This window comes from Frankia canadensis (assembly GCF_900197875.1).
Classification (GTDB): Bacteria; Actinomycetota; Actinomycetes; order Frankiales; family Frankiaceae; genus Frankia; species Frankia canadensis.
Genome location: NZ_FZMO01000124.1, coordinates 1 through 53,239, shown reverse-complemented (window position 1 = coordinate 53,239; position 53,239 = coordinate 1). Strand labels below are relative to the sequence as shown.

The 53,239-nt window shown below is 74.2% G+C and carries 35 protein-coding genes and 3 pseudogenes; 25 read left to right on the top strand and 13 right to left on the bottom strand.

Going from position 1 to position 53,239, the window contains the following annotated elements:
• Positions 1-454 precede the first annotated feature (454 nt).
• Positions 455-760, top strand: a complete 306-nt coding sequence (groES, locus tag C1A33_RS12690) for a co-chaperone GroES (RefSeq protein WP_009740479.1) — start codon at positions 455-457, stop codon at positions 758-760.
• Between the two features lie 127 nt (positions 761-887).
• Positions 888-2,534: a chaperonin GroEL gene (gene groL / locus C1A33_RS12685; protein ID WP_101831722.1), complete on the top strand. Its 1,647-nt coding sequence runs from the start codon at positions 888-890 to the stop codon at positions 2,532-2,534.
• 216 nt (positions 2,535-2,750) lie between these two features.
• Here the strand turns inward: groL and C1A33_RS12680 are convergent, their stop codons facing one another.
• Both C1A33_RS12680 and C1A33_RS12675 read right to left on the bottom strand, forming a co-directional pair.
• Entirely contained in the window at positions 2,751-3,083 is a 333-nt protein-coding gene (locus C1A33_RS12680) for a WhiB family transcriptional regulator (RefSeq protein ID WP_011602341.1), read from the bottom strand.
• Positions 3,084-3,974: 891 nt separating this feature from the next.
• Positions 3,975-4,286 (bottom strand): annotated as a pseudogene (locus C1A33_RS12675) (DUF5319 family protein); the annotation flags it as partial.
• A 394-nt stretch (positions 4,287-4,680) separates the two neighbouring features.
• Between C1A33_RS12675 and guaB the strand changes: the two are divergent.
• From guaB to C1A33_RS12645, 5 genes are all read left to right on the top strand, one after another.
• Positions 4,681-6,276 carry an IMP dehydrogenase gene (gene guaB, locus C1A33_RS12665; RefSeq protein WP_101831720.1) on the top strand — a complete coding sequence of 532 codons (1,596 nt, stop codon included), beginning with the start codon at positions 4,681-4,683 and terminating at the stop codon, positions 6,274-6,276.
• Between the two features lie 192 nt (positions 6,277-6,468).
• A complete protein-coding gene (locus tag C1A33_RS12660; RefSeq protein ID WP_101831719.1) occupies positions 6,469-7,599 on the top strand; it encodes a GuaB3 family IMP dehydrogenase-related protein in 1,131 nt (376 codons plus the stop codon).
• Between the two features lie 169 nt (positions 7,600-7,768).
• Positions 7,769-9,064 (top strand): hypothetical protein, encoded by a 1,296-nt coding sequence (locus C1A33_RS12655; protein WP_101831718.1) that lies wholly within the window; start codon positions 7,769-7,771, stop codon positions 9,062-9,064.
• A 319-nt stretch (positions 9,065-9,383) separates the two neighbouring features.
• Positions 9,384-12,449 (top strand): hypothetical protein, encoded by a 3,066-nt coding sequence (locus C1A33_RS12650; RefSeq protein WP_101831717.1) that lies wholly within the window; start codon positions 9,384-9,386, stop codon positions 12,447-12,449.
• 135 nt (positions 12,450-12,584) lie between these two features.
• Positions 12,585-13,997, top strand: coding sequence for an ABC transporter substrate-binding protein (locus C1A33_RS12645; protein ID WP_101831716.1), 1,413 nt, complete (start codon positions 12,585-12,587; stop codon positions 13,995-13,997).
• A 195-nt stretch (positions 13,998-14,192) separates the two neighbouring features.
• On the opposite strand, the gene C1A33_RS12640 is transcribed toward C1A33_RS12645, so the two are convergent.
• Genes C1A33_RS12640 through C1A33_RS12625 form a run of 4 tightly spaced genes read right to left on the bottom strand, consistent with a single transcriptional unit; the run spans position 14,193 to position 19,482 of the window.
• Positions 14,193-14,789: a GTP-binding protein gene (locus tag C1A33_RS12640; RefSeq protein WP_101831715.1), complete on the bottom strand. Its 597-nt coding sequence runs from the start codon at positions 14,787-14,789 to the stop codon at positions 14,193-14,195.
• The gene (locus C1A33_RS12635; RefSeq protein WP_101831714.1) at positions 14,770-15,129 is read right to left on the bottom strand and encodes a DUF742 domain-containing protein; all 360 of its coding nucleotides are present in this window, start codon (positions 15,127-15,129) and stop codon (positions 14,770-14,772) included. The genes C1A33_RS12640 and C1A33_RS12635 overlap by 20 nt, the downstream gene beginning before the upstream one ends.
• Positions 15,130-15,154: 25 nt before the next feature.
• Positions 15,155-15,577 (bottom strand): roadblock/LC7 domain-containing protein, encoded by a 423-nt coding sequence (locus tag C1A33_RS12630; RefSeq protein WP_101831713.1) that lies wholly within the window; start codon positions 15,575-15,577, stop codon positions 15,155-15,157.
• Positions 15,574-19,482, bottom strand: a complete 3,909-nt coding sequence (locus C1A33_RS12625) for a sensor histidine kinase (protein ID WP_101831712.1) — start codon at positions 19,480-19,482, stop codon at positions 15,574-15,576. The genes C1A33_RS12630 and C1A33_RS12625 overlap by 4 nt, the downstream gene beginning before the upstream one ends.
• A 631-nt stretch (positions 19,483-20,113) precedes the next feature.
• Here C1A33_RS12625 and guaA point away from each other — a divergent pair.
• The 5 genes from guaA (at position 20,114) to pcrA (ending at position 27,170) form a co-directional block, all read left to right on the top strand.
• Positions 20,114-21,718, top strand: a complete 1,605-nt coding sequence (guaA, locus tag C1A33_RS12620; RefSeq protein WP_101831726.1) for a glutamine-hydrolyzing GMP synthase — start codon at positions 20,114-20,116, stop codon at positions 21,716-21,718.
• Positions 21,719-21,957: 239 nt separating this feature from the next.
• Entirely contained in the window at positions 21,958-23,169 is a 1,212-nt protein-coding gene (locus tag C1A33_RS12615; RefSeq protein WP_101831711.1) for a threonine ammonia-lyase, read from the top strand.
• Between the two features lie 126 nt (positions 23,170-23,295).
• Positions 23,296-23,394: a helix-turn-helix domain-containing protein gene (locus C1A33_RS38330; protein ID WP_480014330.1), complete on the top strand. Its 99-nt coding sequence runs from the start codon at positions 23,296-23,298 to the stop codon at positions 23,392-23,394.
• A gap of 433 nt (positions 23,395-23,827) precedes the next feature.
• Positions 23,828-24,613, top strand: coding sequence for an RNA-guided endonuclease TnpB family protein (locus tag C1A33_RS38325; RefSeq protein WP_480014334.1), 786 nt, complete (start codon positions 23,828-23,830; stop codon positions 24,611-24,613).
• The gene (gene pcrA, locus C1A33_RS12605; protein WP_101831710.1) at positions 24,594-27,170 is read left to right on the top strand and encodes a DNA helicase PcrA; all 2,577 of its coding nucleotides are present in this window, start codon (positions 24,594-24,596) and stop codon (positions 27,168-27,170) included. Before C1A33_RS38325 ends, pcrA begins: the two co-directional genes overlap by 20 nt.
• A 339-nt stretch (positions 27,171-27,509) precedes the next feature.
• Here the strand turns inward: pcrA and C1A33_RS36555 are convergent.
• Positions 27,510-27,956, bottom strand: a pseudogene (locus tag C1A33_RS36555) (esterase/lipase family protein); the annotation flags it as partial.
• Between the two features lie 225 nt (positions 27,957-28,181).
• Complete coding sequence (locus C1A33_RS12595; RefSeq protein ID WP_101831709.1) at positions 28,182-29,792, bottom strand: carboxyl transferase domain-containing protein; 1,611 nt, start codon at positions 29,790-29,792, stop codon at positions 28,182-28,184.
• 268 nt (positions 29,793-30,060) lie between these two features.
• Between C1A33_RS12595 and C1A33_RS12590 the strand changes: the two genes are divergently transcribed.
• The 8 genes from C1A33_RS12590 to purH all read left to right on the top strand — a co-directional run bounded on the left by C1A33_RS12590 (position 30,061) and on the right by purH (position 40,709).
• Entirely contained in the window at positions 30,061-32,289 is a 2,229-nt protein-coding gene (locus C1A33_RS12590) for a protein kinase domain-containing protein (protein ID WP_101831708.1), read from the top strand.
• A gap of 561 nt (positions 32,290-32,850) precedes the next feature.
• The gene (sucC, locus tag C1A33_RS12585; protein ID WP_101831707.1) at positions 32,851-34,017 is read left to right on the top strand and encodes an ADP-forming succinate--CoA ligase subunit beta; all 1,167 of its coding nucleotides are present in this window, start codon (positions 32,851-32,853) and stop codon (positions 34,015-34,017) included.
• A 24-nt stretch (positions 34,018-34,041) separates the two neighbouring features.
• Positions 34,042-34,914, top strand: a complete 873-nt coding sequence (gene sucD / locus C1A33_RS12580) for a succinate--CoA ligase subunit alpha (protein ID WP_101831706.1) — start codon at positions 34,042-34,044, stop codon at positions 34,912-34,914.
• A 188-nt stretch (positions 34,915-35,102) separates the two neighbouring features.
• A complete protein-coding gene (locus C1A33_RS12575; RefSeq protein WP_101831705.1) occupies positions 35,103-35,972 on the top strand; it encodes a hypothetical protein in 870 nt (289 codons plus the stop codon).
• Between the two features lie 150 nt (positions 35,973-36,122).
• Positions 36,123-37,562, top strand: a complete 1,440-nt coding sequence (locus C1A33_RS12570; protein WP_101831704.1) for a cell division protein PerM — start codon at positions 36,123-36,125, stop codon at positions 37,560-37,562.
• Positions 37,563-37,655: 93 nt separating this feature from the next.
• Positions 37,656-38,186, top strand: a complete 531-nt coding sequence (locus C1A33_RS12565) for a helix-turn-helix domain-containing protein (RefSeq protein ID WP_101831703.1) — start codon at positions 37,656-37,658, stop codon at positions 38,184-38,186.
• A 268-nt stretch (positions 38,187-38,454) separates the two neighbouring features.
• On the top strand, positions 38,455-39,078 hold the full coding sequence (gene purN, locus C1A33_RS12560) for a phosphoribosylglycinamide formyltransferase (RefSeq protein WP_101831702.1): 624 nt from the start codon (positions 38,455-38,457) through the stop codon (positions 39,076-39,078).
• Positions 39,075-40,709, top strand: coding sequence for a bifunctional phosphoribosylaminoimidazolecarboxamide formyltransferase/IMP cyclohydrolase (gene purH, locus C1A33_RS12555; protein WP_101831701.1), 1,635 nt, complete (start codon positions 39,075-39,077; stop codon positions 40,707-40,709). Before purN ends, purH begins: the two co-directional genes overlap by 4 nt.
• Before the next feature lie 242 nt (positions 40,710-40,951).
• Here purH and C1A33_RS12550 read toward each other — a convergent pair whose 3' ends face one another.
• A complete protein-coding gene (locus tag C1A33_RS12550; protein ID WP_101831725.1) occupies positions 40,952-41,281 on the bottom strand; it encodes a hypothetical protein in 330 nt (109 codons plus the stop codon).
• A 169-nt stretch (positions 41,282-41,450) separates the two neighbouring features.
• The gene (locus C1A33_RS12545) at positions 41,451-42,104 is read right to left on the bottom strand and encodes an FHA domain-containing protein (protein ID WP_101831700.1); all 654 of its coding nucleotides are present in this window, start codon (positions 42,102-42,104) and stop codon (positions 41,451-41,453) included.
• A gap of 894 nt (positions 42,105-42,998) precedes the next feature.
• Here C1A33_RS12545 and C1A33_RS35700 point away from each other — a divergent pair.
• Positions 42,999-43,451: a DUF3017 domain-containing protein gene (locus C1A33_RS35700; RefSeq protein ID WP_101831698.1), complete on the top strand. Its 453-nt coding sequence runs from the start codon at positions 42,999-43,001 to the stop codon at positions 43,449-43,451.
• 86 nt (positions 43,452-43,537) lie between these two features.
• Here C1A33_RS35700 and C1A33_RS12530 read toward each other — a convergent pair whose 3' ends face one another.
• Entirely contained in the window at positions 43,538-44,776 is a 1,239-nt protein-coding gene (locus C1A33_RS12530) for an NAD(P)/FAD-dependent oxidoreductase (protein ID WP_243407469.1), read from the bottom strand.
• 174 nt (positions 44,777-44,950) lie between these two features.
• Here C1A33_RS12530 and C1A33_RS12525 point away from each other — a divergent pair, with 174 nt between their 5' ends.
• The 3 genes from C1A33_RS12525 (at position 44,951) to C1A33_RS12515 (ending at position 47,986) form a co-directional block, all read left to right on the top strand.
• Entirely contained in the window at positions 44,951-45,820 is an 870-nt protein-coding gene (locus C1A33_RS12525; RefSeq protein ID WP_101831723.1) for a serine hydrolase domain-containing protein, read from the top strand.
• 477 nt (positions 45,821-46,297) lie between these two features.
• Entirely contained in the window at positions 46,298-46,906 is a 609-nt protein-coding gene (locus tag C1A33_RS12520; protein ID WP_101831697.1) for a 2'-5' RNA ligase family protein, read from the top strand.
• Positions 46,907-46,978: 72 nt separating this feature from the next.
• Positions 46,979-47,986, top strand: coding sequence for a YihY/virulence factor BrkB family protein (locus C1A33_RS12515; RefSeq protein WP_101831696.1), 1,008 nt, complete (start codon positions 46,979-46,981; stop codon positions 47,984-47,986).
• Positions 47,987-49,211: 1,225 nt separating this feature from the next.
• On the opposite strand, the pseudogene C1A33_RS36550 reads toward C1A33_RS12515, so the two are convergent.
• Positions 49,212-49,928: pseudogene (locus tag C1A33_RS36550) on the bottom strand (D-alanyl-D-alanine carboxypeptidase family protein); the annotation flags it as partial.
• Between the two features lie 142 nt (positions 49,929-50,070).
• Positions 50,071-51,096 carry a DUF1003 domain-containing protein gene (locus C1A33_RS36545; RefSeq protein ID WP_243407468.1) on the bottom strand — a complete coding sequence of 342 codons (1,026 nt, stop codon included), beginning with the start codon at positions 51,094-51,096 and terminating at the stop codon, positions 50,071-50,073.
• Positions 51,097-51,969: 873 nt separating this feature from the next.
• Between C1A33_RS36545 and C1A33_RS12495 the strand changes: the two genes are divergently transcribed.
• The coding region (locus C1A33_RS12495; protein ID WP_101831695.1) for a zinc-binding metallopeptidase family protein at positions 51,970-53,239 on the top strand (1,270 nt) is incomplete at its 3' end.

The window sequence follows — 53,239 nt, the reverse complement described above, 5'->3', positions numbered from 1 at the left end:
GTTCGGGGGTGCCGGGGTGGGGGTTCGGAGGATGATCACGACGAGGTCGCCGGCCGGCTGGTGGCTGAGATACACCTCACCTTCCCGGTCGGCGAGCGCCTCGATCGCCCAGCGCCGGAGGTCGTCCAGGCGGCCGGGCGCGGCCCTGGCCTCCCACATCCAGATCACGTGGAACTCCCGTCACGCCGAGGGCGGCTGGTCGACGCGGGCGCGCGGCGACCGCGTCGAAGCCGGCCGGTCGGCGGGGCCGGCCCGTCGGGTGTGGCCGGCACGTCCGCGCCGCCGTTCGCTGCCGTGTTGACAGATCCGCACCATCTTGGTTGACGTGAGTGGTGCGGGTGCTAGGTTGGCACTCGGCACATGAGAGTGCCAGCGACGACAGGCGCCTGTTCACCCGCGACGGCAGGCCGCCAGGGTCGCTCTCTCATCCAGCGTAGGAAGGGGGAGGTCGATCGTGACGACCGCCACCAAGGTTGCTATCAAGCCTCTTGAGGACCGCATCGTCGTGCAGCCGTCCGACGCGGAGCAGACCACCGCGTCCGGCATCGTGATCCCGGACACGGCCAAGGAGAAGCCCCAGGAGGGCACCGTCCTGGCCGTCGGCCCGGGCCGGTTCGAGGACGGCAAGCGCGTCCCGCTCGACGTCAAGGTCGGCGACGTGGTGCTCTACAGCAAGTACGGCGGCACCGAGGTCAAGTACTCGGGCGAGGAGTACCTCGTGCTCTCCGCCCGCGACGTCCTCGCGATCATCGAGAAGTAGGCCGCTCGCCGGTAGCAACGCCAGGGGCGCGCCCCGCTGGTGCCACCCGGCTGTTGCCGGGTGCGCCGGCGGGGCGCGCCCTTGCGTTTCGCCGCCGGCCTCGGTGTCGGGAGAGGACACCTCAGGTATGCCGAAGATTCTCACGTTCAACTCCGACGCCCGCCGCGCGCTCGAGCACGGCGTCAACGCCCTCGCCGACGCGGTGAAGGTGACGATCGGTCCCCGCGGGCGCAACGTCGTCATCGACAAGTCCTACGGCGCGCCGACGATCACCAACGACGGGGTGACGATCGCGCGCGAGGTCGAGCTGGACGACCCGTACGAGAACCTGGGCGCGCAGCTGGCCAAGGAGGTCGCGACCAAGACCAACGACGTGGCCGGCGACGGCACCACGACGGCGACCGTGCTCGCCCAGGAGATGGTGCGGTTCGGCCTCAAGCAGGTCACCGCGGGTGCGGCCCCGCTGTCGCTGAAGGCGGGCATCGAGGCCGCAGTCGAGGCGGTGTCGGCGGCGCTGCTCGCGCAGGCCGTCGAGGTCAGCGCGAAGGAGACCATCGCCCAGGTCGCGGCGATCTCCGCGCAGGACGCCAAGGTCGGCGACCTGATCGCCGAGGCGATCGACAAGATCGGCAAGGACGGCGTCATCACGGTCGAGGAGAGCCAGACCCTCGGGCTGGACCTCGAGCTGACCGAGGGAATGAAGTTCGACAAGGGCTACATCTCGCCGTACTTCGTCACCGACGCGGAGGCGCAGGAGGCGGTCCTCGAGGACACGTACGTCCTGCTCTACCCGGGCAAGATCGCGGCGCTGAACGAGCTCCTGCCGCTGCTCGAGCAGGTCGTCCAGGAGCGCAAGCCGCTGCTGATCATCGCCGAGGACATCGAGGGCGAGGCCCTGTCGACCCTGGTCGTCAACGCCATCCGCAAGACCTTCCAGGTCGTCGCGGTGAAGGCCCCCGGGTTCGGGGATCGCCGCAAGGCGATGCTGCAGGACATCGCGGTGCTCACCGGCGGGCAGGTGATCGCCTCCGAGGTCGGCCTGTCGCTCGACGGCGTCACCCTCGCCGACCTCGGTCGCGCGCGGCGTGTGGTGGTCGACAAGGACAACACCACGATCGTCGACGGCGCCGGCACCGCCGAGTCCGTCAGCGACCGCGTCGCGCAGCTCAAGGCCGAGATCGAGGCCAGCGACTCCGACTGGGACCGGGAGAAGCTCCAGGAGCGTCTCGCCAAGCTCGCCGGCGGTGTCGCGGTCATCCGCGTTGGCGCCGCCACCGAGGTGGAGCTCAAGGAGAAGAAGCACCGCCTCGAGGACGCCGTCTCGGCGACCCGCGCGGCGATCGAGGAGGGCATCGTCGCCGGTGGTGGCTCCGCCCTGGCGCACGTCACCAGCGTTCTGGATGACGGTCTGGGCCGCACCGGTGACGAGCTCGCCGGTGTCCGGATCGTGCGCTCCGCGCTCGACGCCCCGCTGTCCTGGATCGCGCGTAACGCGGGCCAGGAGGGCGCGGTCATCGTCTCCAAGGTCAAGGAGCTCGAGCCGGGCCGCGGCTACAACGCGGCCACCGGCGAGTACACCGACCTGATCGCGGCCGGCGTCGTCGACCCGGTCAAGGTCACCCGGTCGGCGGTGGCGAACGCCGCCTCGATCGCGGCGCTGCTTATCACCACCGAGAGCCTCGTGGTCGAGAAGCCGGCCGAGCCGGAGCCCGGCCACGGGCACGGTCACAGTCACAGCCACGGTCACAGCCACCCTCAGGGTCCCGGCTTCTGACCGCGGCCGCCGGGTGGGGCCGGGGCCGAACCACGCGCGCGATCCCACCCGGCATGCCCGCAGCGACGAACGCGGCGGCCAGGCCTCCTCGCGGAGGCCGGCCGGCCGCGTTCTTCGCCGCGGCGGGTGAGCCCGCCGGCCCCGATCACCCGTCCCGGGTGATCGGGGCCGCGGCGCCTCGATGCCCGCTTCCGTACCGGTACGGCGCCGTCGCGCTCAGCAGGCCGGGGCGAGTCCCGGCCGGGCCGGAACACGCCGGGCGACCCCCCGCCGGGAACGGCCGGTGAGGATCGCCTCCCGCTCCGACTCGCTGAGCCCACCCCACACGCCGTACGGTTCCCGGGCGGTCAGTGCGTATTCGCCGCAGGCCCGGATGACAGGGCATCGGGCGCAGATCGCCTTGGCCGCAGCCTCCCGGGCGGCCCGAGCGGGCCCGCGTTCCCCTTCCGGATGGAAGAACAGCTCGGTGCTCTCCCCGCGACAGGCGCCGTGCAGCTGCCACTCCCACTTCTCCGCGCCGGGGCCTGGAAGTCGTCGTACGTCGGTCATCGGCCTGAACCCCCCTCTCGACCTGAGCGGCGAGCGCCGCCGACTCACCGTAGTGCCGGTCACCCTATGAGTGATCTTGAAAAATTCACCCGGGCGAGCCCGCGGCGGCAGGCCGTCGGCCCCGCTGTGCTGCCGTGCTCGGTGCCGGCGCACCGGGACATGGCGCGGAACCGACGGACCGTCCCGCTGGGGACCACGGCCGGTCCAACCCGTCTCGCGTCCGCGGATCCGGCGGACGGCTTTCGTGGACGATGATTCGCCTACCCAGGCCATCGCCTGGTCACACGGCTCCGGCGGGATCGCCGGGTCCGGATGACGGCCGAGGCCGAGCGGCGCGGCGCGCGGGCCAGGCGCGGGGCGCCTGCCGTGGCGTCGGACGGTACCGGCGAGGCGACCGGGTGAGGAGGCGCTGGGCGCGGCGGCACCGGCGAGGCAGCGCTGGCCGCGGCGGCGGGCGCGACATCGGCGTCGCGCGGCCTGGCATTGGCAGTGAGCTGCCCCGGGAAGGCGCCGGCGGGCGGGCGGTACGTTCGGTGTCCTCCAGCTGACAGCGCCACGCTGGCCCGAAAGTCGTAGCCAATCGCCCGGCGACCCCCGGTCACCGGCCCCGCGCGGGCGCGAGCGGCCGGGTCCGGCACGTCCCGCGGCTACCGGCCCGCCGCCAACGCGGAGGTGCGACGTTACGTTCGGTAGTCGAGGAGGGGTGCGGTGAACAGGCGGGGAGCGGGTGCCACGAACTCGCCGCGCCCGCCGTGGGCCGTCACCGCGCCGGGTGACCGCGGCCGCCGGCCCGGATCGGCGGGTGTCGGCCTCCGAGGCGGTGGATGCCTCATACACGCCGTCGGCGAAGCCGCGTGCGTACTCCCAGCTCACGTAGCACGACGGATCAGGGGCGAAGGCCGGCTCGTGGACGCGAGTGCGCCCTTCGTTGAGCAGGTTGCGCAGGTTGCCAGCCAGCAGCTCCCAATCGAAGTAGTGGGGCTCAGCGCAGCCCTCGCAGTCGACGACGAGACCGCGGTAGCCGCGCGGCTCGAGCAGCGTGCGGAAGACGTCGAGGTCTCCCAGCTCGGCGAGGACCTCCTCCCGCTCGTGCAGGGACAGCGGTTCGAGCAGGTTGAGCTCGTCGACGGAGTCGAGGCGCGCGAGCTCGGCGGCCGGATCCTCGGGGTCACCCGCGAAGGGGTCGACAGGCTCGTCGCTCACGACGACCACGCTACGCTTGCCCGGACTGCTTAGTGGTCCCGATCTGCAGTCTCGGCACCGTTGTGTGGTGCTTGGGCGCTCGGCGCGTGGGATCGTTTTCCGTTGCGCAAACGCGGCACGTCGCGGCCGCGGCCGCCGGCAGCGGTTCCCGCAGTGGCGCCGCCGCGATCTCTGTCACGCCGGGGCGGCCCACCGGTGCCAACGCCATCTACGATGGGACGCAGGCCGTCGCCCGGCCACCGGCCCGTCGGCAGGTCGTCTTCCGCGTTCCCGTCGGCGGCCCTCGGCTCGTCGGCGGGCGACCGGGCCGGCCTGTCCAGGCATCCGGCGGGGCCGTGGCCGTCGGGCGGTTCCGCAGCGCCGCGGCACCGGTCAACCCGGAACGGAAGGTGCCATGAACGTTCCCCTTGCCACCGATCTGTCCTCGCTGGCGGGCGGGGGTGTCGAACCCCGCGCCGACCTGCTCGGCGCCGACGCCGCGCCGGTGCCGCCGAAGCTGGCGATGCTCGGGCTGACCTTCGACGACGTGCTGCTACTGCCGGCGGAGTCGGACATCGTTCCCGCCGAGGCGGACACCACGACCCGGCTGTCGCGGCACATCGAGCTGGCAGTGCCGCTGGTGTCCTCGGCGATGGACACGGTGACCGAGGCCCGGATGGCGATCGCCATGGCCCGCCAGGGCGGCGTCGGGGTGCTGCACCGCAACCTGTCGATCGACGAGCAGGCGCAGCAGGTCGACATGGTGAAGCGGTCCGAGTCCGGCATGATCGCCGCGCCGGTGACCTGCGGTCCGGACGCCACCCTCGAGGACGCGAACGTGCTGATGGCGCGCTACCGCATCTCGGGCGTGCCGGTGACCCAGCCGGACGGCCGCCTCGTCGGCATCGTCACCAACCGGGACATCCGCTTCGAGCGCGACTACTCCCGTCGGGTGCAGGACGTCATGACGCCGATGCCGCTGATCACGGCGCCGGTCGGCGTGTCCGCGGACGACGCGCTGGGCCTGCTGCGCCGGCACAAGATCGAGAAGCTGCCGATCGTCGACGAGCAGGACCGCCTGCGCGGTCTCATCACGGTGAAGGACTTCACCAAGCGCGAGCAGTACCCGAACGCGACCAAGGACGCGGACGGTCGGCTCGTCGTCGGGGCCGCGCTGGGCGTCGGAGAGGACGCGTACAAGCGGGCCCAGGTGCTCGTCGCCACGGGGGTGGACTTCCTGGTCGTGGACACCGCCCACGGTCACCAGCGCGCGGTGCCCGACATGGTCCGCCGGCTCAAGGCCGACATCCCGGCCGGCCCCGACGGCCGCCCGCTCGACGTGATCGGCGGGAACGTCGCCACCGGAGCCGGCGCCGCGGCCCTCATCGCCGCCGGCGCGGACGCGATCAAGGTCGGTGTGGGGCCGGGTTCGATCTGCACCACCCGGGTCGTCTCCGGGGTCGGTGTCCCGCAGGTCACCGCCATCTACGAGGCCTCCCAGGTCGCCCGCCGGCACGGCGTCCCCGTCATCGGTGACGGCGGCCTGCAGTACTCCGGGGACATCGCGAAGGCCATCGCGGTCGGCGCCGACACGGTCATGCTCGGCAGCCTGCTCGCCGGCGTCGACGAGAGCCCGGGCGAGCTGATCTTCATCAACGGGAAGCAGTACAAGGCCTATCGCGGCATGGGCTCGCTCGGCGCGATGCGCAGCCGCGGGACGGCCCGCTCCTACTCCAAGGACCGCTACTTCCAGGACGACGTCCTCTCCGACGACAAGCTCGTGCCGGAGGGCGTCGAGGGCCAGGTGCCCTATCGCGGTCCACTCGCCGCGGTCGCGCACCAGCTCGTCGGCGGCCTGCGCGCCGCGATGGGCTACACCGGGTCGCCGACGATCCGCCGCCTGCAGGAGGAGGCGCAGCTCGTCCGGATCACCTCGGCGGGCCTGATCGAGAGCCACCCGCACGACATCCAGATGACCGTCGAGGCGCCGAACTACAACTCCGCCCGCTGACCGCCGGCGGCTGCGCCGGCCAGTCCGGTCGTCGTGCCGGTGCCAGCGCCGGCGGGACCGTCCTGGTGGCCGCGGCGTGCCCGGCTGTGGCACCTTGGTGCATCCCGGGCGGACGCGGGCAGCCGGGCGACCCGGGCAGGGACGGGACAGGTTCGGCCGGTGAGCCCGCCGGCCCAGGCGGGAGGGCACGCAGTGGCAGAGGTCGAGATCGGGATCGGTAAGAGCGCGCGGGTCGCGTACAGCCTGGACGCGGTCGGCGTCGTCCCGTCGCGGCGCACCCGGGATCCCAAGGACGTCTCGCTGGCCTGGGAGATCGACGCCTACCGCTTCGAGCTGCCGCTGGTGTCGGTCGCCGCCGACGCCGTCACCTCGCCGGCCACGGCGATCGCCCTCGGCCAGCTCGGTGGGCTGGGGGTGCTGCACGTCGAGGGCCTGTGGACCCGGCACGAGGAGCCCGAGTCGCTCATCGCGGAGCTCACCGAACTCGGTGTCCACAAGGGCGAGGCGGCGGCGACGGAGCGGCTGCGCGCCCTGTACGAGGCGCCGGTCGACCCGGACCTCATCGCCCGCCGCATCGGCGACCTGCGGGAGGCCGGCGTGACGGTGGCCGCGGCGCTGCGGCCGCAGAAGGTACGGGCGCTGTCCCAGCACGTGCTGGCCGCCGGTGTCGACCTGCTGGTCATCCACGGCACCGCGGTGTCCGCCGAGCACCAGTCCCGGGGCACCGAGCCGCTCAACCTCAAGCGCTTCATCGGCGAGCTCGACATCCCCGTGCTGGTCGGCGGCTGTGCATCGTTCTCGACCGCGCTGCACCTGATGCGGACCGGTGCCGCCGGCGTCATCGTCGGCGTCGGCTCGGGACTCGGCGACCGCACCCGTGAGGTGCTCGGCGTCGGCGTGCCGCTGGCCACCGCGATCGCCGACGCGGCCGGTGCCCGGATGCGCTACCTCGACGAGTCGGGCGGCCGCTACGTCCACGTCGTCGCGCATGGTGACCTGCGTACCGGCGGCGACGTGGCGAAGGCGATCGCCTGCGGCGCCGACGCGGTCATGGTCGACGCGGCCTTCGCCGCCGCGTCGGACGCCCCGGGCCAGGGCGGCATGTGGCCGATGGACGTGCTGCACTCCGACCTGCCCCGGGGCCGCTGGGCGCCGGTCACCCCGACGGGAACCCTCGCCCAGATCGTCACCGGCCCCGGCGCCGCCACCGGAACCGGGCTGCTGAACCTCGCCGGCGGCCTGCGCACCGCGATGGCGACGACCGGGTACGCGACCCTCAAGGAGTTCCAGAAAGCCGAGGTCATGGTGGACGCCGCCAGCTGATCGCCGCGGGGGTCCGGGACGGGGGCATCCGGACGAGGGCGCGCGGACCGGTGGTCGGGTTCGTGACCGTGGGCTGACCCGCCCGTGGTCACGGCGGTACCCGGTCGATTCGGGCCTGACGTGGACATGGCACCCTGGGAACGTCCGTCTCCGGCACGAAGGACGACCGATGCGCCTCGACGAGCATGGCCGCTGGGTCAGTGATGACGGCGCCTACGTCTGGGACGAGGCCGCCCAGACCTGGCAGCCGTCATCCGCCGCACCGCCGGCCAGCTCCGGCGGCGCGGCCGCGTGGCCGCCCGCGGGCGGCACCGGCCCGAAGTCACCCGGCCGCGCGATCACCGGCGCGGTGGCCCGTCCGGGCGGAGAGGGCCCCCTCGCGGGGGTCCCCCGCCCGGCGGCGACCGGCCCTGCTGGTGGCGGCCAGGGCACCTCCGGCGGCCCCACGTCCGTCTCCGGTCCGTCCGACGATGGTCCGGGTGCCCGCGGCGGGGGAGCGCTGGGGCCCTACGGCGGAACCGGGCAGTTCGGCGGAACCGGGCAGTTCGGCCAGTGGGCGCTGACGGGCGGCCAGGTCCCGGTTGACGCGACCGGGCGGACCGCCGCCCCGCGCACGACGGCGCCGACGGCCGCCACCCCGCTGGGCGGTCCCGGCCTCGAGGCGGCGCGGGGCCCGGGCGGCGGCCCAGCCGCACGAGTGGCAGGCCCGGGGATGGCAGGCAGCGCCGGCACCGCGCCACGGCCGGGCGCGGGACGTGCGGGCGACCAGACGCGGCGGGAGGCCGCCGAGGACGACGAGCACGACACCGACGAGGACGCCTGGGGCGACGACGGGGAGTCGACCGGCGAGATCCGCCGCATCGCCGCGCCGATGGGCGCCGGCACCCCGCCCGCCCGCGCGACCGGTGTCGCGCACTGGGATGACGACGTCGACGACGGCGACCCCGGCTTTGCCGGCGATGTCGATGTCGACGGCGACCCCGATGACGACAACCGCGAGCCGGCCGAGTCCGGGTGGGCACCGTCGGGCGGCCGCTTCGCCGACCGTGGGGCCCGACCGGCGCCAGCCGGGGCCGTCCGCGGCGGGGCCGGTCGGGGCGGCGGGCTGCTCCGGCAGGTGCGCGATCGTCCGCCGCTGCTCATCGCGGCGGTCGTGGTGCTGGTGTGCGTGGGTCTCGGCATCGCCGGATTCCTGGCCCTGGGTGGCGGCGGCTCGGGCGGTGGGTCGTCGACGGGCACGGCGGCGGCCGGCAAGGGGATCTACGACAAGAGCGTCCGCGACGCCTACCTCAGCTCGTGCCTGGACGTGAGCAACGGCAACGAGGGCTACTGCACCTGCACGCTGGACAAACTCGAGGCGACGTACACCCAGGAGGAGTACCAGCGCTTCAGTGCCAACGTGCAGTCCGATTCGTCGCAGCGGATCGTGCGCGAGATCTACGCAGCCTGCCGTGACAAGCGATGACCGCGATCCGTGTAAAGTGGGCGAACAGCACCAACGTCACAATTCTGCCGGGGCGGCTCGCGGGGGATCCTGCGGTTGATTGCTTTTTCGCCGTTCGCAGGGTAAGACGTCCATCACACATAGCGATGCGGTCACGGCGGGGCGGCTCCTGGCGCCGCGTCCCGGGGCCTGACGTCTCCGAGTGGCGCCGCTCCCGACCGCCCGAGCCGGCTGGCTCCCGACCGCCCGAGCCGGCTGGGTGCGGGTTGCGACGACACGGTTCACACGATGCATGGCCGCACGATCGCGACGGCGAGCGTGCTGACCTGGAGGGCGGGAGATGCCGCCCGACGACGACACGCCGCCGCGCGGCCCCGCCTCCCACGCCACGGCTGCGGCGTGGCCCCACCGCCGGGCGGGTGACGGCCGGGTGACGACCCACGACGCCGATCTCAACCAGCCGGTGCCACCGCGGCGCGACGACGACTTCTTCGCGGTCGAGCGGGTCGGTGAGCCCGAGCCGTCCCCCGCGGCGCCGATGCCGACGTGGGGCCCGACGCCATGGCCGCCCGCCCCGGCGCCGGCGCCCCCGCACGGGCCTGGCCCCGACGCGCGGGCCGCTGCGGCGCCGGCCCGCGCCGCCGACCCCTTCGACGTCACCAGCAACCCCTTCGACGTCACCAGCACCTGGAACGACGGTCCGGCGCGCCCGGCAAGCCCGTCGGGGATCTCGGTCGCGCCGCCCAGCCCGACCCCGCCGGTCCGCCCGGCCCCGCCGCCACCCTCCACGTACGGGGAACCGCCCGGGCAGCACGTCACACCGCCCGGGCAGCACGTCACACCGCCTGGGCACTCCGCATCCCCCGGGCACTCCGCATCCCCCGGGCATGGCGGGCCGGCGGCGCACGGCGGGCCGGCGGCGCACGGCGGGTATCCGCCGCCAGCCGGGCGGCAGGCCGCGCCCGGTGGGGGCGGGCCGATGTCGTACCTGCCGTCGGTCAGTCCGGTTCCGCCCGGTCATCCGCCGGCCCCCGGCGCCCCGCTGGCGGGTGAACGCGGATCCGCCCGCGGCGGCGTGCCCGGCGCGGGTGCCGGGACCGGCGGCGCCACCACGGGGGGCATCTCGATGGGGGGCGCGTGGCCGGGAGCGGGCCCTGGCCATCGCGCCCAGCCGGGTTGGGACGGGCCGTCGACGGGCTCTGTGCGGGTCGGTGACGCTCGCCGCCCCCCACCCCAGGACGGGACGGGGGACGGCTACACCGACCCGTTCACCGGCGGGTTCCCGATCTCCGCCCGCCCGGTGCCGTCGAACGGGCCCCGCACCGGTCCGATGCCCCTGCCGTCCCCGCCCGCCGGTTCGAGCCCCCTTTCGGGGCCGGCCGCGCCGGGAACGGCGCCTGGGGACCCCACGGGCGCGCCGGCCCGGTCAGATCCGTGGAACGGGCACAGCGCGCCGCGGCTGCGCCCGTTCGCCTCGCCCGGCGACGATCCGCTGCGCGCGGACCCGACGGCCACCGGCCAGGCCCTGCCGTATCCCTCCACCCCACCCCGCGGCTTCGGTGGCGACGGTTACCTGCCCGGGAGCGGGTCGCGCGGCACCGGCGCGACGGGCCGCCCCGGTACGGCGGCGGGAGCGGACGGCCCGGGCGCGCTGGCCAGGCGGCCCTCGCGCCAGTCACGTCCCGCCGCCGCCCGTCCGCCGGCGGGCTCCGACGCCGCGGCCGGGCCCGCCGACCAATCCGTTCCCGGCACGCGCCGCTCCGCGGTCGGCCACGCCCCGACACCGCCGCCCGCGGATGCCCGGGCGATGGGTTCCCCGGCCGGTGACCCGCGGGCCTCCGACCCGTCGCGGGACCCCTGGGGCGCCGCGGCCCGCCCGTCGGGCTGGCGCAACCCGCTGACCGACACGGGCAGTTTCGTGCGCCCGCTGCCACCGCCTGGACTGCCGGGCCTCATCGGCGACCGGGCGGATCCGCTGTCCGGGCCGCTGCCGGTGGTGCGCCGCCGCCCGGCGCAGGGTGCCCGCGGGCCGGCGGTGACGGATCCGCTCCCGACCGCCCAGCCGCCTGGAGCCCCACAGCCGCCCGGAGCCCCTCAGCCGCCCGGCGCGCCCCAGGCCCCCGGAGCCGCGCCGGGAGCGGGCACCGGCTGGCGTGCCCCCGCCGGTGGCGGGGCCCAGCCCGGCGACGCCGCCGGCCGGCCGGGTGCGCCGCCGGGCGCCGCACGGCCCGGGCGCGCGGTGGTGCGCCGGGTCGAGGAGACGATGACGACGGTCCGGCCGCTGTACCGGCCGGACGCGGCCGCCCCGGCGGACGCTCCCGCTGCCGGGCGGGCGTCCGGTCCCGGCGGGTCGCCGGGACCGGGTGGTCAGACCGGGCGGGCGGCGGCCACGCCCGGCCGCCGCCCCGAGACACCGGCCGAGATGACCTCGCTGGTCACCCGGCGCTCCGGCGGGCGGGGCCGGTCGGGCGCCGGCGATCCGGCGGGCGACGACAGCGGCTGGCAGCCGTCCCGCTCGGTGCGCAAGCCCAGCGGGCGCAGCGTCCCCGCGGATCGCCGCCGTACCCCGAATCCGGTCGCCGACACGAACAGCCTGCAGCCGGTGGCCTCGCCCTCGGGCGAGCGGGCCGCCGCGCCCGCGGACGCGGCGGCGGGGGAGCGGGCCCGGGCCGAGACCGGCGAGCGGCGGCGCCGCACGGCCGACCGGTCGGCTCGGGGCGGCGCGACCGGCCCCGGGGCCCGGCGCTCGGCGGGCCGGGCCGGGGCGGGTACCCACTCGGGCCCGCACCGGCGAGCCGCCCGCGACGCGACACCGTCGGGCCTGCTCGATCCGGCGGACCAGGCGGATCCACGCCGGGGCGAGGACGAGCCGGCGGCCGCGGACTGGCTGGCCTGGCTGCGGCAGGGCTGGCTCGGCCCGCTGGCGGTGGCGCTGGTCCTGGTGCTGCTGGGGATCGGTGGCTACGTGGTGCTGCGCGGCGGGGGCGGCGGCGGTGGGTCGCCCGCGGCGGCGAGCCCGTCGGCCGACGCCGCCCAGGGCCCGGCGACGACGAACCCCGACGCCCTGGTCGGCAGGGCGATGATCGACGGCAGCTGGCAGTGCCGCCTGATGACCGGGACGAGCCCGCTGACGCTGTCCAAGGATGTCGTCGGGGTGCTGGTCGTCGCCCGTACGGCGGGCGAGTACACCTGGCAGGGCACCGCCGGGCAGTACACGATCACGCCGGTGTCCGGCAACGACGGCGGGAATGTGATCGGCGACGTGAAGTTCACCAGCGGGCCGCTCAAGGATCTGTCCGCGGTGCACATCGCCAAGCCGGGCGCGGGAATCCGTGGCAAGGCGCAGGGCACGCTCGAACTCAAGGCGAGTGGTTCGGCACCACATCGATTCTGCGGAGTGAACTGAGAAGACCCGACCCTATGCCGACCGTAAGCAAATGCGGCAAAATGTCGGGTCCCTCCGGTTCGCCGCCGATGTGATCGACTCGACCGCGGACCCCGGTTGTCAGGTTTAAACCGCCGTGCGGCAGGATCAGGTGCCATGTTCAGGTCTGGTGGTATGGGTGGCTGGCGGAGCCCGGCCGCCGGTGACGACAAGGGCGCGTCCGGCGGGGTGGGTGGGCACCCGCCGGCCGTCCACCGGTCGGCTCTCGACCGGGCGCCGCTCGATCGGCGCAGCCTGCTGCGGTGGGCTGGGACGGCCGCGGTCGCGGCGCCGGCCGCCGGTGTGCTGGCCGCGTGCGGCGGCGGGTCCTCCTCAGGCGGCCAGCGCAAGATCCGAATCGGGTACGTTCTCCCACGTACCGGAGCCCTGGGGTCGTACAGCATCATCGACTCGTACGTCGTCGCGTCGATGCGCAGGATTCTCGCCGACGGCGTCAAGGTCGGCGGGCGCACCTATCCGGTGGAGATCTTCGTCCGGGACTCCGCGTCCGACCGGCACGGCGCCGGCATCGCGGCCACGGACCTGATCTTCAAGGACAAGGTCGACATCGTCCTGGCCGGCGGCACCTCGGACACGGCGATTCCGGTGGCCGACCAGTGCGAGATCAACCAGGTTCCCTGCATCTCGACGATCGCCCCGTGGCAGTCCTGGTGGTACGGGCGCGGCGGCAACGTCGACATGCCCTTCCACTGGACGTACCACTTTTACTGGGGCGTGGACGACGTCGTCGCCACCTATGTGGCGATGTGGCGTCAGCTGGGCGTCACCAAGGTGGGTCTTGTCTACCCCGAGGATGATGACGGTCGTGCATTCGCCAGCCAGGACTTCGGAATTCCCACGATCAGCCGGTTCAACTTTCAGGTGACCTCGCCGGGTCAGGCCGGCTTCCAGCCGGGGACCGACGCCTTCCGGGACTATGTGGAGCAGTTCAAGCAGGCCGGCGTCCAGAGCGTCGTCGGGGTGGCCCAGGCGGCGGACCTCGCGACCTTCCAGCGTCAGGTCCGTGCCGGGAACTTCACGCCGAAGGCACTGACGATGTCGAAGGCGCTGGACTTCCAGGAGGACGTCCGGGCGCTGGGGTCCAACGGGGACGCGCTGACCACCGACGTCGGCTGGTCGCCGTCGCACCCCTTCCGCAGCTCGCTGACCAACAGGACCTCCAGGGACCTGGCCAACGACTTCGCGACGACCCGGGGCCGTGGCTGGTCACCGACCCTCGGCTTCGTCTACGCGCTGTTCGAGGTCGCCGTGAAGGCGCTCGGCGGGGCCGCGTCGCTGGACCGGGAGGCCATCGTCGCCGCGATCCGGGAGGTCGACGCCCAGACGATCGTCGGGCCGGTGGCGTTCGGCTCCCAGCCGAACGTGCCCAAGAACGTGGCCAGAGTCGGCGTGGTCGGCGGCCAGTGGGACAAGAGCGACACCGACTTCGTACTCAAGATCGTGAATGACTCCGGCAACCCCCGGGTGCCGATGGACTCGCAGCTTCGGGCGCTGCCGGAGCAGGTCTAGGCCACCGGTGGCGGCTGGAAGCCGCCCACGCATGTGTGAGGGCCCGCAGGCAGCCGCCTGCGGGCCCTCACACATGTCGGGCCGTGCCCGTCGTACCGGGGCTGGGTGCGGGGGCTGCGCCGCCCGCACCCAGCCCCGCTGCCCGCACCCAGCCCCGCTGCCCGGACCCGTCACGGGGCCCGGGCAGCGGCCGGCTCAGGCCCGCGCCGCCGCCCGCGACATGGTGTGCTCGACCACCGCGATCAGCGCGCTCTTGGTCGAGTCACGGTTGCGGGCGTCGCAGGTGATGATCGGTACGGCGGGGTTGATCTGCAGCGCCTCGCGGACGTCCTCGATCGAGTGCCGCAGGATGCCGTCGAAGCAGTTGACGCCCACGACGAACGGCAGCTGGCGCTGCTCGAAGTAGTCGACGGCGGCGAAGCAGTCGGCGAGACGGCGGGTGTCGGCCAACACGATCGCCCCGATGGCACCCCGCACGATGTCGTCCCACATGAACCAGAAGCGGTACTGCCCAGGTGTCCCGAACAGGTACAGGATCAGGTCCTCGTCGAGGGAGACACGGCCGAAGTCCATCGCGACCGTCGTCGTGGTCTTGTCGGTGAGGTGAGTGAGGTCGTCGACGTGGGCGCCCGCCTCGGTCATGACGGCCTCGGTGCGCAGCGGGACGATCTCGGACACCGAGCCCACGAAGGTGGTCTTCCCGGCGCCGAACCCTCCCGCCACCACGATCTTCACCGAGGTCGTGGCGACGGCGGAGTTGACCCGCCTGTTGTCAGAGCTTTCGAAGGCCACTGAGAACCCTTTCGAGCAACGCGAGATCCGGTGCCTCGTCGCGGTCAGGCTGCTGGTGGACGCGGACGAATCCCTCGTCCGCCATGTCGCCTACCAGCACGCGGGCGACCCCCAGTGGGACCCGGAGCCCGGCGGCGATCTCCGCGATGGATCGCACCTGCCGGCACATGGCGGCGATGGTCTGTTGCTCAAGGTTGAGGGCGATGGCCCGCTCCTCGCCCAGCGGCGTCGTGAAGACGAGCGCCTCGATGGCGAGCTCATAGCGCGACCGAGTTCGCCCGCCGGTCATCGCGTAAGGACGGACGACCGGACCGGGCGCGCTCTCGGGATCGATACTCACCCTGACTCCCTGTGCTGCCGCCTAGTCACCGCGGAAGCGTCCCCTGCAGTTCGGCGCGCAGGGCCGGGGTGAGGACGTCCTTCGCCCGGCTGACCAGCAGTGCCATTTCATAGCCGACGAGGCCGATGTCGCACGACGGCGCGGCGAGGACGGCCATGCTCGCGCCGTCGCTGATCGCCATGATGAACAGGAAGCCGTGCTCCATCTCCACGACGGTCTGGGTCACACCGCCGGCCTCGAAGACCCGGGCGGCGCCCTGGGTGAGGCTCACCAGGCCAGAGGCCACCGCGGCGAGCTGGTCGGCCCGGTCCCGGGGGAAGCCGTCCGAGACGGCCAGCAACAGGCCGTCCGCGGATACGACCACCGTGTGGGCGACACCCGGGACACGGTCGACAAAGTTGTTGATCAACCAGTTGAGGTTCTGGGCATCAGAACTCACGGGTGTCACCGTTCCTCCTGCGCGTCACGTCGAGGGCTCCTCGTGGTGTCTACTCCGACATCACGTCCCTGCCGGACGCCCTGGTAGAAGCTGGCGAGCCGGCCACCGACAGCCTCGGGGGACCTGGTCGCGGTGTCAGCGGCGGGACGCCGGCGTGGCGCGGGTTCGGCGCTGCCGGGCACGAGATGGGTCATGGGAACTCGCACCGGTAGGCCCGAGCGTGTCACGCCACCCGCGGAGGGTTGGCGTGCTGCCTCGGCGGCCTGCCAGCCGGCGTCCCCGGGGGAGCTCCAGCCTCCCCCGGCCGGTGGCTGAGGTGCTGCCTGTGCTGCTGGTGGCTGCCCTGCCTGCTGGTAGGGCTGGGCCACCGCGGCGGGCTGGGCCGCCGCGGGCTGGGACTGCGGTCCGTTCTGCGCCGCGTAGGCGGGGGCCGGCGCGGCGGGCTCGACCGGCGGCACCGGGCGGGGCCCGATCAGCGGGTCGGCGCCCGGACGCCCCGGGGCGCGGTGCCCGAAGGCACCGCCGAGGCCCGGACGTCGCACCGGCGGCGCCGAGGCGGCCGCGGGCTCGGCGATGGGCCGCGCCGGCGGGGCCTGCCGCTGCAGTGCCGGTGCGGGCGTCGGCGCCTGGACGGAAGCCGCGGCCGGCGTGGGCACCTGCGGCGCCTGGGTGACCCGCGGCGACTGGGCCGGGGCCGCCGCGGCGACCTGGCCCGCCTGCGCCGCGGCCTCCTCAGCCGGGCTGCGCCGCTGGAACCAGGCGGACACCGAGTCGAAGATCGGGGACGTCTCGACGTCATCCGTCTCGAGCTCCGCCGCGTCCTGCTCGTCGGCGGACTCGGTTGACTCGGCGGTCTCCGTCGCCGGCTCCGGCGTCGCGAACCGGCCGGGGCCCGTCCGCGCCTGGGGTCCGGTGCTGCCGGCCCGCGGCCCGGTGGCCGCGTTGGGACGCGGCCGGGTCTGCGGGTCAGGTCGGTCCTCGGAACGCAGGAACACGCTGCCGGTGCGCGGCTCGGCGGGCTCGCCCGGCTCGACGCGCTCGACCCGCTGGATCGGCTCGGCCGGCGCCCGGTCCGCCTCCGGCGCGGGGCGGTCCCGCATGGGCAGGCGGGGCCCGGTGTCCGGCCGGTCCCGCGCGGCCGGCTCGGCGCCGGGGCGCGGCCGCGTCGGCCAGCGGTTGTCGCCGAAGGACATCGGGCTCGTCACGTCCGGGGCGGCGGGCTCGCGCTGAGCCGGGCCGCGCCGCTCGATGGTCTCGGTGTCCGGCGTCACGGCCGGCGGGGGCGTGGGGTGGTCGCCGGGGCCGGTCAGGCCCCGGTCGCGCGGTCCACCGAGGTCGATCTCCTGGCTGTCGAACGCGTGCGGGCCGGGCTGGCCGCGGTCAAGGCCGTTGTCGCCGCCACCGTTGCGTCCGTCGTTGCGTCCGTCGTTGCGTCCGTCGTTGCGTCCGCCCGGACCGTCCCGGCCGGGCGAGAACTGGTCGCGCCGGTCCGTCGTGGGCATCGGCCCCGTGCGGTCGGAGCCGAGCTGGGCTGCCATGGGGCCGGTGAGCGGGAACGGCCCGGTGGTCGGGAAGCGCCGCGGGCCGCTGGAGTCGTCGAAGAAGCCCTCCCGGGCCGGCGGCTCGGGGCCGGTGCGGTGCGCGCCGTTGCTGGAGCCGTTCGTCGAGCCGGCGGCCGCGAGGCCGCCCGCCCGCTCGCCGGTGTCCGGGCCGTGGCCGCCCGGCGCGCCAGGACGCTCGCCCGGCCCGATCGCCCGCTCGGCGCCGGTGGCCGGGCCGGCGGTGAGCGCGGGCGGGTCGGCGGGACGGGGCAGCGCGGGCGCCCGGCCCGGCCCGCTGGCGGCACTGTCGCCGGTCACGAGCTTCGCGGGCAGCCGGACGACCGCGGTGATGCCGCCCGAGGAGGATTCGCGCAGCTGGACGCGGATGCCGTGCCGACCGGCCAGCCGGCCGACCGCGAACAGACCCATCGTCCGGGACACCGAGACGTCCACGACCGGCGGGTTGGCCAGCCGCTCGTTGATGCGCTCGAGCTCCTTGGCGGGCATGCCGATGCCCTGGTCCTCGATCTCGATCATCGCCCCCGCGCCCGGTCCCAGCGAATGGCTGGTGACGAGCACGTCGGTGACCGGCGGCGAGTACGAGGTGGCGTTCTCCAGCAGCTCCGCGACCAGGTGGACGACGTCGCTGACACCGTTTCCGGCGATGGAGACCGGGGCGGCCGAGGTCTGCTTGACCCGGGTGTACTGCTCCACCTCGGAGATGGCCGCGAGGACCACCTCGTTGAGGGGAACGGGGTGGGTCCACCGGCGGGCGGTGTCCGTGCCGGCGAGGACCAGCAGGCTCTCGTTGTTCCGCCGCATTCGGGTGGCGAGGTGGTCGAGCTTGAACAGGTTGGCCAGCTGGTCGGGGTCCTGCTCGCGGTTCTCCAGGTCGTCGATCAGGCGGAGCTGGCGTTCCACCAGGCCCTGGCTGCGCCGGGAGAGGTTCACGAACATCGCGTTGACGTTGTTCCGCAGCGACGCCTGCTCGGAGGCCAGCCGGATCGCCTCGCGGTGGACCTCGTCGAAGGCCCGGGCGACTTCACCGACCTCCTCGTCGGTATCGATACCGACGGGTTCGATCGAGTCGTCGATGTCCTGGTCGGTGGAGTCACGCAGCCGGCGGACGGCGTCGGGGAGGCGGCGGTCGGCGATGTCGAGGGCCGCGGTCCGCAGGGCCAGCAGCGGCCGGACGAGCGAGCGGGCCACGATGAGCGCGGCCAGCAGGGCGGTGGCGAGGATGACCACGACGAGCAGACCGGACAGCAGCGCGCGCTGCTGGATGTCGCCCCGCAGGGTGCCCACGCGGTCGTCGACCAGCCCGAGCAGCTGTCCCGAGGCGTCGGCGCCCGCGTCGATCGCGTCCTGCGTCGAGCGGTTCCACTTCGTCGCCTCGACGGAGGACAGCGGCTGGTTGACGGGCGAGCCGAGCACGGTGTCGACGAAATTGTCGGTGTTCTCGATGTCGCCGTTGTTCTCGGCGTCGATTGTCGGCGTGTAGATGGCCAGCTGGGCCGGGCCGGCGACGTTCTCGAGGTTGTCGCGGAAGCGCGTCCGCTGGGTCTCGGCCGAGAGGAACTCCCGGAAGTCACCTTCGGTGAAGGGGCGGTTGCTGCCCTGGATGATGAGGCCGTAGATGAGTGACTGCTCCTGGGCCAGCAGTTCCGTGCCCGACATCAGGAAGAAGGCCGAGTTGACACCGTTGACGAGCTGCTCGTCGTCATTTCCCTGCGGGATGAGCTGGAGCAGGTCGATCAGCGAGTCGATGATCGGCTGATAGGCGATTTGGGCCGCTTTGGGGTCTACCAGCCTTTTGACCGTCAGCCGCTTGGCCGGCAGCGAGTCCATCCTCGTCTGTACATCGTCGAGCGCCTCGCGAACAGTACTACCGAACGAACCGCGCCGTCCGTTGGTCGACGACTTGTATGCCTGGTAGGCATCATTCACCTTCGTCTGGAGTGGCGGCAGCGAGTCGTTCCGGCGCATCGCGACCGGGCCGCTCGCGACGAGTCCGACGCTGTACGTCCGCTCCTGCTCCAGGGCATGCGCCAGGGTGACCGCGGACCTGCTGATCGTCGTGAGGTCGGCGACCCGGTTCACGTCGCGGGTGCTGGTGAGCGCCGAGCCCGCCGCGATCGACGAGTACGCCAGGATCGCCGCGACCGGCACGATCAGAATCGCGATCAGCTTGGTGCGAACTCGCCAGTTGGTGGGGTTGCTGGCGGCGCGACGAAGGCGTCCCAGGCCGGACCCCGTAGGATCCGGCGGCGCCGCGGAGCGATCGTCGCGCTGCCCGCCGTCTTCGTTGTCCACGGGCAAACCCGGCGCCGACGTCGGCTCCGCGTCTGCGGCGATGCCCGTGCTGCTGGCCATCGGTTGTCTGCGCACGTACCTTCGCAACCTCTCCGCCAGCCTCCCGGAACACGTCGTACCAGGATGGCTCGGTATCGGGCCCGGATGTCCCTTGCCAGGCACCATAGCGGTACGAAGTCGGCATCCGAAAGGCGCCTACCGTAAGCGCGTTCGCCGCCGTGTGCCAGTTGTGGACACAGCGCGCGGAGTCACCGTGCTGGTAACCGGTGTGAACGGCCACAAGGTAGGCGATCCCGACGGATGCGGATGTGTCCGCCGGTGGCACTCAAGGTGCAAAGCCCGGCATCTCCGGCATCCGCGACATCGGTCCTTACGGCGGTCCGGGGGCGCCCCCGATGGATCGCCCGTTCGGGCGAAACGCGCACTCCGTGCGCGGAACCCGCGGCGGCCGGTCCTCGACCGTGTCGGCAGGGCCGTGGAACCGGTGACGAGCGTACGCCGCGCCCGCCGGGCCGAGCCCCCGCCGCTGGCCGTCCCGCGCCTGGTCGGGGCCCTGGCGAGGCCCTGACGTGGGCCTGGCCCATCAGTGCCGGTGGGTCCGTAGGCTTGCGGGGTGAGCGACTTGCAGCGCAGCGATGCTGGTCACGGCGTGCAGTCGCGGGGGGCGGGCCAGAGTGCCGCCACCGCGACCATCCCGGGGCCGGCCCATGCGGTCGTCCCCGGCGCCGCGGGACGATCCGGCTACGACACCGTACTGGTGATCGACTTCGGCGCCCAGTACGCGCAGCTGATCGCCCGGCGGGTCCGGGAATGCCACGTGTACTCGGAGATCGTGCCCTGGGACATGCCTGTGGCGGACATCCTGGCGCGGCAACCGTCAGCACTGATCCTTTCTGGCGGCCCGAAGTCGGTGTACTCGCCTGGTGCGCCGCGCGTGGATGCCGCGTTGTTTGACACCGGGCTGCCGATTCTGGGTATCTGCTACGGCCATCAGGTGATGGCCCAGGCGCTGGCCGGCTCGGTCTCCCGGACCGGAACGGCCGAGTACGGAGCGACGCGTCTGTCGGTGACCGGCCCTGGTGTCCTGTTCGACGGCCTCCCGACGGCCCAGCAGGTGTGGATGTCCCACGGCGACTCGGTCACCGAGGCGCCGCCCGGCTTCCGGGTCACCGCGACCACGCCGTCGACCCCCGTCGCCGCCTTCGAGGACCCGGCGCGGCGGCTGTACGGCGTCCAGTTCCATCCGGAGGTCCTGCACAGCGAGCACGGCCTCGACGTGCTGCGCCGCTTTCTGCTGGCCGGTGCCGGCTGCCGGCCGACCTGGACGATGGTCAACATCGCCGACGAGGCGGTGGCGGCGGTGCGGGCTCAGGTCGGGGACGGCCGGCTGATCTGCGGGCTGTCCGGCGGGGTGGACTCCGCGGTCGCCGCGGCGGTCGTGCACCGCGCGGTCGGTGATGCCCTGACCTGCGTCTTCGTTGATCATGGCCTGCTGCGGGCGGGGGAGGCCGAGCAGGTCGAGCGCGACTTCGTCGCCTCCACCGGGGTGGAGCTGGTGCACGTCAAGGCGGCCGACCGGTTCGCCGCGGCGCTCGCCGGCGTCTGCGAGCCGGAACAGAAGCGGAAGATCATCGGGCGTGAGTTCATCCGGGTCTTCGAGGAGGCGGCGCGCGAGCTGGAGGCGCGGGCCGAGGCCGAGGGGGCGACGATCGAGCACCTGGTGCAGGGCACCCTGTACCCGGACGTGATCGAGTCGGGCTCGCCGACGGCCGCCAAGATCAAGTCTCACCACAACGTCGGGGGCCTGCCGGACGACCTCCAGTTCGGCCTGGTCGAACCGTTGCGCACGCTGTTCAAGGACGAGGTCCGCCGGCTCGGTGAGGAGCTCGGGCTGCCCGAGGAGATCGTCTGGCGCCAGCCGTTCCCCGGGCCCGGGCTCGCCGTGCGCATCATCGGCGAGGTCACCCCGGAGCGGCTGGAGATCGTCCGGGCGGCGGACGCGGTGGTGCGCGAGGAGATCCGTCGGGCCGGCCTGGACCGCGAGATCTGGCAGGTGTTCGCGGTGCTGCTCGGCGACGTGCGCTCGGTCGGCGTGCAGGGCGACGAGCGCACCTACGGCCACCCGGTGGTACTGCGCGCGGTGACGAGCGAGGACGCGATGACCGCGGACTGGGCGCGGCTGCCCTACGACCTGCTCGAACGCATCTCCAACCGGATCGTCAACGAGGTGGCGCAGGTCAACCGGGTCGTCTACGACATCACCTCGAAGCCGCCCGGCACGATCGAGTGGGAGTAGGCCCGACCGCTCGCAGGCCCGCCCACCCCTCACCGCGCGGCGGCGGGCGGGCCTCGGTTTGACGTTCCGCGATGGCGGGAGCAGTCTGGAGAGTGTGACCGTGCAGCAGATGGCCATTACCTAGGCGCGCACCCGACCACCGGGTCCGCGCGCCACGCCCTTCCGCCTTCCCGCGGGGGGCTTTTTTGTTGCCGCGGTCACGGTGAGGTGGCCGCATCGCCACCGGGAGAGGCGCCCTCATGACCGCACCAGCCGCAGGCGAGAAACCGACGTTCCCGGATCCGGGCCTGGACGCCGATCCGGGCCCGGCGGCGGATCCCGCGCTGGACGCGGATCCGGCGTGGTGGCTGCGCGAGAGCACCGCGGCGGCCCGGGTGCTCGACGGCGTCGCCCGGCGGACCAGAGTGGTGCGGGACGCCGGCCTGTCCGCCTCTCTCGGCGTGCCGGTCTGGCTCAAGTGCGAGCACGAGCAGCACACCGGGTCGTTCAAACTGCGCGGTGCCTACTACCGGGTGGCGACCGCCGCCCCCGCCACCCGCGCCCGCGGCGTCGTCGCGGCCAGCGCCGGCAACCACGCTCAGGGCGTCGCGTACGCGGCGGCGGTCTTCGGCGTGCCGGCGACGATCTTCGTGCCGGCCGGGGCGAACCCGGTCAAGGTGGCACGCACCCGCCGGCTCGGCGCGCGCGTCGAGGAGGTGCCCGGCGGGGTGGAGGCGGCGCTCGCCGCCGCGGCGTCCTACGCGGCGGCCGGCGGGCGGCTGCTGGTGCACCCGTTCGACGACCCGGCGGTGGTCGCCGGGCAGGGCACGATCGGCCTGGAGCTGCTCGACCAGGTGCCGGACCTCGGCACGGTTCTCGTCGGGGTCGGCGGCGGCGGCCTGGTCAGCGGCGTCGCCGCGGCGCTGCGGGCACGCCGGCCCGACGTGCGGGTGGTCGGCGTGCAGTCGGTCCTGGCGCCGGCGTTCGCCGCGTCGCTGCGGGCCGGCCGGCGTCTCGTCGCCGGCGTCGGTGCGGACCTGGCCGCCGCGCCGGGAGGGGACCCGGCTGCCGCCCGGCCGTGCCGGCGCCCGACGCTGCCGCGCCCGGCTGCGCCGACGCCGACGCCGACGCAGGCGCAGGCGCAGGCGCGGGGCACGATCGCCGACGGCATCGCCGTGCGGGAGCCCGGGCGGCTCACCCTCGCGCTCGCCAGGCGGCTGGTGGACGACGTGGTGACGGTCGACGAGGCCGCCCTCTGGGAGGCGATGTTCCTGCTGCGCCGGGCCGGGCACGCCGTGGAGCCGGCCGGGGCAGCGCCGGTCGCGGCGCTGCTGCGGTATCCCGGCGTCGCCCAGGGGCCGACGGTGGCCGTGCTGTCCGGCGGCAACCTCGATCCCGCGGTGGCGGCCCGGGTGGCGTCGCTGACGGCGCGCCTGGCCGACAACGCCGGCGTTGCGCGGACCACGGCCTGAGCTGGTCGCCTCGGTGGCAGGCCGCCGAGGTGATCAGGAATCGTAGCGCGCGGGCCCCGTCTCGAGGGCGGTTCGCGCGCTCGCTCGGCCGCCAGAACGAATTCAGAAGTGGGTATTCTGTCAGGTATGGGGAATCGACTGGTGAAGCGGGCGTTCCGCTACCGATTCCACCCGACCTCGGTGCAGGCCGAGAACCTTGAAAAAACCTTCGGTTGTGTACGCTAGGTGTACAATCGGGCCTTGGCTGAATGGTGCCGGGCCTGGTTCCAGGAGCAGCGTCGGATCGGTTGGGCCGAAACCGACAAGATGCTCACGGGGTGGAAACGCGATCCGGATACCTGTTGGCTTACCGGGCCGTCGAAGGGACCACTGCAGGCTACACTGCGGCACCTCCAGACCGCCTACGTGAATTTCTGGGAGAAGCGGGCCGGCTACCCCTCGTTCAAGAATAAGGGCAGGGCTGTCGACTCGGCGACGTACTTCCGGAAATGCTTTGCCTTCCGCGGCGGGCAGCTCACGCTGGCGAAGCAGGCCGAGCCGTTGGCGATCGTCTGGTCGAGACCGCTGCCCGACGGTGCGGATCCCTCGCAGGTGACGGTGTCCCGAAACGCTCGCGGCCAGTACCACGTCTCGATCGTGGTCGAGTGCCCGGTCGGTCCTGCCTGCGGTCGACGCGCAGGTCGGGCTGGACGCGGGGATCACCTCGCTGGTTACGCTGTCCACCGGGGAGAAGATCGGCAACCCGCGCCACGAGCGTCGGGATCGGGAGCGTCTGGCACGCGTTCAGCGGGAACTGTCCCGGAAGAAGAAAGGATCAGCGAACCGGGCCAAGGCGCGAATGAAGGTGGCCCGGATACACGGTCGGATCCGTGACCGGCGTCGGGATCATCTGCGCATGCTGTCCACGAGGATCATCCGCGAAAACCAAACGGTGGTCATCGAGGACCTGGCGGTCCGCGTCATGGTACGCAACCATGCGCTGGCCCGCGCGATCTCGGATGCGGGCTGGCGGGACCTGCGGTTCATGCTGGAATACAAGGGCGCCTGGTACGGACGGACGGTCGTCGCTGTCAGCGGATGGTATCCAGGTACCAGGTCCTGCTTGGCCTGCGGCGCGCTGGTCGCATCCCTGTCGCTACACACCCGGGAATGGACCTGCCGTTGCGGTGTGGTGCACGATCGGGATGTGAACGCGGCGAAGAACATTCTGGCCGCAGGGCTCGCGGTGGCAGCCTGCGGAGACGGAGTAGGACCACCCCGCTCTCAGCACGGGGAGGCATCTGTCGGTGAAGCAGGAAAACCCGCCCGCGAGGAAGGGAATCCTCGCCGTCAGGCCGGGGAGGAGGCCAACGTAGGGTGGCCTTGCGCGCGCCCCTCGGCCACGCTCCTCCGCGACCTGCCTGGCATCGAACGATCGAGGTCTGATGAGCACACTGTTCGGTGAGTCCCCCGGTGTCGTCGGCGCGTCCGCCGAGCGGGCCGGCGGCGTGCCCTATGACCTGTTCGGGCCGGCCGTGCTGGCGCCGCCGTCCGGCGGCCAGGCGCCCGGCGCCCCGCCCCGGCTCGACGCCGACGCCCTGCTGACGGGGCTCAACCCGCAGCAGCGGGCCGCCGTCGTGCACATCGGCGCGCCGCTGCTGGTCGTGGCCGGCGCCGGCTCCGGCAAGACCCGGGTGCTCGCCCACCGCATCGCCTACCTGCTGGCGGAGCGCGGGGTGCGGCCGGGGGAGATCCTCGCGATCACGTTCACGAACAAGGCCGCGGCCGAGATGCGCGAGCGGGTCGGCGCGCTCGTCGGCCCGCGGGCGCGGGCGATGTGGGTGAGCACGTTCCACTCGGCCTGCGTGCGGATCCTGCGCTCGGAGGCGAAGCGGCTGGGCTTCGGATCGTCGTTCTCCATCTACGACGCCGCGGACGCGCAGCGGCTGATCACCCTGGTCACCCGGGATCTGGATCTCGACCCGAAGCGGCATCCCGCCCGGGGCCTCGCCGCGCAGATCAGCAACCTGAAGAACGAGCTGATCGACTGGGAGGCCGCCCGCGACCGGGCGACCAGCCACGCCGAGCGCACCGTCGCCGAGGTGTACGCCGCCTACCAGCAGCGCCTCGCCCAGGCCAACGCGCTCGACTTCGACGATCTGATCATGACGACGGTGAACCTGCTGCAGGCGTTCCCCGACGTCGCCGAGCACTACCGCCGCCGTTTCCGCCACGTGCTGGTGGACGAGTACCAGGACACCAACCACGCGCAGTACGTCCTCGTCCGGGAACTCGTCGGCCAGCCGGCGCACGGCGGCGCCCGGGACGGCGGGCCGTCACCCGCGCTCCCGACCGCCGGTGTCGACGGGGCGGGCGCCGCCGGTGCCGCTGACGGCGCGGGTGCGGCCACGGGCGGTGGGGTGACCTGGGCGTCCGGGGCGGTCCCGCCGGGCGAGCTGTGCGTGGTCGGGGACGCGGACCAGTCGATCTACGCGTTCCGCGGGGCGAACATCCGCAACATCGTGGAGTTCGAGGAGGACTTCCCCGACGCCGCGGTGATCCTGCTGGAGCAGAACTACCGCTCCACCCAGACGATCCTGTCGGCCGCGAACGCGGTGATCGCCCGGAACAACCAGCGCAAGGCGAAGCGACTGTGGTCCGACGCCGGCGACGGCGAGAAGATCGTCGGCTTCGTCGCCGACAACGAGCACGACGAGGCCGCGTTCGTCGCCGAGGAGGTCGACCGGCTCACCGACGCCGGCCTCGCCCGCCCCGCGGACGTGGCGGTGTTCTACCGCACCAACGCGCAGAGCCGCGTCTTCGAGGAGATCTTCGTCCGGGTCGGGCTGCCCTACCGGGTCGTCGGCGGGGTCCGCTTCTACGAGCGCCGGGAGATCCGCGACCTGCTCGCCTACCTGCGGGTGCTGGTCAACCCGAGCGACACCGTCAACCTGCGCCGCATCCTCAACGTGCCGCGTCGGGGCATCGGGGACCGGGCCGAGGCGGCGCTCGCCGGGTTCGCGGAGGTCGAGCGGATCAGCTTCGCGCAGGTGCTGGAGCGGGTCGGCGAGGTCCCGGGCATCGCCACCCGTTCGGCGAAGGCGGTGCGCGAGTTCGCGGCGCTGCTCGGCGAGCTGCGGGCGGCCGAGGCGGACGGCCCGGTCGCCGTCGTCGAGGCGGTCCTCGAACGCACCGGTTACCTCGCCGAGCTGCTCGCCGAGGACACTGTCGAGAGCCAGGGCCGGGTGGAGAACCTGCAGGAGCTCGTCGGCGTCGTGCAGGAGTTCGTCGAGCGCAACCCCGAGGGCGGTCTCGGGGAGTTCCTCGAGCAGGTCTCCCTCGTCGCCGACGCCGACCAGGTCCCCACCGACGACGGCTCCGACGGTGTCGTCACCCTGATGACCCTGCACAGCGCGAAGGGGCTGGAGTTCCCCGTCGTGTTCCTCACCGGGCTGGAGGACGGCGTCTTCCCGCACATGCGGACCCTCGGCGACCCCACCCAGCTGGAGGAGGAGCGCAGGCTGGCCTACGTCGGGCTCACCCGCGCCCGGTCCCGGCTCTACCTGACCCGGTCGGTGGTCCGCAGTGCCTGGGGTCAGCCGGCCTACAATCCGCCGTCGCGGTTCCTCGGCGAGGTGCCCGACGCGCTGCTGGACTGGCGCCGCCTGGCCGAGGCGGCGCCCCCGCCGCCAGCTCGGGGCTGGGGCTCGCCGGATGGTCTCGCCGGCACGAACGGGGTCGGGCGCCCCGGCGGCGCCGACGGGTCCCGCGCAGCCGCCGGGGCAGGAGCGGGCGGGCGGCGGCCGCTACCGAACTCGCCGTTCGCCGGACGCGCCCGCCCGGCGGCGCGTCCCGTGGTCGAGCTGCGGACCGGTGACCGGGTGACGCACGACAGCTTCGGCCTCGGCGTCGTCGTTGCCGTCGGCGGGGTGGGGGACTCGGCCGAGGCGACGATCGACTTCGGCGCGAACGCCGGGACCAAACGGCTGCTGCTGCGCTACGCCCCCGTCGAGAAGCTCTGAGCGTGGCGGCGGCGGTGAGCCGTCGAGGAACTCCGAGCATTCCGGCCGTGCCGTCCCCGCCAGCCAGCCGGCGACCAGGTGGCACACCGCGCCGCTGAACGCCAGCGAGTGGTGACCGTGGCCCGGCACGGTCAGGTTCACGGCGGTCAGGTCGGGATGCCGCAGCGCGGCCTGCGCCGGGCGGACCACCGTGTCGAGCGCGGCCCCGACGGCGACGAAGCGGGTCCGGCAGTCGGGCGCCGGGCCGGCGAGGTCCGTGAGCAGCGGCGAGTCCGGCCGCAGCTGGGCGAGCAGCGGATACGGCAGCGCGCGGGGAACCAGCTCGGCGAGCCGGGTGCCGCCGTGCGGGGTGGCCAGGGTGATCAGCATGCTCACCCGCCGGTCGCCGCCCAGGCGCTGGACGTAGTACCGCGCCACCAGCCCGCCGAGGGAATGCGCGACGATCTGCACCCGGCCGTCGTCACCGGCGGCCGCCGTCACCGCGGTCGCCAGCAGCCGGGCGCCGTCCTCGACGGACGCGGTGCGCAGCGGCAGCTCCACCGGCACCACTCGGCGCAGCCCGCGCCGGCGCAGGTCGTGGCGCAGCCGGGTGAACACCGAGCGGTTGTCGATGAGGCCGTGGACGAGCAGCACCGGGGTAGTCGCCGTGTCCGGAGCGCGGACCAGCAGGCCGCGCTGCAACGGCGGGAGCCGGCCGAGGGAGTAGGCGTCGTCGCGGTGGGCCCGTCGCCGCAGCGCGGCCGCCGGGTACAGCGCCAGATGCGTCGCGAGGCCCGCGGTCTCCATGGCGAGGCCGCGGGCGCTCGCGGGCGTTGCCCGCAGACCCGCGGCGATCGCCCGCCGGCGCCCGGCGGGTGCCGGCGGTGATGGCGGACTGTCGATGGTGGATCACCCTCCTGCTCGCTGCCCGGCGGGCCGCCGGCCCGGCCCCGGGGCGACCGGCGCCCGGGCGGGCGTGGGCGTCCCGGGCCGATCCGACATGGCCGGACCCGTCCGGACAACGCAAGGAGATTACAGACTGTCACGCAATCCTGTCGACCAACGGGCTCGACGGTGCCGGCGCCGTCGGGCCGGATCCTGTCGGCTCACGGCTGTGAGCAGCAGGTTGGCGGCCCGCGCGATCGCCGCCGGATCGGTGCCGGCCAGCAGGTTGTCGGCGAAGCCGAGGCGACGCAGGTCCACCGGGCGCAGCCCGGCCGCGTCAGCGGCACGCTCCGCCGGCAGGCGCAGGGTCGCGCCGGCACCCTCCGGGGACAGTGCGGTGAAGTAGCTGTCGGGCGTCATGGCGACCACGTCGGTGACGGCGGCGGCGAGCGCGCCACCCGAGCCACCCTCACCGTGCACGATCGACACGGTCGGTGACGGGCAGGCGAGCACCGCCGCCATCGCGTCCCCGATCGCGGCGGCGATGCCCGCGGCCTCGGCGGGCGCGCCCGAGGCGGCGCCCGGGGTGTCGACCAGGGTGATCAGTCCGATGCCCAGCTTGCCCGCCAGCCGGGCGGCCCGGGTGAGCAGGCGGTAGCCGTCCGGCCCCGGGGCCGACGCCCGCATGGCACCGACGGCCACGACCACCACCCGCCGCCCGCCCGCAGCGGCAACGCCGCCCGGCGCGCCGTCCGGGATCCCGCCGTCCCGGGCCGCGCTGTTCGCCCTTCCGGTGCTCGGGTTGCCGCTGTTCGCAACCGCGCCGGGCGGCCAGCCGGTGGCGAGGACGCCGATCCGCGCGGCGACGCACGGATCGGGTCCGGCGAGGTCGACGCCGTCGGGCAGCAGGACCCGCAGCAGCGTGGCGCCGTCCGGGCGCGGCGTGTCGCGGGCCGCGCGCACCTGCTCCCAGCCGGACCTGCCGGCGAGCCGCGTCGCCGTCACCTCGTCGACGGTGACGCCGTCCACGCCGTCCACGCCGTCCACGCCGTCCACGCCGTCCACGCCGTCCACGCCGTCCATGGGCATCGGCGCGGCGGGGTGGGGAGACAGCGCGGTCAGGGCGCGGCGCAGCCAGTCCTCGACCGTCTCCGGGGCCAGGACGGCGTCGACGAGGCCGGCGGCGCGGGCGGACTCCGCGTGGTGACTGCCCGGCGGCGGTGGCGTGCCGGTCATCGCCGCCACCACCCGGGGGCCGGAGAAGCCGACCGTCGAGCCCGCCACGGCGCAGCGCAGGTCGCACCGCGAGCCGATGGTCACCCAGACCCCGCCGGTGGTCGGCTGGTCGGCGACGGCGAGATGAGCGATCCCCTCGTCGTCCAGCGCGGCCAGGGCCAGCGCGGCGCGGGGCAGACCGACCAGCCCGGCGACCCCCTCCTGCAACCGGGTGCCACCGCTGCGCAGGAAGGAGACGAGCGGCCGACGGGTCGCGAGCGCCGTCGCCGCGGCTTCGGCGAAGCTGGCGGCATCCGCCTCGCCGAAGCTCCCGCCGTGCACGGAGAAGTCCCAGGCGGCCGCGACCGCCGGGACTCCCGCGATCAGGCCGTCACCCCACCGCAGTGCCGGCCGTCCGTCGTAGTCCGGCCAGCCCAGGCGGTTGGCCGAGGGGCGGCTGGCGGGCCGTGGCGTGATGCCCGCGAGCAGCCGCGTTCGCCAGTCGGCCGACGTGCGCGCCCCGGGTCGGCTGTCGCTGTCCATGACCGCATCCTGATCCGCGGTCGTGGTCGCGGGCCCCGGAGCAAGGCCGGTGTCACAGGACACGCCGCATCGAGGCGTGCACGGGCGGCGCCAGGGGCGATGCTCGGGGGATCCATCATCACGGATGGAAAGGGATATACGTGACGAACAGTGCTGGCTGCCTCCCGGCAGGACACGACATACCCTTTGGTGCACAGTCCCCTGAGTGGGTGGGTGCCGGCACCGGACCCGCGAGTACACCCGCGAGAACAGTGGAGTGAGGAGAGCGATGCTCACACCGCTGCTGGAGGACGATCCCCGTCAGATCGGCCCGTACCGGCTGCAGAACCGGATCGGTGCCGGGGGGATGGGAACCGTCTACCTCGGCTTCACCCCGCAGCAGCGCGCCGTCGCGGTGAAGGTCGCCGCCGAGGAACTCGCCGAGGACGCGGAGTTCCGCAGCCGGTTCGAGCGCGAGGTGCGCGCCGCGCTGCGGGTGCGGGGCAACGCGGTCGCCGCGGTGCTCGACGCCGACACCGAGGCGCCGGTGCCGTGGATGGTCACCGAATACGTCGAGGGCATCAGCCTGGCCGCCGCGGTCCAGGCCCGGGTGCGCCTCGAGAGCCACCTGGTCCGGGGGCTCGCGGTCGGGCTCGCCGACGCGCTGGTCGCCATCCATGCCGCGGGCGTGGTGCATCGCGACCTCAAGCCCTCCAACATCCTGCTGGCCTGGGACGGGCCCAAGGTCATCGACTTCGGGGTGGCCCACCTCACCGACAGCAGCACCCTGACTCGGACCGGTCATGTGATCGGGACGCTGGCCTGGATGTCGCCCGAGCAGATGCGCGGGGAGCCGTCGGACTCGTCGGCGGACATCTTCGCCTGGGCCAGTTGCGTGACCTACGCGGCGACCGGGCGGCATCCCTTCCACGCCGAGACCCCTGACAAGCTCGCCCTGCGCGTGCAGCGCGACACCCCCGACCTGGACGCGGTGCCCGCCTACCTGCTCTCGCTGGTGGCCAGGGCGCTGTCCAAGGTCCCCCGGCAACGGCCGACCGCGTCGGCGCTGCTCGCCTCGCTGGTCGGCCGGGTCGTCGAAGGTGTCACCGAGGCGGACGCCGCCGCCGGCGACGTCCTCGAGCGCACCTGGACGGGCAGCGGGCAGGTGATGAACGAGGTGGTCACGGCCCTTCCCGCCCCCGGGCCGGCCGGTCTCGGCGCCGGCCCGCCGGCCGACCACGGCGCGCCGGGGCAGGAGGAGTCGGCGGCTCGTCCCGGCCCGGCGCCGAGCGGGGCCGGCGGTGGCTCGGGGTGGGCACCGGCGGTGGCCGGGCCCGGTCCGGCGCGGGGGCCCAGGCCGGTCGGTGTACCGCCGCCGGCCTCGGCCTTCCGTCCCGCGATCGCCACTCCACCGCCGCCGACTCCGATCCCGCCACCCCCGCCGGTGCACCGGTCCCGACTGACCCCGTTGTCGCCGCCCGCACCGGCGCCGGCTCCGGCGGCCAGTTCCGGGCCGACCACAACGGCGGTCCCCGGTGCCCGGCGGCGGGACCGACCGCCGGCGGCGGCCTCGGGTTCGTCGGGCTCCGCGGGTTCGTCGGGCTTCGCGGGTTCGTCGGGATCCGCCGACCACGGACCGTCGGTCGTCTCCCGCTGGACCTACGACGTCGACGAGCCGGACCCGCGGGCGCCGGTCCGCCCGCCGTCCGCGCCGCGGCCCGAGCGGCGCGCGAGCGACGACGGCTGGCTGGAGGAACGGGAGCGCCGGCCGGCCGCCGCGGCGAACTCGACCGAGGACACGATCCGGCCGCCGGATCCGACGCCGCCGTCGCGCCCTCCGGATCCGTCCACGTTCGGCGTGGGCCGCCCGCCCGCGCCGCCGTACCAGCCGCCCCCGTCGGCGCCGTCGCCGGGCCGCCGCCGTCGCGCCGGGCTGCCCGCCGTCCGGCCGTCCGGCAGCGTTCACCCAGCGCGCGCCGCCCACCAGGCCCGCCCGGCTCCGCCGCGCGGCGCGCCGGCCCGAGGCGCGGACCCGCTGCCCCCGGCGCTGGCGGCGCCGCCCGCCCGGCCGGCGCTCCCGCGGCCGGCCGCACCGCCGCAGGCTCCGCTGCCGCCCTTTCCGCTTCCACCGACCCCGCCGCCCCCGGTTCTGCCGCCGCCGGCGTCGCTGGCACCGGCATCGCCGGCACCGGCCTCGGAGCCGGCCGTCCGGGTTCCCGGCGCGGGTGCCGAACCGGTGTCGCTCGGCGCGGCCGGCGAGTCCCGTCGCCTCTTCCCGCCGACCACCCCGGTGGAGCAGGGGCTCAACGGGAGGGCGCTGCTGTCCGTGGTGCTGGCCCTGGGCTGGCTGTTCGGGCTGGGCAGCGTCGCCGCCGTGGTGGTCGGCTCGGTCGCCCGGGCCGAGATCCGCCGGCACAACCAGCGGGGCTGGCGGCTCGCGTCCGTGGGGATCGGACTGGGCTGGACGGGAATCGGGCTGACGGCCACCAGCCTGCTCGTCGTTCTCGCGCTGCGATGAACAGCCGGCCTTCCGCGGGAGCCGCCGGCGGCTCGACCACGATCGGTGTCGTTGCGCTGTGATTTCTGGCATATGTTCGCCGGTCGGTGCCGTGACATCCGACACGAAAGATCACGGTGCCGCGCGCGCTGGTCACGCTCAGCGTCAGGCTCGCTGGTCGCGCGCGTGCGGCGGCAGGCGCGCCCATCAGCCGCAGTGCGTGATCGGCCACCGTATTTGTCCCGTATCGGGGGGCCTGACGTGGGCCGGGGGCGCGCGGGGCGTGATCGCGGACCCTGCCGGTGGCGCTCGTCGAGGCTCGTCCGGCCGGGTGCCGCCGGGGATTCGGCCGGTTTCGGCGGCACCGCGCGTGACGCGCGCCGTAACCAGCTCGTCAGTAGGCTCGCAGGCGTTCTGTGCAGCCCTACGCGACCCGCGTAGCCCTGTACAGCTCGTGTGGCCCTACGCAACCCGCGTAGCCCTGCCCAGCCCGTATAGCTCTGCACAGCTCGTGTAGCTCTGCGCAGCCCGTGTAGCCCTACGCAACCCGACCCGTATCGATCGCATCCGACTGGACGGACCGTGGATCTCTTCGAATACCAGGCGAAGAAGCTGTTCGCCGAACATGGCGTTCCGGTGCCCACCGGGAAGACGGCGACCACTCCCGAGGAGGCGCGAGCGATCGCCACCGAACTCGGCGGCAAGGTGGTCGTCAAAGCTCAGGTCAAGACCGGCGGCCGAGGCAAGGCCGGCGGCGTCAAGGTCGCCGACGGACCGGACGACGCCTTCGCCAAGGCGTCGGCGATCCTCGGGATGGACATCAAGGGCCATACGGTCCACTCGGTGCTCGTCGAGGAGGCCAGCAACATCGCGGAGGAGTACTACGCCTCCTTCCTCCTCGACCGGGCGAACCGCACGTTCCTCGCCATGGCCTCCCGTGAGGGCGGCATGGAGATCGAGGAGGTGGCCGCGACCAAGCCCGAGGCGCTGGCCCGCATCCTCATCGACCCGCTGACCGGCGTCGACGCCGCCAAGGCCCGCGAGATCGCGATCGCCGCGAAGCTGCCCGAGGCCGCCCTCGACGGCGCGACCGAGCTGCTGGCGAAGCTGTGGACCGTCTTCGTGAAGTCGGACGCCACGCTGGTCGAGGTCAACCCGCTGATCCTCACCGGGGACGGCCGTGTCGTCGCGCTCGACGGCAAGGTCAGCCTGGACGAGAACGCCGGCTTCCGCCACCCCGAGCACGAGGCGTTCGTCGACGTCTCGGCGGTGGACCCGCTGGAGCAGAAGGCCAAGGAGAAGGGCCTCAACTACGTCAAGCTGACGGGTGAGGTCGGGATCATCGGCAACGGTGCCGGCCTCGTCATGTCGACGCTGGACGTGGTGACCTACGCCGGCGAGGAGTTCGGCGGCAAGCGCCCGGCGAACTTCCTCGACATCGGCGGCGGCGCGTCCGCCGAGGTGATGGCGAACGGCCTGTCGATCATCCTGGGCGACCCGTCGGTCAAGAGCGTCTTCGTCAACATCTTCGGCGGTATCACCTCGTGTGACGCGGTGGCCAACGGCATCATCCAGGCCCTGAAGATCGTCGGCGACGTCACCACCCCGCTGGTGGTGCGCCTCGACGGCAACAACGCCGAGGAAGGCCGCCGCATTCTCGCGGAGGCGAACCTCCCGGTGGTCAAGCCGGTCGACACGATGGACGGCGCGGCGAAGCTCGCCGCCGAGCTCGCTGCGGCCGCGGCCTGACCAGGGCGAAGGGAACTCGAAGCAATGGCTATCTGGCTTGACGAGAACAGCCGGGTGGTGGTGCAGGGCATCACCGGCTCGGAGGGTGCGAAGCACACCAAGCGGATGCTGGCCGCCGGCACGAACGTCGTCGCCGGCGTCAACGCCCGCAAGGTCGGCCAGCAGGTCGAGGGCGTGCCGGTGTTCGGCTCCGTCACCGACGCCATCGCGCAGACCGGCGCGAACGTCTCGGTGATCTTCGTTCCGCCGAAGTTCACCAAGGACGCCGCCATCGAGGCGATCGACGCGGCGATCCCGCTCGCCGTCGTCATCACCGAAGGCGTGCCGGTCCACGACACGACCGAGTTCTTCGCCTACTCGCAGTCGAAGGGCACGACCCGGATCATCGGGCCGAACTGTCCGGGCATCGCGAGCCCCGGCGTGTCCAACGCCGGCATCATCCCGGCGGACATCACCCCCGGCGGCCGCATCGGCCTGGTCAGCAAGTCCGGCACGCTGACCTACCAGATGATGTACGAGCTGCGCGAGTTCGGCTTCTCGACCTGCGTCGGCATCGGCGGTGACCCGGTCATCGGGACCACCCACATCGACGCGCTCGACGCCTTCCAGGCCGACCCGGGCACCGACGCCATCGTCATGATCGGCGAGATCGGCGGCGACGCCGAGGAGCGGGCCGCGGCGCACATCGAGGCGCACGTGACCAAGCCGGTCGTCGGCTACGTCGCCGGCTTCACCGCGCCGGAGGGCAAGACGATGGGCCACGCGGGCGCGATCGTGTCCGGCTCGTCCGGTACCGCCCAGGCCAAGAAGGAAGCCCTGGAGAAGGCCGGTGTGCGGGTGGGCAAGACCCCCTCGGAGACAGCCCGCCTGATGGCTGACATCATGCGGTCGTTGTAGATCTGTCCGGATGATGGGCCCGCCGCCCGCGGCGGTTCGTCGTACGGACGGTCCAGGGGGCGTGGGTTGTGGGGGATGAGGGTTGGACGTACCTTCCCTCATCTCCCCATGACTGCGAGACTCCTGCATCGGCGGGCCGGCGCCAGACGCCGGCCCGCCGACCGACCAGACGAAGTGGGGTTACCGTCGTGGCACAGATCGGCGGTCGTAACGTTGCGACCAACGACATCGGGGTGATCGCCTCCGGGGCGGTCATGTTCATCGTGAGTTTTCTGCCGTGGTACTCCGTGACCCTGTCGTTCTTCGGGCAGTCCAGATCAGCCCATGAGAACGGCTGGGGCCTCGGCTTCAACTCGTGGTTCCCGGTGTTGCTGGTACTCGCGGTCGCCGGCGTGCTCGCCGGACGCCTGTTCGCGAACCTGCGTATCCCGGACCTGGGGCCGGTCTCGGCGCTGTGGGTGCTTCCCGGCGTCTCGGCGCTCGCGGTCCTCCTCCTGATCATCCGGTGGATCCGGTTCCCCGACGTCCCGTCGGGCGTGGACGCCGGCCCGAGCGTCGGGTTCTACCTCGCGATCGTCGCCGCCCTCGCCCAGACCGTCTTCGGCGTGCTGGCGGCGCTGGCGGCCGGGGCTCCGATTCCCGGGCGCGGCGGCCCCGGCACTCCCGGCGGCTGGCAGCCGCCGTCCGGCCAGCCGCCGTACGGCCAGCCCTACGGCCAGCAGCCGACCCCGGGTCACCCCGGCGCGACCGGCCCCTATGGACAGCAGCCCGGCCAGGGCGGTTACGGCCAGCCGCAGCAGGGTGGCGGCTACGGTCAGCCGCCGACCGGTGGTGGTTACGGTCAGCAGCAGGGTGGTGGCTACGGCCAGCCACCGGCCGGTGGTGGTTACGGCCAGCCGCAGCAAGGTGGTGGCTACGGTCAGCCGCCGACCGGTGGTGGTTACGGTCAGCAGCAGGGCGGCGGCTACGGCCAGCAGCAGCCCGGGTATGGCCAGCAGCCTGGCTACGGTCAGCAGCCGCCGCCCGGTTACGGTCAGCCGCCCGCCGGCGGTCGCTGACGCCGCGGATCCCGGGCGGGACCCCGGGGTGCGTCGTCACCTGGCCGCCCGTATCTCGCCGAACCGGGCCTTTCGGGCGCGGGAGTATTTCTCGGTCGGTGGACGGCGTGTTGTCCCGGATGGGCAGCGACCGCGTGCGAGCGTCCTAACGTGCCCGCCTTCCACCGCCCCGGGTCCGCCCGGCGCTTCGCAGACCGCCTGTGGCAGCGGGCCGGCCGGCCCGCTGTAGCCGCGATCGCGGCGTCGGCCGCCGGCCTGATCTTCATCGAGGTCGTGGTCCTGGTCGTCTGGGGCGCGGATACCGGATCGTCGACCGGTCCCGCCGCCGCGCTGCGGGTGGGCGCCGATCTGTGGCTCGTCGCCCACGGCGCGACGCTGCGGCTGCCGGACGGGATCATTGCCTTCCGCCCGCTCGGTCTCGCCCTGTTTCCCCTGGCCGCAGCCCTGAGCGCGGCACATCGCCGGGCGGCGGCCGTCCCGGTGTGGACGGCCCCGCTGCCCGGGCGGCCCTCCGGCGTGCAGGGGGGTGGCCGGGCGGCGGGCGCTACCGGAAAGGGCGCCGCCGGTACGGACGCCGCCGGCAGCGGTCCCGGCGGCAGGGCCGCGGGCGGGCGGGGGGGGGGCGGGTCGTCGGGGGTCGGCGTGCCCTGGCGGGTCGTGATTCTGGACGTCGGCGAGGTCGTCGCCGCCCAGACGCTGTTCGTGGTGGTCGTCGCGCTGCTGGTCAGCTCCGGCCCGGCCCGGCCGGGCCTCGCGTCGGCCGCGCTGGGCACGGTCGCGTTCGGCCTGCCCGCGGCGCTGCTCGGCGCCCTCGCCGGGCGCCATCGGCTGCGCACCGCGTGGCGCGTGTTGCCGCGGTGGCTGCGGACCCCGCTGCTGTGCGGGATGGCGGCGTTCGCCTCGCTGGTGGCCGCCGCCGCGTTCGGGGTGGCCCTCGTCATCGCGGCCACCCTGCCCGAGGTGGCCGGCGCCGAGCGGGCGCTGGACGTCGGGGTCCTCGGCGGGCTCGGGCTCGCGGTGGCGCAGCTCGCGGTGCTGCCCAATCTGGTGTTGTGGGCGCTGGCGTACGCCCTCGGTCCGGGCTTTCACACCGGTTCGGGCCTGGTGCGCGCCGACGTCGTCCACGCCGGCCGGGTACCCGACCTGCCGGTGCTCGCGGCGCTGCCGCCGAGCGCGCTACCGCGTCCGGGCTGGCTGGCGCTGCTGGTGGTGCCGCTCGTCGCCGGAGTGGTGTGCGGGGTGATGGCACATCGCGCCACAGCGGGCGCGCGCTCGCGGGACCGGCTCGCGACCGTGCTGCTCGCCGGGGCGTGCTGCGGCCTGCTCATCGGGCTGGCCTGCCAGGCCTCGCTGGGGCGGGTGGGCGGCGGCGCGGGCGTCTACGGGCCGGCGGCGGCCTGGGCCTGCGGTCTGCTCGCCGGAGGCGAGGTGGCGTTCGTCGGCCTGCTGCTGGTCGGCGGGGTGGACCTCGCGGTGCGGCGGGCCGAGCGGCCGTTCCTCGCCCGGGACGCCGAGCCGTCCTTCTGGCGGCGCAGGATGCCGCTGCCCGGTGGCCGGACGGCGACCTGGACGTCGCGGCGCCCCGAGTGAGGCCGCGCGGGCGGGCGCGCCGGGACTCGTCGCCGGAAACTGTCGGCGGTGCCGGCTAGGGTCCGCGCAACGGATCATCTTCAGGAGGTCGTCGTGCCGGTCGCGGTCGCCCGTATCCGAGTCGAGGCTCGTCAGCTGCGCGAGCTGGGCTGGTCCTCCCGTCGCATCGCTCGCAGGCTGCAGGCTCGGCATCATCTCGGCGCCCTGGTGGCGTTCCGGCTCGCCCAGGGGTGGACGCAGGAGGAGGCGGCCCGCCGGTGGAACGAGCGCTGGCCCGCTCCCGGGCCTGCCAAGACGGGTAAGACCTGGTCGTACTGGGAGGCCTGGCCGGCCAGGGGCGGCCGCGCCCCGTCGGCTGCGGTGCTGTGGCGGCTTGCCGAGCTGTACCGGTGCCGGCCCGGAGAGCTGCTCGACGGGCCGGACTTCGGGCAGGTCGACGCCGGCGCGGACGAGTCCGCCGCGGGCTGTCGGTGCGGCGCCGGCGGGGCCGAGGACGACGTCAGCCCGGGCCTGCTGCCCCTGGCGGCTCGGCTGGCCACCGCGTCGGGGCCGGCCGCCCCGCCGGCCGCTCTGATCGAGGAGCGACTGGCCGCTCTGGTCGCCGGCTGGGCGCCCGCCGCGTGAGCCGGCGGCGGGCGAGGCCGCGTCGATGTGATGTGGCCCGGTCGATCGGCTGGCGTGGGTACTCGGAGTCAGTACAGTCGGACTCGGCGCGGTTCGTCGCCTGGCGGTTGACGGCGGCCCCCATGCGTTGACGGTGGTGTTTTGGTGGCATCGGCCGTTCCCGCGGTCCTCGCCCCGGCGCCCCTGGCGACTACGGGCCCGCGACATCGGTCCGGTCCCCGCACGGCCCTGGTCCTGATAGGTCTCACGTCCCGTTACGGAGTGTGGTGTGTCTGCTCGCCTCGTCGTTCTCGCCTCAGGCGCCGGCACCACCCTGCAGGCGATCCTCGACGCGACCGCGGACGCCGGGTTCGGTGCCACCGTCGTCGCGGTCGGGACCGATCGGCACGGCACCGGGGCGCAGCGGCGGGCCGAGGCCGCGGGCGTCCCGGTGTTCACCATCCGCCTCGAGGACCATCCCGACCGGGCCGCGTTCAACGTCGCGACGGCCGAGCGCATCGCCGCCCACCAGCCCGACCTGCTCGTGCTTGCGGGCTACATGAAGATCCTCGGCCGTCAGGTCATCGGACGCTTCCCGGCGGTGAACACGCACCCGTCGCTGTTGCCCGCCTTCCCAGGGGCCGCCGCGGTCCGCGACGCGCTGGCCGCCGGAGTGAAGGTCAGCGGGGTGACGGTGCACTGGGTCGACGAGGGGGTCGACACCGGCCCGATCATCGCGCAGCGTGCCGTGCCCGTCGAACCGGGGGACACCGAGGACACGCTGCGAGTCAGGATCCAGGGCGTCGAACGCGGCCTGTTCGTCGCCACGATCGGGGAGATCGTGCGCGCGGCCCCGGCGCGGCCGGCCGCGGCACAGGTACCGGCAGAGGTTCACGTCCAGGAGGAATCATGACGTCATCGGGCGAAGAAGTGGCCGGCCAGGGCGGGTCCGGGTCGGCCGAGGTGCTGCCCACCGGGCGCCGGCCGCTGCGGCGCGCGCTGGTCAGCGTCTACGACAAGGCCGGTCTGGAGGTGCTCGCCGAGGCATTCCTGGCGGCCGGGGTCGAGGTGGTCTCGACCGGTTCGACCGCGGACGTGCTGGCCCGCCACGGGCTGGCGGTGACGCCGGTGAGCACGGTGACCGGCTTCCCGGAGGTGCTCGGCGGCCGGGTGAAGACCCTGCATCCCCGGGTGCACGCCGGCCTGCTCGCCGACCTGCGCAACGCCGAGCATGCGGAGGTGCTCGCCGAGCTCGACATCGCGCCGTTCGATCTGGTCGTGGTGAACCTCTACCCGTTCGCCGCGACGGTGGCCGGCGGCGCCACCGAGGACGAGGCGGTCGAACAGATCGACATCGGCGGACCCGCGATGATCCGGGCCGCCGCGAAGAACCACGCGTCGGTCGCGGTGGTGGTCTCGCCGGACGACTACGCGGGGCTCGCCGAGGCCGTGCGCGGGCCAGGCTACGACCTGCCGGCACGGCGCCGCCTCGCCGCGAAGGCGTTCGCCCACACCGCGGCGTACGACGTGGCCGTGTCGTCGTGGTTCGCGGGCGTCGTCGCCCCGGACGAGGTCGCGCGGGAGACCGGCTGGCCGGACGTGCTGTCCGCGCAGTGGCGGCGGGCCGACGTCCTGCGCTACGGCGAGAACCCGCACCAGCGCGCGGCGCTCTACGTCGAGACGGGCGCCGACGGGCCGGTCGGGCTCGCCACGGCCCGCCAGCTGCACGGCAAGCAGATGTCGTACAACAACTACACCGACACGGACGCCGCGCGCCGCGCCGCCTACGACTTCACCGAGCCCGCCGTCGCCGTGATCAAGCACGCCAACCCGTGCGGCATCGCGGTGGGCTCCACGATCGCGCAGGCGCATCGCAAGGCCCACGCCTGCGACCCGGTCTCCGCGTTCGGCGGCGTCATCGCGACGAACCGGCCGGTGACCGTCGAGCTCGCTGAGCAGATCGCCGAGATCTTCACCGAGGTCGTCGTGGCGCCGGAGTACGAGCCGGGTGCCGTGGAGATCCTCGCCCGCAAGCCGTCGATCCGGTTGCTGGAGTGCCCGGCCCCGCCGCATCAGCGCGGTGTCGAACTGCGCCAGATCAGCGGCGGGCTGCTGCTGCAGTCGCGCGACGCCGTCGAGGAGCCCGGCGACGAGCCGTCCGGGTGGACGCTGGAGGCCGGGGCGCCGGCCGACGAGGCGTTGCTGGCCGACCTGCGGTTCGCCTGGCGGGCCGTGCGCTCGGTGAAGTCGAACGCGATCCTGCTGGCCGTCGACGGCGCGACCGTCGGGGTCGGCATGGGCCAGGTCAACCGGGTCGACGCGGCGCGGCTGGCGGTCACGCGCGCGGGCGACCGGGCGAAGGGTTCGGTCGCGGCCAGCGACGCGTTCTTCCCGTTCCCCGACGGGTTCGAGGTCCTCGCCGAGGCCGGCGTGCGGGCCGTCGTCGAGCCCGGCGGATCGGTGCGCGACGAACTGGTCATCGCCGCCGCTCGTGAGGCCGGGGTCACGCTGTACTTCAGCGGCGTGCGCCACTTCGCCCACTGACGAGTCCGCGAGGCGCTGCCGGCCCGGCGTCGGCGCCGGGTTCGGCGTCGTGCCGGTCCGGCATCTCGCCGGTTCGGCCGCGCGCCCGCTGCGACGGATCCGCCGCGTCACCGAAAGCGGCGGCGGGGCCGCGGATGGCCGGGGGACCCGTCCGCGTGACCTGCCGCCGTACCGGCCGACCCGGGTTTCGCGGAGGTGGCGCCGACCGGCGGCACCTCGTCGGGCCGCCCGGTGCCGGCGCTTCAGGACCCGGCGCTCGCCTCCGCGGCCGCCGAGCCCCGCCGCCCGCCGCTACCCGAGCTGCCGTTCGCCGTCGTCGCGGTGGTGGGGGTGCTCGCCGCCGCCGGGCCGCCCGGCGTGTCGCTGGTCGGCACGTAGCGCTGCGCCACCCAGTCGAGCGCGTCCCGCCAGCTCGCGCCGTAGAGCACCGAGATCCGGTCGGCCGTCTGCCGCGCCAGTGCCTGGACGAACACGCGATCGTCGCTGTCCAGGTGTCGGGCGTCGCCGAAGGTCTCCCAGGCCCGGAACATCAGTTCCTGCAGCTTCTTGCTGTGAGGCGATTCGTCTGTCACGTCGAGCTCCCTCCCGTTGGGCACCGCGGCCGGAAGTCTGCCCTAAGGGTGCACGACGTCCAAAGGTGGGGGTGTTGTGGATTGTGACTCCGATGTTCCTCGATGGGCTGGGTATGAGCGGAATTCCCGGTCTGTGGTATAAGGCCTTTGGCTCGAGGTGACCCGCTGGTCAGGCGGGCGCGGCTGGCCAGGACGGCTCGGCCGGCTCGACCGGGCTCGGGCGTACGACGCCCAGCCGCACGGCCTCGTTCGCCAGCCGTCCCCGGCGGTTCGGTCCCGGGGCGATGTCGAACTTGCGGTAGAGCCGCAGCAGGTGCTGTTTGACCGCGCCCTCGGTGACGACGAGGTCCTGCGCCATCTCGCGGGTTGACAGTGGGACGACGAAGGCGCCGGGTCTGCCTGCCGGGCGGGACAGGGCTCGCAGCACGTCCCATTCGCGGCGGGTGAGGTCCGGCGGGTCCGGCATCCGGATCTCCGCGGTGAGGACCCGTTCCGCCAGGTCGCGGCCGGCCTCGACGGTGAGTTCCAGCAGCGGCCCGGGGTCGCGCACCCGGACGCCCGCGGCGCCGAAGCGTACGACATCGCCGTCGTGCAGGATCCGCCGGCCGACCTGCTGGCCGTTGACCCTGGTGCCGTTGCGCGACAGCCCCTGGTCCCAGACGTAGAGGTACGGGCCCCGCCGCACGATCTCGGCGTGCAGCCGGGAGACGCTGGGATCCGCGAGTGGCACGTCGACCCCTGGCCCGCGACCCACCGTGGTGATCTCAGCACGCAGGGAGAAGACCTCGCCGGTGACCTCGACCCGCAGACTCGGCCCGTTCACTTCTCGTCGACCTCGCTTCCGTCTATCGCCATCCGTTTCGAGCGCCTCTGCCAGTGATCCCCGGTCGCGGGGCAGTAACACGTGGCGTTCGTCCATCCGCGGCGCAGGGTGATCTCGACCGACGCCGGGCCAGCCAGGCTCGGGGCGCCGACCCGGGCCTACCGTGTGTCCCCCCATCGGGTCATGCTGGTTGGATGGACACACCGCACCGCACCGTCCACCAGGGCGGTGGGGACCGCCGGGACGGCGCCCGCCCGTGCCCGTGCCCGTGCCGGGCGAGCGTGTCCACGACGATCTGACCGGCACCGGAGGTGGGATGGGGGTGTCCGACGTGGTCCGCCGGCCCGGAGCGCATCAGCCCGATCGCGGGCGGGGCGGTCCCGGCTTCCCGGACGGAGCCTGCGACGGCGGCGCGGCCGCACCGGACTTCTTCGGGGCACGCCCGCCTGCGGGGGATTACCAGAGCACCGGCGCGCACCGCGACGGCCCGTGGCGTGCCGGCGGACACGACGGTACTGGCGAGTGGCGGCGCGACGAGCCGGCCGGCGCAGGCGGGGATCACGGCGCGATCCGAGAGTACGGTGCCGGCAGGGATCATGGCGCGATCCGAGATCATGATGCTGGCCGAGACCATGGCGGCGGCGGAGGACATGGCGGCGGCCGGGAGCGCGACGCTGGCCGGGAACGTGACGCGGACCCGGGTCGCGGTGGCGATCCGGGGTGGCCGGACCGGGATCGCGGCCGCGGGGCGGCCGGCTCCGCGCTTCCGGGCGCTCCGTGGACCTCGTCACCGGCGGGCCAGGGGGGTACCGACAGCCGCGCGACCGAGCCGGTCCGCACCGTCCGCTCCCGGCCCGCGCGCCCGCGACCGACTGCCCCGGCAGGGCCGCCCGAATGGCCGGTCCCGCCCGGTGGCGACGACCATCGGCGGCCGGCCCGCCGCGACGGGTGGCGGAGCGGGACGGGCAGGCGGGCGGGACCGCCCAGCCGGTCGCCCGGCGGCAGACGGCCGCGGCCGGCCCCGGGGACACCGCCGCGGCGCGGTCCGGGCGGCTCCGGGCGCTGCGGTCGGCGGCGATCGAGTGGCTGCGGCGGGAAGCGGTCTTCGCGGCGGTGCTCGCCGGGGTGACCCTCGGGCTGCTGCTGGTCTCCCAGGACCGCTGGCGCCGGGGACTGCTGACGGTCGGGGTGACGCTGGTGCTCGCCGGAATCGCCCGAATGACGGTGCCGGGGCGGCGGATCGGGCTGCTCGCCGTGCGCGGCCGGGTGTTCGACACCGTGCTGCTGCTGGTCCTCGGCGGGTCCGTGATCGCGCTGACCTCCGCCGTGCCCTACATCGGCCGCTGACAGACCTTCGGTGCACCGGCACCGGCACCGGCACCGGCACCGGCAGCGGCAGCGGCAGCGGTCAGGTCAGGTCAGGTCAGGTCAGGTCAGCGAAGGCCGGCCATGGTGCGGCGCATGGCCAGGCGGGTGAGAGAGCTCGCCGGGATCGTCCCGCGGCCCAGCCCGATCTCGACCAGCGTGTCGTAGAGCTCGGTGCGGGTGCGGGCGGCGCGCACCGCGCCGTCCATCATCGTGCGGCTGCGGCCGATGAGCCCGGCGAGCAGCGTGGTGTGCCGCAGGTGCCGCCCGAGTTCCGCGTCGAGCGAGCGGCGGTACAGCCGGCCGGCGGCGGTCGGCTGGGCGACGCCGACGGCCGCGCGCCCGGCCAGCGAGCCGGACAGCAGCGCGTAGTAGATGCCCTCGCCGGTCAGCGGGTTGATCAGGGAGGCCGCGTCCCCGGCAAGCAGCACCGGGCCGGACGGCTGGCGCGGCCGGTGGGTCGACAGCGGCAGGTGGTGGGCCCGCAGCGTGGCCGGATCCGCCGGGGTGTGCGGCAGCATCCGGGCGAGCGTGCGGTGCAGCACCGTCTTGGCGCTCGCACCGTCGTCGCCGCGGCCGAGCTGGGAGCGCAGCATCCCGTAGCCGATGTTCGCCCGCCCGTCGCCGATCGGGAACGACCAGGCATAGGCCGGCCAGCCCTCGTCCGTCATGTGGATGAACTGCTCGGGCGGTCGGTCGTCGGCGGGCAGCTCCGCATAGGCGCGCACGGCGATCGCCATCGCCTCCGGCGGGTTGGCGGGCAGTCCCAGGCCGCGGCGCACGACGGAGTTCGCCCCGTCGGCGCCGATGACGACCCGGGCGGTCAGCGCGCCGTTGACGACCACGACCGGTTCCCGCCCACGCCCGTCGAGCCGGGGCCGGTCGGTCAGCTCCAGGGTGCGTACCCGACGGCGGAGCAGCTGCGCGCCCCGCGCGCGGGCCGCGGCGACGAGCCGGGCGTCGAACACCTCCCGGGGCACCACGTAGCTCGCCCGGGCCGACGGGGTGGCGACCTCGGCGCCGCCCGGAGTGCGCAGCCGCATCCGGTCGACCGGCCGGTAGCCGGCCACCGCGTCGGTCACGCCGAGGTCGCGCAGCACGTCGAGGCCGTGCGGGGCGATGCCGTCGCCGCAGGTCTTGTCCCGGGGGAAGGCCGCCGCGTCGGCGATGACGACGCTGGCGCCCGGGCGCTCCCGCAGCGCCGCGAGGGCCGCGGCGCACCCCGCCGGACCACCCCCGACGACGAGCACGTCGATACGGTCCGGGAGGTCGACGTGCTCGTCGATCCGCACGATCGGCGTGGCCATGGTGATCGTGCCGGAGTCCTTCGCCGGCCCCGCCGGAGCGGGGCGCCTGCCGGACGGCTCGGACGGGGGGGACGCGGTCTGCACGACCGCCAGTCTCGCAGCCGCCGGCCCGGACCTGATCGAGCGCCCCCGTCGCGACCGCCCCGCGGCCGGGAAGTTCGTACAGTGCGGGACATGGAGGCACTGGAGCGGGTTTCGCGGTGGCCCGTCGAGACGGTCGCGGTCAGCGTGCTCGGACGCGGTGACGGCGACGAGGGCCCCGCCGGCGGGTCCGCCGTGCGGGAGCTCGGTCAGACGGGGCCGGCGCAGCGGCCTTTCCGGCTGGCCTCGGTGTCCAAGCTGCTGGCCGCCTACGCGGTGCTGATCGCCGTCGAGGAGGGCGCGTTCGGCCTCGACGACGAGGTCGGGCCGGGCCCGGCCACCGTGGCGCAGCTGCTCGCGCACGCCTCCGGGCTGCCGTTCGAGGGCGAGGGACCCCGTGCGGCGCCGGGCGCCCGGCGGATCTACTCGAACGCCGGCTTCGACCGGCTGGGTGAGGTGCTCACCGGGGCCACCGGGATCGCGTTCGCCGACTACCTGGCCGAGTCGGTCTTCCGGCCGCTGGGCATGGACGGCGCCCAGCTGGTCGGCCCGCCCTCCCACGGCGTGACGGCGACCCTCGCCGACCTGCGCCTGTTCGCCGCCGAGCTGCTCGCGCCGGCGCTGCTGTCGCCCGCGACGTTCGCCGCCGCGACCACGGTGGCGTTCCCGGGCCTGGCCGGAGTGCTGCCGGGTTTCGGCCGGCAGAACCCCAACGACTGGGGCCTCGGCTTCGAGATCCGTGGCCACAAGACGCCGCACTGGACAGGCACCGCGAACTCTCCCGAGACGTTCGGGCACTTCGGCCAGGCCGGCACGTTCCTTTGGGTGGATCCCGTCGTGGGGTTGGCGTGCGTCACACTGTGTGATCGCGATTTCGGGGAATGGGCTCGCCAGCTCTGGCCACCCCTCTCGGATGACGTGCTCGCGTCGGCCCGCCCGCAGGCGGTGAATCCGTCGCCGTGACGCGGCGGTGACCGGCCTGCGAGGGCTGGTCGACCCGGGCTGCGTATCGGATTTCTCCGCGCATCGCCGGGTGCGGGATGTTTGGTTGTGCCCTCTTTGCTCCGGTCTGCGGGCGTGCTGGAGGCGGTCTGCCGGTCCGTGGGAGACGGACCGGGTCCCTGGGCCATGATGTCGGCATGCTTCCTTGCCGACACCGATCCCGACGGCCGGTCTCCGACCCGGCGATGACGTGCCTGCAAGCACGGAGAGTGACGACCTCTGGTGGGTGGGTCGCGGCCGCCGCGCCGCCGGTCGCGCATGGCTGAACGACCGAGCGGCCGTGCGGTGCCCGCGTACGCGTCTGAGCCCGCGTACGCGTCTGAGCCTGCCTATGGGGCCGAGCCTGCCTATGGGGCCGATCCGGGATACGGCGGGGCGGCCCCGGGGTACGGTGCTGACGCGACGTTCGCCGGCCAGCCGTCGCCGGGGCCGGTTCCGGTGCGGGCGGCCGATCCGGCGCGCCCGTCCGACGCCGTCGGCCTGGCCGACATCGGGGTCGCGATCGGGATACCCGAGCCGTACCGCACCCAGTTGCAGGACTGGCGGGAGCGCCTCGGCGATCCCAACGCCAGCCTGATCGTGCCGCACGTCACCCTGCTCGGGCCGACCACGGTCCGCCTCGCCGACCTGCCGGCCATCGAGCGTCACCTGGCCCGCGCGGCCGAACCGAACGACGCGTTCACGATCCGACTGTGCGGAGCCGGGACGTTCCGCCCGCTGTCCCCGGTCGTGTTCGTCGCGCTCATCGCGGGGGCCGCCCGGTGCGCGGCGCTGGCCGCGGCGGTGCGTTCCGGCCCGCTGGACCGGCCGCTCGCGTTCCCTTACCACCCGCACGTCACCGTGGCCCATGACATCGCGGCGGACGGCCTGGACCGTGCCTACGACGCGCTCACGGACTACCGGGCGCAGTTCGACGTGCGGGGCTTCGGGCTCTACGAACGGGGCGCTGACCTGCGCTGGCGGGAGCTACGCTTCTTCCCGTTCGGCGGGCGGGTGGGCGCACCGGGCGGTGGGGAGCCACCGGCCGGTGCCGACGCCCGGGAGTAGTCGATCGTCTGCCAGGAGTGAGCGAGCATCGTCGGGGGGACATCGACGGATGTGACGAGGTCTCGTGAGGCGATGAGGGCAGGTGTCGGAGCGGTGTCCGGCGCGGCCGAGGAAGTGCGGGCACGGCGCCCGTTCCTCGACCATGCGATCCGTGCCTACACGCGGTACACCGAGGACGGTGGGGACCGACTCGCCGCAGCGGCGACGTACTACGCGTTCCTGTCGTTCTTTCCGCTGGTCGCGCTGGCGTTCGCGGTCACCGGCTTCGTGGTGGACGCCTACCCCGGCGTGCACGCCAGCCTGACCAGGCAGATCAACGACTACCTGCCGGGGCTCGCGGACCGGCTCGACGTCGCCTCGATCGGCAACGCCAAGGTCGGCGTCGGCATCATCGGGCTGATCGCACTGCTGCTGGCCGGGCTCGCCTGGATCGACGCGCTGCGCGACGCGGTACGGCTGGTCTGGCACCAGGACACCGACTCGGGCAATCTCGTCACCCGCCGGCTGCGCGACATCACCGTGCTCGGCGGCCTGGGACTCACCCTGCTGGCCTCGCTCGTGGTGACGAGCCTCGCGACATCGGCGACCGGGGACGTGCTTGACCGCGTCGGGCTGTCCGGCAGCGGCGCGGCGGGCGCGGTCGCGGCCGTCCTCGCCGTGCTCCTCGCCCTCGCCATCGACGCCGCGGTGTTCCTCTACCTGTTCTGGCGCCTGCCGCGGCACACGGACCGGCACCGCGCGGCCCGCGGCGCGCTGCTCGGAGCCGTGGGCCTGGAGATTCTCAAGATCGCCGGTACCTGGCTGGTCGGGCAGACGATGAGCAACCCGGTCTACGGCACCTTCGCGGTGATCGTCGGACTGCTCATCTGGATCAACATCGTGATGCGATGGACACTGTACGTCGCCGCGTGGACGGTGACGGCGCCCTACGACTCCGACATCCACCCGTCCGGCACCGCGGGCGCCGCGCCCGCCGGCGTTCAGCGGCCGGAGGAGTCCCCGAACCTGGACGAGCCGTCGAGCCGCCGGCCGCCTGACCGCTCGTCGCCGAAGGGCTCGTCCGCGGCGGTGTCGCGGTAGGAGCCGGCATCGGCGGTGCCAGGGCCGATGCCCTCGACGACGAACCCGTCGGCGGGGTGCGCGAGATAGCCGGCTGGTCCGTGCCCAGCGGAGCGGGGACGAGGCGTGTCCCGCCCGCGGTCGTCGTATCCGTGGCCGCCGTACCTGAGACCGTCGGGGCCATGACCTTCGGGACTGTGACCTTCGGGACCGTGGCCTTCGGGACCGTGGCCTTCGGGACCGTGGCCGTCGGGACCGTGGCCTTCGGGACCGTGGCCGTCGGGACCGAGGTCGTCGTACGCGGCGTCTCGTGGGTGGCCGTCACGCGGGTAGCCGCGGTGGACACCGACGTCATGGGCGTCGACGCCGTACACGCCGCCGACGGCGTGCCCGTCGGCGTCCCCGGCGTCGGGACGATCGCCGTCATGACCGTCGCCGTAGCGGTCGTCGCCGTAGCGGTCGTCGCCGTAGCGGTCGTCGCCGTAGCGGTCGTCGGGGGCGTCGCGTCGACGGGGAACGGCGCCGCGGAGGTTGAGGGCCTGGGTGCGCGGGTCGTGACGATCGCGTTCGCGGGCGGGCCGGCGGGGGTCGTCCCCGCGGCGGCGGCCGGGGATGTGGTGCGGCGCCGGGTCGTGGGTATCGACGCCGGCCATCCGCCGGATCGGTCTGGTGGGCAGGTCCCCACGGGTGACCACCCGGGTACCCGCGATGGTCGGGTCCGCGAGGCTCCTGGTCCGGCCGCGCCGCACGGCCGCAGCCGCGGCGGGGGCCGGGCCCCGGGGACCGCTCGGCCGGGCCGGCGCCGCGGGCCCGCCGCGCCCAGCGGACGGACCAGCGGGCCGGTGGGCATGGCGGCGGTCGCCGGGCCGGGACCGGCCCGCGCGGTCGCCCCGCGCCGGCGCCGCAGGCCGCGCGCCAGCAGGATCGAGGGGACGGCCACAGCCGTCAGCGCGAGCGCGATCCAGGTCGTCGGGCCGACGCCGGTGAGGATGCCGCGCTGCCCCGGCCGGGGGCGCGGCGCGACCGCGGCGGTGCCGGGCCGGGCGGCGGCGGGGGCGGCGGTGTCCTCGCCCGGCTGGCCGGCGGCCTTCGGCAGGTAGGCGACCGGGGTGACCCGACCGTCGTTCGCGAAGCCCCAGTCGAGCAGCGCGCGGGCGTCCGCGTCGAACAACGGGGCGGTGCGCAGCAGGGCGACGACGAGAGTGCGCCCACCGCGGGTCGCGGCTCCGACGAAGGTCGCGCCGGCGGCCACCGTGTAGCCGTTCTTCACGCCGATGGTGCCGTCGTACCGGCCGAGCAGCAGGTTGTGGTTCTGGATCTCGAAGCGCTGGCCGCCGCGACCGGGCAGGGACGCCCGCGGGATGGTCAGGTATCCCCGCACGCTCGGGTCGTTGATCGCGGCCCGGCCGAACACGGCCAGATCGTGGACACTCGTGAGCTGGCCCGGGCTGTCCAGACCGGTGGGGTCGCCGGCGACCGTGTCGCGTGCGCCCAGGGAGGCGGCGAGGGCGTTCATCCGGGCGAGCACGGCGGTCGAGCCGCCGGCGGCGTCGACGAGCGACACCGTCGCGTCGTTGCCGCTGGCGATGAGCATCGCGGTGGCGAGGTCGCGCACCGGGTATCCGACGCCGGGTACGAGGCCGACCTTCGTACCGTCGACCCGGGCGGCGTCCTCGCCCACCGGGACGATCTTGTCCGCGGGCAGGCCCGGCAGGATCGACAGCGCGGTGAGGATCTTCATGGTGCTGGCCGGCATGTCCCGGTTGTGCAGGCCTGAGGCGGCCAGGATGGCACCGGTGCCGGCATCGGCGACGAGCCAGTACCGGGCGGCGAGATCGGCGGGCGGCGCGGACGCGGGGAGCGTGCCCGGAGCCGCTGTGCCCGGAGCCGCTGTGCCCGCCGCGGCCGTGCCCGGTGTGGCGGCCGCCGGCGCAGCGGGGGCCGGGGTGGCGGCGCCGGCCATTCCGGGCCCACTGACCATGAGCGCCGCCAGCAGGCCGAGGCTCGCCGCAGCCATCCGCGCGCCGCGCCGCCATCGACCGGTGGCGCCCGCAGGCGGAGTGGGACGGGAGCGACACGACCGGCCGGCACGCACCTGCCGCACGCTACTGGCTCGGACCGCGCCTATGCGGGCAGTCGTCGGACGTGTCGCGTGCGGGTACCCGCTGAGGGCGGATCACCCTTTTTGTTGAGTTCTGCCGCCCGTCGAGTGGATACCGCGCGTGATGAGCCGCGGTGATTGCCCCGCCTTCGGCCTCGGCCTGGGTGGCTGTGGCGGCGCCGGCCTCGAGCTCGGCGGTGGTCGCGCCCGTGGTCGAGGCGGCGAGGGCGGCTCGCGCACGGCGGGCACCCTTGCTCCGCCTGGCCCCGCGGGTGGTGGAGACACCGCCCGCTTCGGGCGCGAGAGCGGCCCCGTTGCCCCGCGTCTTGGCCGCGGTCCTCCCCGTCCCGGTGACCCCCGCGGTGCGGGCCACATCCGCCGCACCCTGCGGATCAGGTATACCCGAAGCTCCCGCCGCGCCCGTCACCTCCGCCGTCCCGGCGGCGACCGCGGCGCTGGCGGGAACCGCCGCGGCCGCGGACGGCACCGCCACCAGTGACGCGCGGATCGCCTCGAGCAGCAGGCCCTCCAGATCGCCGCGCAGCGCCTCCAGCTGACCTGCCAGCTCGCCGCGGACGTACTGGCGGGTCGCCGCCTCGCTCTGGGCGAGGCGCAGCGCGGCGACCTCGCGCGTCAGGAACTCGGTGTCCTCCCGCATCCGCCCGGCTACCGCCCGGTCCTCGGTGAGCGCGGCCCGGTCCCGGTCGTCCTGGCGGTTCTGCGCCAGCAGGATGAGCGGCGCGGCGTACGCCGCCTGGGTGGAGAAGGCGAGGTTCAGCAGGATGAACGGGTAGGGATCCCAGCGCATCAGCGGGACGGCGATGTTCAGCGCGATCCAGACGATGACGACACCGGTCTGGATCGTGAGATACCGCCCGGTGCCGAGGAACCGCGCGATGGTCTCCGCGAAGCGGCTCACACTCTCCCGGTCGACCCGGGGGAACGGAACGGATCTGCCGGCGTCCGGCAGGTCGAGGCGCTCGGCGCGCAGACCCCGACGGTCCGTGGTCCGCGATGCGGTGATGGCCATGGAAGCTCCCCATCCGCGCGCGGGCGATCGCCGCCGGTGCGCGCACTTCTCGAGCTGGCCGCGCGGCATCGTTGCCACGGCGGCCCCAGGTCGACACGACGTCATCGACCGCACCTGCTCGTGCACTGCCCGGCCCGGGCGTCGGGGGCCGGTGGATGTGAGGGAGCCGCGGTTCACCGCCGACGCGGACATACGCAGTCGGCGGCCCGGCCGGGTGAGGACGGACAGGCCGTCATCACCCAGCCTGGGAAGGACCGGCGACGTGACATCGTCGCCGGAGGCGAACCGCGGGCCGGATCACGGCCGGCTTCCGGGCAGTGCCCCGGGGGAGTCGTCGACCCCGGGATCGTGGACGTGAGCTGGGCGCGCGATGCGCGCCCAGGCCGAGGACTCAGCCCTGGCCGACGCCCACGAGCAGGAAGCGGCCTTTACTGGAGCACCCGCCAGGACTCACAGCGGCCACCTCCTCGCGTTGGTCCTCCGTGGAGGAGATTGCGGAGCGTGTCAAGGATAACCGGCCGGCATCGGACCGGACCTCCCGGGGTATCCGTGATCTCTGTCGCGAAGGAGTCACCTCGGGCGTACGTCACGTTTCGCGCGCGCCGGTGGCTGGGCGGAGCGCAGGCGGGTGATGCCAGAGGGTGTGCGGCGGCCGCGGTGGTGACATCGCGGGCGGATGCGTGAGAAGTCCGATCTCCGGGTACGTCGTTGCCCGTCCGTGGACCGGGCCGGGTGGGCCGCGGGAGTCTCCGTGCGGGCGTTGTTCCGCGTCGTCCCAGGTCAGCCCGGGTGCCGGGCGGTTGGCCGTACCTGAGCCGGTCCGCGGCGGTGGGTGACCCGTGGTGGGTGACGGTGGTCGGTGGGAGGAATCAGGTGAAGGTCAGCGGATGCGCGCGGTGCGGCCAGCTCGTCTTCTTCGAGAACACCGCCTGTCTGCGGTGCGAGGCGCCGTTGGGATTCGATCCCGGCCAGGGCCGCGTTGTCACCCTGATGGCGGACACCTCGTCCGGCTCAGGGGAGCCCGATGGTGACCTGCCCGGCGTGCTGCGGGAACTGCCGCCGGTGGCGGTGAGCGCCGGCGTGGCGGAGCGCGACCGACGTCGGTACCGCCGATGCGCGGGCGCCCGCGCGGCCGGGTGCAACTGGCTCGTCGCCGCCCCGGCGGACCGGGCCGACGACCCGGACCACCCGGACCACCCGGACGAGCTGTGCGCGTGCTGTCGGCTGACGCGCACCCGGCCCGCGGACACCGACGAGGTGGGCCGGGAGCGGTTCGCGCGGGCCGAGGCGGCCAAGCGGCGGCTCGTCGCCCAGCTGCTCGACCTCGGCCTGCCCGTCACCTCCCAGCTCGACGATCCCGAGCGGGGACTCGCGTTCGACCTGCTGAACAGCGCCGACCACCCGGTGGTGACCGGGCACAGCGACGGCGTCATCACCCTGGACCTGGCCGAGTCGGACGACGCCCACCGCGAGCGGGTCCGCACCCGGCTCGGTGAGCCGTACCGCACGCTGCTCGGGCACTTCCGGCACGAGGTCGGGCACTACTTCTGGTCGTCGCTCGTGGCCGACGAACCGGACCGCGCGGCCCGCTTCCGCGCCCTGTTCGGCGATCCGGACATCGACTACGCGGCCGCCCTGCGCCGCCACTACGCCGAGGGTCCACCGCCGGCCTGGGACCAGACCCATGTCAGTGCCTACGCCACCATGCATCCGTGGGAGGACTGGGCCGAGACCTTCGCCCACTACCTGCACATCCGGGACACGCTGCGGACGTCGGCGGAGTTCGGCCTACATGTCGACGGACCCGATCTGGCCGCCTTCGGGGTCGCGCCAGACCACCACGCCGCCGAGCCCGGCGATCCCGCCGCCGTTCGGGCCGGCGGCGGGATCGCCGGGATCATCAGTCAGTGGCTGCCGTTGACGTACGCGCTCAACGCGATCAACCGGAGCATGGGCCGCGACGACCTCTACCCGTTCGTGCTCACCGCCGCGGTCCAGGCCAAGCTCGCGTTCGTCCACGACGCCATCGCCGCGTCCGCCGGCGAGGTCACGCCTCGGCCGCGGGAGGCGGTCACGGAGACGCAGACGGCGACACGGGTGGCGGGGACACGGGTGGCGGGGACACGGGTGGCGGGGACACGGG

Coding starts and splice junctions, on each gene's coding strand:
- guaB (WP_101831720.1), top strand. CDS start 4,681: ATGAACGTTCCCCTTGCCACCGATCTGTCCTCGCTGGCGGGCGGGGGT.
- C1A33_RS12625 (WP_101831712.1), bottom strand. CDS start 19,482: ATGGCCAGCAGCACGGGCATCGCCGCAGACGCGGAGCCGACGTCGGCG.
- C1A33_RS12515 (WP_101831696.1), top strand. CDS start 46,979: ATGAGGGCAGGTGTCGGAGCGGTGTCCGGCGCGGCCGAGGAAGTGCGG.
- C1A33_RS12680 (WP_011602341.1), bottom strand. CDS start 3,083: ATGACCGACGTACGACGACTTCCAGGCCCCGGCGCGGAGAAGTGGGAG.
- C1A33_RS12655 (WP_101831718.1), top strand. CDS start 7,769: ATGCGCCTCGACGAGCATGGCCGCTGGGTCAGTGATGACGGCGCCTAC.
- C1A33_RS35700 (WP_101831698.1), top strand. CDS start 42,999: ATGGCCGGTCCCGCCCGGTGGCGACGACCATCGGCGGCCGGCCCGCCG.
- C1A33_RS12615 (WP_101831711.1), top strand. CDS start 21,958: ATGACCGCACCAGCCGCAGGCGAGAAACCGACGTTCCCGGATCCGGGC.
- purH (WP_101831701.1), top strand. CDS start 39,075: ATGACGTCATCGGGCGAAGAAGTGGCCGGCCAGGGCGGGTCCGGGTCG.
- C1A33_RS12650 (WP_101831717.1), top strand. CDS start 9,384: ATGCCGCCCGACGACGACACGCCGCCGCGCGGCCCCGCCTCCCACGCC.
- C1A33_RS12530 (WP_243407469.1), bottom strand. CDS start 44,776: ATGGCCACGCCGATCGTGCGGATCGACGAGCACGTCGACCTCCCGGAC.
- C1A33_RS12645 (WP_101831716.1), top strand. CDS start 12,585: ATGTTCAGGTCTGGTGGTATGGGTGGCTGGCGGAGCCCGGCCGCCGGT.
- C1A33_RS12595 (WP_101831709.1), bottom strand. CDS start 29,792: ATGGACAGCGACAGCCGACCCGGGGCGCGCACGTCGGCCGACTGGCGA.
- sucD (WP_101831706.1), top strand. CDS start 34,042: ATGGCTATCTGGCTTGACGAGAACAGCCGGGTGGTGGTGCAGGGCATC.
- C1A33_RS12590 (WP_101831708.1), top strand. CDS start 30,061: ATGCTCACACCGCTGCTGGAGGACGATCCCCGTCAGATCGGCCCGTAC.
- C1A33_RS38330 (WP_480014330.1), top strand. CDS start 23,296: ATGGGGAATCGACTGGTGAAGCGGGCGTTCCGCTACCGATTCCACCCG.
- groL (WP_101831722.1), top strand. CDS start 888: ATGCCGAAGATTCTCACGTTCAACTCCGACGCCCGCCGCGCGCTCGAG.
- pcrA (WP_101831710.1), top strand. CDS start 24,594: ATGAGCACACTGTTCGGTGAGTCCCCCGGTGTCGTCGGCGCGTCCGCC.
- C1A33_RS36545 (WP_243407468.1), bottom strand. CDS start 51,096: ATGGCCATCACCGCATCGCGGACCACGGACCGTCGGGGTCTGCGCGCC.
- C1A33_RS12525 (WP_101831723.1), top strand. CDS start 44,951: ATGGAGGCACTGGAGCGGGTTTCGCGGTGGCCCGTCGAGACGGTCGCG.